Source organism: uncultured Barnesiella sp., from assembly GCF_946496565.1.
GTDB lineage: Bacteria > Bacteroidota > Bacteroidia > Bacteroidales > Barnesiellaceae > Barnesiella > Barnesiella merdigallinarum.
Genome location: NZ_CAMMHD010000008.1, coordinates 1 through 57,671, shown reverse-complemented (window position 1 = coordinate 57,671; position 57,671 = coordinate 1). Strand labels below are relative to the sequence as shown.

Genomic DNA, 57,671 nt, shown 5'->3' with positions numbered 1-57,671 from the left:
AACTCATGATTGGTCTTTTTTAATTGGAATGCGAGCTATTAACGTTTTAATGATATGGCATTCAAATCGGTAACTATTGGAGAGCATAGTTTTATTGGTGCCGGTGCTATTGTATTGCCAGGGACAAAGATCGGCAAATATTGTATAATAGGAGCAGGAGCTGTGATTAAAGGAAATATAGAAGATTATTCTATTATGATTGGAAATCCAGCGAAGAAATATGCAGATGTTCGAGAATGGGGAGAACATTTGATAAGCAAATATGACAGATGAAGATTCTTCTGGTACATAACAATTACGGGAAATATAGTGGTGAGGAGGCTGTTGTTGATAAGATGGCGGCGATGCTTTCTACTCATGGTCATGAGGTGGCGTTTTATCGCCGAACGACTGAGGGTGTGAGAGAGTCGGCGGGCGGCAAGGTGGCCGGCTTTCTGTCAGGTATCTATTCTCCTTCAGGGGTGCGGGGGATGCGAGAGGTTTTGCGCCAGGAGCGCCCTGATGTGGTGAATGTGCATAATCTTTATCCCTTTATTAGTCCGGCGGCTCTCTTTGAGTGTAAAAAGGCTGGGGTACCGGTGGTGATGACGATTCACAACTTTCGATTGATTTGTCCTACGGGCTTGTTCATGCGCGATGGTATGCCTTGTGAGACTTGCTTGGAAAGAGGAAACGAGTGGAGTTGTGTGCGATATAACTGCGAACATAGTCGGTTGAAATCGCTGGGATATACCCTTCGCAATGTCTATGCCCGTTGGACGGGGGCTTATCAGAAGAATGTCGATGCGTATGCCTGTATTACCGATTTTCAAAGGCAGAAATTGATTGCAGCCGGGTATGATGCGCAGAAGATACGAGTGATACCTAATAGTGTAGATGCTCCTGTATCTTATGAGTCGACCGAGGGTGCGTATGTCGCTTATATTGGTCGGTTGAGTTACGAAAAAGGATATGATCTGTTGGTAGAGGTGGCCCGTCGGAATCCGACGATCCAGTTCCGATTCGCTGGAGCCAAACGTGAACAAACCGATATTGAGATTCCCGATAATGTGCAATTTATGGGGTATCTACAAAAAGCGGAGTTGGCAGATTTTATTCATCAAGCTCGTTTTGTGGTGATGCCCAGTCGTTGCTACGAAGGTTTCCCTATGGCCATTCTCGAGGCTGCATGCTATGGTAAGCCTACAATCGGACCAGCACATGGGGGATTTACCGAGATTATCGGTCGGGGCGATTCGGCTATTGGTAAATTGTTCGAGCCCAATAATCTCGACGATTTGGAACGGCAAATCGTTTCGTTGTGGCATGCTCCCGATGAAATAGCTCGGTTAGGTCAGATGGCTTTCGAAAAGTTACAATGTGAATACTCATCGGGAGTGATTTATAAGAAGTGGGATAGATTGTTTCAAGAAGTGAGAAGGAAATATTAGTTATAAAGAATATTTGTTATCCTCGTTATATAAGAGCTATTCCTCTTTATAAGGGAATGGTTTGATTTTATATGAAAAAACTGTTGAAGCGTAGAGTTTTACATCTTTTGTTCGTCTTCTCCCATTTTTATGAAAGTAGTTGTTTAGTCGTAAGAGATTTTGAAGAACAGTTTTTTCGTATTTTTTAGATTAAAAGAGACAATAAGAATAGATAATTTATGGAACAATTAGTAAGAGAACAAAAAGTATCTCAGAAGCGGATTGCAGGATTAGATATTATTCGAGTATTTGCTAGTCTATTTACAATAGCAGGACATTTTTTTGTATTAAATACCCCTTTTAAATCTACAATATATGATGGAAGTTTTTCTTTGTTTGTACAAGCCATGGCAAACTTTATATTCAAAGGAACTCCATTTTTTATGATGCTATCTGGATTTTTATTGAGTACAAAAACTTTTGATAAAAAGTATTATAAGCGAGGTATAAAAGTAATATTATCATATCTATTTTTCTCTATAATAACAATTTTGTTTAGGAAATATTATTTACAAGATGATTTGTCATGGACAAAATGGTTATTAAAAATACTTGACTTTTCTGCAATACCTTATGCTTGGTATATTGAAATGTGGATTGGTCTATTTTTACTTTCTCCATATCTAAATATATTGTATAAAAACATAGATAGTAAGCGATTGAAATATGGATTATTGATTATATTGATATTTCTTACATCTGTCCCTATTTTTACAAATCGTTATGGATTACATCTGATGCCTGGATTTTGGGAAAGTATATATCCATTAACTTTTTATTTTATAGGAGCTTTTATTCGAGAATATAAGCCGAAGTGTTCATTTAAGATTGGTATACCAATAGTATTGCTGATATCAATGATAAATCCAATATTTAATATCCTATTTGTAAATAATCATACGTTAATACAAATATTAGGCGACCCTACTGGAATTTTTGGATTAACAAACTCCGTTGTCATATTTTTGATGTTTTATAGTATTGATATAAAATCAGAACGGGTAAAGAAGGCTTTGGCTAAATTAGCACAAGCAACATTAGGTATTTACTTGTGTTGTTATATATTTGATGCTTTATATTACCCAATTTTTATCAAACATTTTTTTGTTACTCAGCAACAATTTGGCATATATTTCTTTATTATAGTACCATTAATCTTTTTCTCATCGTATGTTGTTGCCCGATTAAAAGATTTCTTTTTTAAATTACTAAAAATCAGCAAGCTGTAAATCGAAAAAGTTTTGTAGTCGGGGTTAGGGGAGTCTCGACGGTAACTTTACACATCATTTTTTATGGAGAAGTATTTCAACATCAGGTACGAGTTCGACAAGCATGCCGTTTTTCGGGCTATCGACGAGGCGTTGTTAATGAAGAAGCCAGGGTATATTTGTGTATCCGACGGTGTGATTCTGGCTACGGTAAATCGCGACCCGGCTTATTGTCAGGTGGTAGACGGGTCGATGTTCTCGATTTGCGACAGCGGTTATGTGCCGTTGTATTTGCGATGGATCTATGGTATCGAGCGTAAGCAGTACTGCGGTAGCGAGATTTTTATGGATATCATTCATCAGCGGCGCTATCGCATGGCCTTTCTGGGTACTACACAGCAGACGCTGGACGGGCTGAAACGTCATTTGTCAGAGATTGACCCGCGCATCAACGACATGTGGTTCTACTCATTGCCCTACAAGGCGGTCGACGATTTTGACTATCCGGCCATTGCCCAGATGCTGGAGAAAGATCGTGCCGAGATTATCTGGATAGCATTGGGGGCTCCCAAGCAAGAGATTTTTATGAGCAAGCTGAAGCCTTACCTGAAGAGTGGGGTGATGATTGCCGTGGGAGCTGCTTTTAAATTTTACAGCGGTACCGATGTGAACCGGGCGCCCTATTGGATGGTGCGGGCCCACCTCGAGTTCCTGCATCGCATCTATTGCGAGCCCAAGAAGCAGTTGCGTCGTTGCTGGCTGATTATCGAGTCGTTGCCCAAGTTGCTCGTTCAGGAGTGGAATCGCAAACGCCGGCGCAAGAAGTTGCCGGGCAAGGTCGAATAGAATCCTCGTCGTTGGTCGTAAATAGAGCCCGATTGAGGTTGACAATTCTCTCGAATTTAGATAATTTTGCAGTCGTGTAATCGACGAATATAGTTCAGATAACAGAGTTTTATAATAAAAGAAAACAATCAAACATAAGCATACAAGATGAAAACAGCATTGATTACCGGTATTACCGGTCAAGACGGATCGTTCTTGGCAGAGTTCCTGCTGGAAAAGGGTTATGACGTGCACGGAACCATTCGTCGCTCGTCGGTCGATTATCGTGAGCGTATCGCCCACCTGGAGGGCCGTCCGCATTTCCACCTGCATTATGCCGACTTGGGCGACTCGATGAGTCTGATTCAGGTCGTAGGCAAAGTGCGCCCCGACGAGATTTACAATCTGGCCGCCCAGAGCCATGTACAGGTGTCGTTTGATGCTCCCGAGTTCACGGCCGATGTCGACGCTACAGGCGTATTGCGTATTCTGGAGGCCGTTCGCCAATGCGGATTGGCCGAGACCTGTCGCATCTATCAGGCTTCGACTTCCGAGTTGTATGGCAAGGTAGAGCAGGTGCCTCAGAACGAGCAGACTCCGTTCCACCCGTATAGCCCGTATGCCGTAGCCAAGCTGTATGGATACTGGATTGTGAAGGAGTATCGCGAGGCTTACAACATGTTCTGCTGCTCGGGTATCCTCTTCAATCACGAGTCGGAGCGTCGTGGCGAGACCTTCGTAACCCGTAAGATTACGCTGGCTGCCGCTCGTATTGCTCAGGGTAAACAGGACAAGCTCTACCTGGGTAATCTCTCGTCGTTGCGCGACTGGGGTTATGCCAAGGATTATGTCGAGTGCATGTGGCTCATTCTGCAAAACGACAAGCCCGAAGATTTCGTGATTGCTACCGGTGTGCAGCACTCCGTTCGTGAGTTCTGCCAGTTGGCTTTCCACCACGTGGGCATCGAGCTCGATTTCGTAGGCGAGGGAGAGAGCGAGAAGGGCATCGACCGGGCTACCGGCCGTGTGCTCGTAGAAGTTTCGCCCGATTTCTATCGCCCGACCGACGTGGTGAACCTGTGGGGCGATCCCTCGAAGGCCAAGCGCGAGTTGGGTTGGGACCCGATGAAGACTTCGTTCGAAGAGCTCGTGAAGATTATGGTCGATGCCGATATGGCCAAGGTGGCTGTCGAGCGTGCCGGCGACGAGATTCGCATGAACCTGGCCGAATATTTGGAAAAAGGTATTGTTAAATAGGAGATATTTATCATGGAAAAAGATGCCAAGATTTATGTAGCCGGTCACCACGGTCTGGTGGGTTCGGCTATATGGAAAAACTTGCAGGAAAAAGGGTATACCCATCTCATCGGCCGTTCGCACAAAGAGCTCGACCTGCTCGACGGGGTAGCCGTGAAACGCTTCTTCGACGAGGAGCAACCCGAATATGTGATTCTGGCCGCCGCTCATGTGGGGGGTATCATGGCCAACAGCATCTATCGGGCCGATTTCATCTATCAGAATTTGCAGATTCAGCAAAACGTCATCGGCGAGAGCTTCCGTCATGGCGTGAAAAAGCTGCTCTTCCTGGGCAGTACCTGCATCTATCCGCGCGATGCCCAGCAGCCGATGAAGGAGGATGCGCTGCTCACCTCGCCGCTGGAGTATACCAACGAGCCCTATGCCATTGCCAAGATTGCCGGACTGAAGATGTGCGAGAGCTTCAACCTGCAATATGGTACCAACTATATCGCCGTGATGCCCACCAACCTTTACGGGCCCAACGACAACTTCGACCTCGAGCGCAGCCATGTGCTCCCGGCTATGATTCGTAAAATACATTTGGCCAAGTGTCTGATGGAAAACGATTGGGAGGCTGTGCGCAAAGACCTCTCGTTGCGACCTGTCGAGGGCGTAGACGGTAAAGCTACCAACGAGGCTATCCTTGCCGTGCTGGCCAAGTATGGCATCTATCCCGACCGGGTAGAGCTGTGGGGTACGGGCAAACCGCTGCGTGAGTTTCTGTGGAGCGAGGAGATGGCCGACGCTTCGGTCTATATTCTCGAGCATGTCGATTTTGCCGATGTTAAGGGCGACAATCCCGAGGTGCGCAACTGCCACATCAACATCGGTACCGGCAAGGAGATTACCATCGCCGCTCTGGCTCATCGCATCCAGGAGGTTATCGGGTACAAGGGCGAGGTTCGCTTCAACCCTGAGAAACCCGACGGTACCATGCGCAAGCTCACCGATGTGACCAAACTGCACAACCTGGGCTGGCACCACAAAATCGAAATCGAGGAGGGCGTACAGAAGATGTACGACTGGTACACGGCCGATCATGCCGAGATGTATCGGTAATCCGTAATTCCTATACAGTCATATAGCGACAGCCAATCGGTTCTTTCTGAATCGGTTGGCTGTCGTTGTTTTGTTGCGATTTTTCAGAAATGGATGTCAATCGTAAGATTGCTCGTAAATCAGATTGTTCTGAGGATTATAGATACACAACTTGTTGACGACTTTACCTTGAATATCTCCCATGTGATATTCATATCGAAAGCCCTGGTTATAAAATAGATATATTTTTCCGGCAGGCTTGGCTTGAAAATTTTCACAAAAAGCATTGTAATCAAAGACTTCTCCGTCTTGGTCCCAACATTTTCTAATGCCGTTTTCAATTTGCAAGTCGGGTTTGTCATCGATTTTGCGTCCCTTATTCCAACACCTATATCGGTAATTGCCATTGGCCTGTATATCGATGATAATATGGAAGTCGTCACTATGCAAATCGAACAGGGGAGCAACCCCTTTGTCTACAAAATATTTTTCATTCCACCGGTATACCCGATGTGCTTCTGTAGCTATGGAATATTCGCCATGTGTTACGATATAAGGAAGATGTAATTCGTTCGAAACGGTATCATAAGCTATTTCATACGGCTCGGACAACTCGGCCGAGAAGATGATTTGGTCGGTTTCGTCATTGTAACCATATTCGTCCCATCTCCAATCGAGATGTGTCAATAGATGTGTCTCCTTCTTAAATATCGGAGCCGGAGCAATAGTTCCTTGGTCGGTTATCTGCAGGCCCCACAGATTCATGTAAACATGAGACCCTTGCGTGTTAAACTCTTCGCAGTCGGCAAGCATATATAGCGATTTCGAAGGCTCTATTCGGATTATCTGGGATACATATCCTTGAATGCTGTCCAGTTCCAAACAAACGACCGAATCGTTGGCCCGATATTGAAGCAAGGTGCGAGTCTCGAATCCATACGAAGGCATTCCTCCAAAGCCATATAGTTCGATGCTGTATGTTCGCATATTGCCATCAGGCGAGGTGGCCATCTCCATGGACTCTATGTTATGGTTCCTATCGGTTAATTGAGAATCCAAGGATTGAGGATTCTCTCGGATCAAATCAAAAAATTGGTCTACCGCCGTATCGGGTATGATACCTTCGTCATTCAGGGTCAATAACTGTTGAGCCTTATCGATAAACTGAGTTTCTGATTGCTGTTCCGGACGGCAGGAATTCCCGAGAATTGCCATGCAGAGCAATAGGTATACGATTTTTCTGTGATTCTTCATCAGGTATAATTTTATACTGAAAGTTTTTTTATGTCCCCGTTCTGCTTTTGATGGTACAAAGTTAGAAGTTTTTTCGGGCTGTTAAAAGAATAAGGTACTTTTCGTTGCGATCGTGTTGGCGGGCAATTCGTGAGGAAACCGGCCTAACTCCAATATAAGTAGGTTGAGCTTTTATTTCGAGGTGTTGATGTAGTGTGTGCTTATATTGATGCAGACCGCATCTGGGATATGGCGCAATCAATTCTTTCGCCGGGTCGAGCCGGCAATTCTGAAGACAGACTTGTGCTGATAGGCTTAAAGATTGCTCTATTTCATGGCATCCCGGGTCGCGAGAGGGTATAAAAAAAAGAGGTATCCTCACGGACACCCCCGTCTGAAATTATAAACATCAAAAATAAAAGTTGCTTTTTTTCGATTTTATTCCAAGGTCTCGGGCCGGTTGTAGGTGAACGAGAAGTATCTGCTGGTCTTGTCGTTGCCACCGGTCGAGAAGTTCGAGCTGGCTGCCTGGTATCTCACAACCACGTTGATGTCGGTATTGACCGGATATTGCGGCAGCTTGAACGAGATGTAGTCCGAGCTTTTCGACTCCTTGATATTTCCTTTGTTGTAGACGAGATAGAGAGTATCGGTCTTGGTCTCGAAGTCGAACATCTTGGGTTGAATCAGTTCCAGCGAACCGGCTTCACCGCTTTCAACCTCGTATTTCACATAGGCAAAGGTGAGGATGGTATCATCTTTGCGATAGTTGATAAAGGGCTCTATCGAGTAGAGCGAGGGGAGGGTATCGCTCTGGAATGCACCGAAGGCGCCATTGTACAGATAGTCTTTGCAATCGAATTGATGAATACCCGAGATGGTGGCGTTATAGATGTAGTTCGACACTTGGGTACCTTGGTTGTCGAAGTCGATAGTCGTTGTGGCCAACAGGCGGTCGCCCTCTTCCCAATCTTCGCTTTGCAATTCGCTACTTGTGACCGACAGTCCGGTACGGTCGAGGTACATATACGAGGTGCCCGTATTGGTTTTGTAGATGCTGCCGGTGGTGTATACCGACAAGGTATTGCCACCTTCGCCCAGACAGCTTGAGAGGGTTAAGACGCCGCAAAGCAACGATAGAGCCGATACAAATTTCAATGCTTTCATTGTTTTCTTGTAGATTGTTTGGTTTGCTATTTTGGTAGTTAGGTTATGATTAAAATCCGGTTCTTATGCCAAAGGTCAAGCCGAAGTTGAAAGGCTTGTCCTTCCAGATATTATGTATTTCCGATTTGTTTTCGAAGTAGTAGGCCATGTAGGGTTCCAGATAGAGCTCGGTCTGCTTGTACAGCGTGAGGGCTGCGCCCAGATTGGCTTGTACTGAGAATTGCACGTTTTCGTGTTTCAGCTCCTTGTATCCCGAACCCGATATGCCCTCGTCGTATCCCTCGTCTTTTTGTCTTCCCGCCAGGTAGAAATCTACCTGTCCGCCGGCTGCCGCGTAGAACGACAGGCGCTTGATGCGGGCAAAGCGGTAGACTGCGTTGAGGGGGATACCCAGATAGTGCAGCTCTTGGCTGCCGTTGCCGTTGGTCGAACTGTATTTCGAATAGAGGTAGGTGTAGACCAATCCCGATTCCAGTTCCCAGTTTTTAGGTAAGGTCTTCGATATGGTGATACCCGCCGATATGGGCATTCTGTGCTCGAAGTGGTAGACGGGATTGCGTCGCGACAACAGCATGGGTGTCTTGGTGCGGATTGCCGTTGCCGTATTCTGGCTTTTGTCGGTAGTGGCATTAGCTGCCATCACGCCTATCTGAATGCCGGAGCCTTTTCTCTTCGTCGACTCGTCGGCCGTGAGTCCGCTCTCTTTCAGTTCCCGACCGTCGTTTTCAAACTGGTCCAGCTTGCGGCGATAGTCTGCGTCGGTGTTGTTCGATTTTTGTGCAGCGGTAGAGGAGGTAGCTGCTTCGGGTTGAGCGACAACCTGGGTTGGAGTCGTCGGCTCAGCCGGGTGGGCAAGAGCTTCGTGACTCAACAACGATTGAGTTTCGGGAGCTGTTGCCCTTTTGCTGTGGGCAACCCGGGGTGCCGGGTGTGTGGTTTGCGGTTGAGTAGCTGCTGCAATGAGGGGTTGCTCGCTGTCGTTTGTTGCCGGTTGTACCATCTCCACCCCCTCAGTCGATAGCTGGTTGGCTATCGGGGTAACCAGAGGCTTCTCGGGCGTCTGCCACCATACGACAGCGACGACTATACCCACAGCCGCAGCGGCTGCCGAGTAGGCGATGATACGCCGGTAGAGCGGAACTCTACGGGTCGCAATCTGCGGAGCGTTCTGGGGTAACTTCGACTCGATAGCCGCCCACAAATCGCCTCTGACATCGGCTTCGTGCCCTGCCAGTTTCGATTGTATCGTCTTTTCAAATTGTCGGTCGTCTATCTGCATAGTCGTTAATACCTATTGTTCCAGTTCTTGAATCCATTTTTGAAGCAGCCTTTTGGCCCGGGTATATTGCGATCGCGAGGTGCTTTCGGTAATGTGCAGCGCCTGGGCAATCTCCCGGTGGGAGTAACCCTCGACGGCAAACATATTGAATACGGTGCGGAATCCCGGCGGTAGCTGGGCGATAAGCTCCATCAACTCGTCGGCCGATATACGGTCTACGGCCGAGTAGTCGGCCTCTTGCTGAGGTTCGAGTGCCTCCAGCTCTACTCCGTTGCGCAGCAAGTCGTTTCGGCGCAGCGCTTCCAAAGCCGTGTTCACGAAAATACGTCGCATCCAACCTTCAAAAGAACCCTCGTAGTTGTAACTCTGTATCGACGAGAAGACACGGATAAAGCCCTCTTGCAGAAAGTCTTCGGCGGTTTCTCGATTGCCGGCATAGCGCAAACATACCGACATCATTTTACGCGCAAAGGTTTCATAGAGTTGCCTTTGCGCTCGAGAGTCGTTATTTTTGCAAGATTCTATCAGCTTTTTCTCGTCCATACCGATTTTACTCGGCCCGAATAACAACTACTATTAGGTAGACGTAATTCGAGCTCTTTTTGCTGCATGAGGGTAAAAAAATAAATAGCGGTTCTTTGTTAAAGAATATTATACAAAGAACCGCTATTTCTATATTTCAGGAAATCAGGGTCTTTGGCGTCAATCCAGTTTGTGGATGATGAGACCCGATCTCAACTTCGGTTCGAACCACGTTGTTTTGGGCGGCATGATGTTGCCCGTGTCGGCGATGTCCATCAGCTGTTTCATCGAAACGGGGTAGAGAGCCAGGGCCATCTTCATCTCGCCGCTGTCGACCCGGCGTTTCAACTCTTCGAGGCCACGGATACCGCCCACGAAATCGATGCGTTTGTCGGTGCGCAGGTCGGTAATGCCCAGGATGTCGCGCAAGATGAGGTTCGACGAGATGGTGACGTCGAGTACCCCGATGGGGTCGTTGTCGTCATAGGTGCCCTCTTTGGCCGTGAGGGAGTACCATTTACCTTCGAGGTAGAGTGCAAAGTTGTGCAGTTTGGCGGGGTGATAAATCTGTTCGCCTTTCTCCTCGACGGTGAAGTGCTCTTTCAATTTCTCGATAAACTCTTGCGGAGTGAGCCCGTTCAGGTCTTTTACCACGCGGTTGTAGTCGATGATTTTCAGTTGCGAGGCCGGGAAACATACGGCCAGGAAGTAGTTGTACTCCTCGTCGCCGCGATGCTCGGGGTTCTGCTGGGCCTTCTCGTTGCCTACCAGAGCCGCTGCAGCCGTACGGTGGTGACCGTCGGCAATGTAGAGGCTGGGAATATGGGCAAAGATTTCGGTGATGCGGCCTATCGTCTTGTCGTCGTCGATGACCCAGAAGTGGTGGCCGAATCCGTCGGGGGCAATAAAGTCGTACTCGGGCGCGCGCGACGTCTCGCGTTTGATGATGGCGTCGAGCTCGTCGTTGTCGGGGTAGGCGAAGAATACCGGCTCGACGTTGGCGTTGTTGATGCGCACGTGTTTCATGCGGTCTTCCTCCTTGTCGCGGCGGGTAAGTTCGTGTTTCTTGATGACGCCCGACATGTAGTCGTCGACGTTAGCCCCCACGACCAGTCCGTACTGGGTGTGACCGTTCATCGTCTGGGCATAGATGTAGTAGTGCTCCTTGTTGTCTTGTACCAGCCACCCTTTCTGCTGGAACATGTTGAAGTTGTCTACTGCCTTGTGGTATACCTCGGGGCTGTGTTCGTCGGTACCGGGGGCAAAATCGATCTCGGGTTTGATGATGTGGTAGAGCGATTTTTCATTTCCTTGAGCCTCTTGGCGAGCCTCTTCGGAGTTTAACACATCGTAAGGGCGCGAGGCCACTTGCTCGACCAGTTCTTTCGGCGGACGTAATCCTTTGAACGGTTTAATCTTTGCCATAGTAATAAGTTTATAGGTTATTTATTGGAGAGGACAATCGTCTGCTCGCGGTCGGGACCTACCGATACGATGTAGATAGGTACCTGCAACTCTTTTTCGAGGAAGGCGATGTACTCTTTGAATCTTTGCGGAAATTCGGCTTCGCTGTGAATCTTGGTCATGTCGGTTTTCCAGCCCGGCAGTTCTACGTATACGGGTTCGATGCCCTCTTCGATCGAGTAGGGGAATTCGGTCACCTCCTTGCCGTCGATGCGGTAGGCCACGCAGGCCTTGATGGTGTCGAAGTTGTCGAGCACGTCGCTCTTCATCATGATCAGTTTGGTCACACCGTCGATCATGATGGCATACTTCAGAGCTACCAGGTCTATCCAGCCGCAGCGACGCTCGCGACCCGTCACGGCTCCATATTCGTGACCGATGGCCCGGATGGTCTTACCGGTCTCGTCGAACAGTTCGGTGGGGAAGGGACCGCTGCCTACGCGGGTGCAGTAGGCTTTGAAGATACCGTATACCTCGCCTATCTTGCTGGGAGCTACGCCCAGACCCGTGCAGGCGCCGGCGCAGATGGTGTTCGACGACGTAACGAAGGGGTAGGAACCGAAGTCGACATCGAGCATCGTGCCTTGTGCTCCTTCGGCCAGAATCGACTTGCCCTCTTTCAGGTAGTTGTTGATGACGTGTTCGCTGTCGATGATGCGGAAGCGTTTGAGGTATTCGATGGCTTCGAACCATTTGGCTTCCAGTTCGTCGATGTTGTATTCGTAGTTGAGCGAACGCAGTATGTTCTCGTGCCGGGCTTTGGCTTTGGCATAAATCTCCTTGAAGTTGAGGAAGATGTCGCCAACCCGCACACCGTTTCGGCTTATCTTGTCGGAGTAGGTGGGGCCGATACCTTTGCCCGTGGTACCGATTTTCGATTTACCCTTGGCGGCCTCGTAGGCAGCATCGAGTATGCGGTGTGTGGGCAGAATGAGGTGTGCCTTTTTCGAGATGCACAGGCATTGGGTCAGGTCGTGACCGCTGGCAGCCAGGCTCTCGGCCTCCTCTTTGAAGAGTACGGGGTCCAATACGACACCGTTGCCGATGATATTGACTTTTCCACCCTGGAAGATACCCGAGGGGATGGAGCGCAATACATATTTTTCGCCCTTGAATTCCAATGTGTGACCCGCATTGGGACCTCCCTGAAAACGGGTGATAATATCATATCTGGGCGTCAATACATCGACGACTTTGCCTTTGCCTTCGTCGCCCCACTGCAATCCTAAGAGAACATCTACTTTCATAACTTAGTGTGTTTCGTGAATGTTTAAATTGGGTTTATTTTTTTTCGTTTTTGTCTTTCTCTTTTTTGCTCTTCTGGTTACACCGGCTGCAGATGCCATAGACATAGAGGGTGTAGTACGATGTGGTGAATTTGTTGAATTTACGGGTGTTCAGGCTCGACATCAGGTCCAGGTCTTTCACTTCGCGCACCTTGCCGCACTTGATGCAGATAAGGTGATGGTGGTTGGTATTGTATACCCGCTCGTATTGGGCCAGGTTGCCGCCGAACTGATGCTTGCGCACCAGGTTGGCCTCGAGCAGCAGATCTATCGTGTTGTAGACGGTTGCTTTGCTCACCCGGTATCCGTTCTCGATCATGGCTTCGTACAGTGTCTCTACATCGAAGTGCTGGGTAGTGGTATATATTTTTTCCAATATGGCAAACCGCTCGGGAGTCTTACGCAATTTTCGGGCTTCCAAGAATTGTATAAACAACTGTTTTACAGTTTCTTTCGATTTTTCTTCTGGCATGATCAAAAACCTATGTTACAAATTTAGCGATTTTTGCATTACAAGCAAAACAAAATCAGCGGGAATCGCGGCCCGAAAATTCGCGGTACAGCGTCTGCTCTTCGGTCAGCATGTCGAGCAGCGGTTGGGCCGCTGTGTCGGCCTTGGCCTTGGTCTGTAACAGGGGCAGAATGTGGGCAGCCAACGCGTCGTTGTGCATGGCTTGTTTCAGCAGGTTGACGGCAGCAAAAGCCCGGTTGTCGCGCTGCCCCGTGGCCTGGGCAATGGCGGCATCGATGACCGGCCCGAGGTTCGAGGCTTCGGTGTTTTCGGGGTGAGCGACGAGCCAGGCGGTAGCCAGTTGGAAGGCGGTGTATTGGGTCAGCGGCCGGTCGCTGCAACTCCATTCGCAAGCCTTTTGCCGTGCGAAAGGAAGCCGGCAGAAGAGGAATTTGCAACAGATGTCGGCCACCTCGGTGTTGGGCATGGTCTCCACCCAACGATTGGCCTCGGCCTCGGTGAACTCGTCGATCGGATAGACCAGCGGGGCCAGCATCATCGACTCGCGCACGGCTGTGTCGGCCCACAAGGCGTTGGCCAGTTGGGCATCGGCCGGGGTTTCGGCGGCAATCCGTTTCAGCAGGGGCAGGGTGAGCCCGAAGTTTATTTTGTAGTCGGCACCCTGGCTTCTCATGTTGTGCGACACGATGCCGTTCATGGCATGCCGGAATTTGATTTTTATCTCTTTGAGTTTTTGTTGCATGACGATTTCAGAATTTTTCCGCAAGATACGAATTAAAAACAAGGGAGCACACATGATAGTTGGCAAAAAAAACTCGGCCCGGCATTTTGGAAATGTCGGGCCGAGCGGGTTATCGGGATAAGAACTTATTTCTTAACCGGGAAGGGTGTGCAGATGGGCAGCGGCGAGTAATCTTTCGAGTATCTCAGCATCTGCTCGGCATAACCTTCGTTGTACGAAATCTTGATGTCGGTAATGTTGCCGTTGGCATCGGTAACCGGCGTGTATACGGGGTTGACAAATCCCTTGTAGGGAGCGATGTGCAGGTTCTCGTAACGGGCCAGAACCTCTTTGTGCAGTTCGGGGTCGACGATGACACCATATTGTTCAACCAGATTCTTGCCGCTCTCGTAGTCGCCTTCCGATTTGATGCGTTGTACTTCGGCCAACAGTTGTCCGAGGAGCGTGCGCAGTTTCTCGTAGTCGTTCACTACCACGTAGGTCTTGCCGTCGCGTTTGGCAAACTCGATTACCTTGTCGGCTTTGCCGTGCTCATAGGCCCAGCGGGCGATGAGCTGACGGTTGCGCATGTGCGACTCTTCGATATTCTTGCCCGGCTCGATGCGGGTGAGCTGAGTCATCAGACCGTTCATCATGTATTGATAGTAAGCAGCTTTGTAAGCATCGGGCGAGGGGAGCAGACCCAGTTCCAGAATTTTGGAATCGGCCATGTAGTAGAGGGCGAAGAGGTCGGCGCGAGCCTCCTCGAGCGTAGAGCTGTAAGCCTTCAGAGCATCGGGGTCTACACCGGGGAGCAGCTTGCCCGAGCCGTGACCCAGACACTCGTGCAGGTCGGTGTGCAGGTTGTCGGCCTGGAGCAGGTATTTGTTGATGAGGTCGCGCTCGGTGTCGCTCCATACGAACTCGTCGTTGAATCCGTTACCCTGGGCAGCCTTCTCGTAAGCCTCGGTAATGTTTTCAATGGTTACCGACTTGGAGCCGTGCAGGTGGCGAATCCAGTTGGAGTTGGGCAGGTTGATACCGATCGGGGTCGAGGGGTAGCAGTCGCCGGCCAGCATGGCAGCGGTGATGACCTTGGCCGATACACCCTTTACCTCCTCTTTCTTGAAGCGGGCATCTATCGGCGAGTGGTCTTCGAACCATTGGGCGTTTTCGCTGATGGTGTGGGTGCGTTTCGAGGCTTCGAGGTTCTTGAAGTTGACAATCGACTCCCAGCTGGCTTTCATGCCCAGCGGGTCGCCGTAGGTCTCGGTAAAGCCGTTTACGAAGTCGACTTGCGAATCGAGGTCTTTTACCCACAGGATAGCGTACTCGTCAAAGTCTTTCAGGTCGCCTGTCTGGTAATATTCGATGAGTTTCTCGATGACCTGTTTCTGTTGGTCGTTCTCGGCTACGCCGGCTGCTTTCTGCAACCAGAATACAATCTTTTCGATAGCTTCGGTGTAGAGGCCGCCTACTTTGTAGGTCTCTTCCATAATCTTGCCGTCGCGTTTTACCAGACGGCTGTTCAGTCCGTAAGAGATGGGAGTCTCGTCTTTGGGGTCCTTCATGTTGCTGTAGAAGGCCTCGGCTTCGGCTTGGGTTACCCCGTCGTAATAGTTGCAGGCCGAGGTGGCGATGAGGTCTTCGCCGGCAGCCTGGTTCACCCGTTTAGGCATGACCGTAGGGTCGAAGATAACGGGCACCAGCGTATTGAGGAGGTCGTCGACCGTAGCACCTTCGGTGAGCGGCAGTTTCTTCGGGTCGAGCGATTTCACGGCATCGACAAAGAACTCTTGCGAGAAACCGGGCACGAATTTATCGCATCCGTAGTGGTGGTGGATACCGTTGGAGAACCATACCCGTTTCAGGTATACTTCGAAGTTCTTGAAGTCTTCGCTTTGGCGGTCGCCGGTATAGTCCTGATAGATTGCTTCGAGGGTACGGCGGATAGCCAGGTTCCATTTTCCGTTCTGGTCATAGAGAATGTCCCGACCGTAGGCGGCAGCCTCGGAGAGGTAGTAGACCAGCTCTTTCTGTTGAAGTGTCAACTCTTCGAATCCCGGTACTTTGTAGCGCAGGATTTCCAGATCGGCAAACGACTCTACGGTGTAGTCGAAGTCGTCTTTCTTTTCTTGGGTAGCACACGAGGCCAAGATTAGCAATGAAGCCATGGTACAAACGATTTTTTTCATATAATGTGATTTTGAAATTGGTTTATTCTACATAGAGAACCAGCCCTTTCAGGTATTCGCCCTCGGGGTGGTAGATGTTTACGGGGTGGTCGGCCGGCTGGGTGAGCTGGTGCAGGATGCGCACGTTGCGCCCCGTCTGTGCCGCCGCGCTGAAGACCGCCAGCCTGAAATTCTCCTTGCTTACCACCTGTGAACAGGAGAAGGTGAAGAGGATGCCGCCCGGGCGAATCTTCTCGATGGCCTTGGCATTGAGCTTGCGGTAGCCTTGCAGGGCGTTGTTCAGCACCTTCTTGTGTTTGGCGAAGGCCGGTGGGTCGAGTATGATGAGGTCGTACTGGTCGCCCATGGAGTCGAGAAACTTGAACGCATCCTCGGCAAAGGCCTGGTGACGGCTGTCGCCGGGGAAGTTCAGCTCCACGTTCCGGCAGGTGAGGTCGATGGCTTTCGACGAACTGTCGACCGAGTGCACCAGCTTGGCATTGCCTCGCATGGCATAGAACGAGAATCCACCCGTGTAGCAGAACATGTTCAACACCGAACGGCCGCGGGCATACCGCTCGAGCAGGGCACGGTTCTCGCGTTGGTCTACAAAGAAGCCGGTTTTTTGTCCGCGCACCCAGTCGACATAGAATTTCAGTCCGTTTTCGGTGGCGATGTTGGGGGCGTCGCCTCCCAGCAGATATTCGTTCTCGGCATCGAGTTCGGCCTTGTAGGGGAGGGTCGTCTCCGACTTGTAGTAGATGTTGTCGATGCGGTCGCCCAGGACGGTTTTCAACGCTTCGGCAATCTGGTGACGGGCATAGTGCATGCCCGGCGTGTGGGCCTGCATGACGGCCGTGCGGTCATAGAGGTCGACGATGAGGCCCGGCAGGTTGTCGCCCTCGCCGTGTACCAGGCGGCAGGTGTTGTTGTGCTCGTTGAGCAGTGCCAGACTGAGCCGCACGTTGTAGGCCTCTTGCAGGCGCTTCACATAGAAAGCCTCGTCGATGGTCTCGGGTTTGAACGACAGGATGCGCACGGCGATGCTGCCGATCTGATATTGCCCGACACCGATAAAGTTGCCCTGGTGGTCGGTCACTTCGACAATTTCTCCCTCTTCCGGCTGTTTCTCAAAGCGGTATATGGCGCCGGAAAATACCCACGGGTGGAAGCGGTGGAACGAATCTTCCTTACCCGGTTTCAATGTTATTTTCGTATAGTTCATAATCGGTTATTTGAAAAAGAAGCGGACGATGTCGTTTCCGTTGGCATAGATGAGCAGGGCCAGCAGGAAAATCATGCCGCACATTTGGGCATACTCCATGAATTTTTCGTTGGGCTTGCGGCGGGTTATCACCTCGTAGAGCAGGAAGAGCACATGGCCGCCGTCGAGGGCCGGTATGGGCAGGATGTTCATGAAGGCCAGGATGACCGACAGGAAGGCCGTCATGCTCCAGAACGACTCCCAGTCCCACCGCTCGGGGAAGATGCTGCCAATGGCTCCGAAGCCCCCCAGGCTTTGCGCTCCCTCTTTGGTGAAGACATATTTCATGCTGTTGACGTAGCTTGTCAGTTTGCTCACACCCAGTTCGATACCTTTGGGGAATGACTCCCAGAAGCCGTAGTGCTCGGTTACCACTTCGTAGCTTTCGACCAGGGGCGAGATGAGAATGCCCAGATTGCCTACCGAGTCGGTGGCTACGGCCGTGGTCTGCAACGCGCCGTTGCGCAGGTAGGCTACGGTCACGGTGGTGTCGTGGCGAGTCGAGAGTACCTGGTGCAGCTCGTCGAGCGACGGGGTGGCCAGGCTGTCGATGGAGAGGATGCGGTCGCCCTTCAGCAATCCGGCCCGTTGGGCACCCGTATTGGCCGAGGCTTCATAAACGACCGGCGGAATGCGGTACATGGCAAACTGCTCCTCCTTGTCGATAAGGCGCAGCATGAAGTCCTTGGGTATGGCAATCGTCACCGTGTCGTTGCCGCGCAGTACCTGTACCTGTTTGGCCTCTACGATTTGCTGCAGGGTCTCGCTCGACATGAATCCGAGGTCAGCCCCGTCGGCCGTCAAGGGTATGTCGCCGTCGCGGAATCCTATCTCTTTGGCCGACTGGCAATACTCCATGCCGGCGTAGGCATTTTTGAACGGGATGTAGGTGGTGCCCCATGTGTAGGCAATCATCGAGTAGATGAAGATGGCCAGGATGAAGTTGAAGACCACGCCGGCCACCATGATGAGCAGTCTCTGCCAGGCCGGTTTCGAGCGGAACTCCCACGGCTTGGGGGGCTGTTTCATCTGCTCGCGGTCCATCGACTCGTCTATCATGCCGGCAATCTTCACATATCCGCCCAGCGGCAGCCAGCCCACGCCATACTCGGTGTGGCTGTTTTTGGGCTTGAACTTGAAGAGCGAGAACCAGGGGTCGAAAAAGAGGTAGAACTTCTCGACTCGAACCTTGAACAGGCGGGCAAAGATGAAGTGTCCGAACTCGTGTACGATGACCAGTATCGAGAGGCTCAACAGGAGTTGTACGGTTTTTATGAGGAATGTTTCCATCGGCGTATACAAATTGTTTTAGCGGGTTATTGAAGCAGCGTGGTCGCATAGTCGCGAGCCAGCTGGTTGGTGTGTACGTAATCTTCGTATCGGGGCGAGGCGATGAACTCGATGTGAGCCATCGTTTCGGCCACGATGCGGGCAATGCTGGGGTAGTCGATGGCATCGTGGAGGAAGGCAGCCACGGCTATTTCGTTGGCGGCATTCATGATGCAGGGCATGTTGCCCCCCTCGGCTACGGCATCGAAGGCATAGCGCAGCAGGGGGAACCGCTCGAGGTCGGGACGCTCGAAGGTGAGGTGGGCATACTGCTCGAGAGTGAGTTTCGAGTTGGGGCTCTCGAGTCGTGCCGGGTAGGAGAGGGCGTAGCGTATGGGCAGCCTCATGTCCTGCACGCCCAGTTGAGCCTTCACCGTACCGTCTTTGAACTGTACCATCGAGTGCACGATCGATTGCGGGTGCACGGCTATCTCTATGTCTTTGGGGTCGACGTCGAAAAGCCATTTGGCCTCAATCATCTCGAATCCCTTGTTCATCAGAGTGGCAGAGTCGATGGTGATTTTATGCCCCATGTTCCACTTGGGATGCTTGAGGGCGTCGTTTTTGGTGACGTGTTTCATCTGTTCGGCTGTCAACTCTCTGAAGGGGCCGCCCGAAGCGGTGAGGATAATCTTGTCGATAGGGTTGTCCCACTCGCCTACCAGGCATTGGAAGATGGCCGAGTGCTCCGAGTCGACGGGAATAATGGGGGCGTGGTATTCGAGCGCGAGCTGTTTGATGAGGTCGCCCGCCACAACCAGGGTCTCCTTGTTGGCCAAGGCTATGGTCTTGTGAGCCTCGATGGCGCGGATGGTCGGTCTCAGCCCCGCGTAGCCCACCATGGCGGTAACCACGATGTCGATGGGGGCAGCCTCGACGATTTGGGCTATGGCCTCGTCGCCGGCATAGACCTTGATGGGATACTCCTTCAAGGCCTCTTTCAACCGGGGGTAGTGGGCCTCGTTGGCAATGACTACCGAGTCGGGGTTGAATCGTTTGGCTTGTTCGATAAGCAGCTCTACGTTGTTGTTGGCTGTCAGGGTATATACTTCGAACAGGTCGGGATATTCGGCAACCACGTCCAGAGTCTGGGTGCCGATCGAGCCTGTCGAACCTAATATGGCTAATTGTTTTTTCATTCGGGTTAAGATGTCAGAATCCTCGGGTTAAACTATGCAAAGGTATAAAATAAAGTCTATCTTCTGCGAATCGAGGTCAGAAAGTAATATATTTTTCGGGGTCGAGCGATTGTCCCATGTGCCATAACTGAAATTCGGCTGTGCACGATTGTTTCGACGATTTGCCCTTTTCCCAGCCGGTAACGGCAATTTTCTCGCCGCCCAGCACCTTTTCGCCGATAGCTTTCAGGATGCCCGAGTTGTATTTGTAGATAGACAGATAGTTGTTGCTGTGCTGTATGGACACCACATAGCCATAGTCGGGAGTGTATCCGGCCGAGACGATGGTCCCGTCGAGCACCGACGATACAGCCGTATTGCGCGGGCACTGCACCTCTACGCCGAAGTGTCCCGCATGCGGGTCGTAGCCCTGCACGATTTCGCCCTTCAGCGGCGTGTAGAAGAGTTTGCCGTCGATAGGGGTGGTGGGGGTAAAGACGTTGAGGGTATATTTCTCTTCCTGTTCGTACTGCTTTACATACTCTTTCATCCGTTGCGACTGGGGCAGCAGGGTATCTCTGCGGGTCGAGAGCAGACTGTCGGCCTGCTGGCCGATGGAGTCGATTTTGATTTCGCCCGTGAGTATGGCCGCGAGGTTCTCGATGTAGGCATCGCGCCGTTGCACCTCGGCAGCCAGCGAGTCGACCCGCAGGATTTTGTCGACCATCTCGATACGCTCTTCGGCCTTCAGGTAGCCGGGCAGCAGATTCCTCACCGGGGTACCTACGATGATCGAGAGTATGGCTATGACGATAAGGGCAACGAGTAGTATGGCGGTTATGATGGCTCCCGTCCGCGAGAAACAGATGGTCCACACATCCTCCAGCGAACTCTCGTTGAAGAAGGTCAGTTTGTATTTGGAGCGTTTCCGGGGAAAGAAATCGGAACTCTTTTTATTTCGTTTCATAGATTCTATGACTCTGTTTGCTACTATAAAGGTATGATATTCATCGGCTACGTGCAAATTTAGTAATTTATTACCAACCGCTATATGCTGTTTTCATTTTTTATGAGACGCTTACAAGGGCTAAATAGTATGGATTTTTCCTATTCTTTTCTCTTCGGCCGGTGAACACATTCTTTTATCCGGTTGTTTTAGGTTACAAAAACAGATAGTAGCGACGACCGGCTGCTCTCTTTTTGAACTGTAAACAGCAAAATTGTATAACTAAAACGCATGAAGATGAAAACAAAATTCTTTTTTTTAGCAGTAGCTGCGGCTACAACATCGCTTTGCGGATATGTCGAATCGGCTTCGGCACAAGCGATTATCGTCGAAGAAGATGTTTCGGTGACCGAGGTTCTGCCCGGCAAGCCTCGATACTACTCCGATAGCCATAAAAACAACTGGTTCATTTCGTTGGGTGCCGGTGGTCAGACTTTCTTGACCGAGCACACGGGCGATGCTCAATATACCTTGGCCATGAACTTTGCCATAGGCAAGTGGATAAGCCCTTATCTGGGATTCCGTCTGTCGGCTATGGGTGGAGCCCTGCATACCAACTGGCCATTCTCCGAAGGGGTGATGACGCACATGCGTTACGCTGCAGTCTATGGCGATTTGATGTGGGATATGTTCAACACCTTCCACGGCTATAACGAGCGTCGTGTCTTCTCGATTATTCCTTTTGCCGGTGCCGGTGGTATCTATTCGTTCCACAATACGCCGTATGGCAGCAAGACCTATGCTTTCCCCATTACGGCCGGTATCAAGTTGAATTTCAGATTGTCGCACTATGTCGACTTCTTCCTCGAAGGTCGTGGCAACCTCATTGGCGACCACTTCAACGGTATTGTCGAGGGAAAAGAGGTTGAGAGTGTCGTTTCGGCTGTCGGCGGTTTCTCGATCAAGTTCGGTAAAGAGCGCTTCAAAGCTTATGATGCGTATGCCGACCAGATGATGATCAACCAGTTGAACGACAAAGTGAACCGGTTGAGAGGCCAGCTCGAGGAGTGTGAGTCGCAAGAGGTGGAGTGCCCGCCCTGTCCCGAACCGGTTGTCGAGGAGGTGACGGTTGTCGAGCCGGCCGGTTGCAACCAGGAGCTGACCGGTGTGGTACGCTTCACCATCAACAGTGCCGTGGTCTCCGACGAAGAGATGGTCAACGTCTACAACATCGCCCAGTGGCTCAAGAGCAACCCCTCGTGCAATATCTCGGTGATAGGGTATGCCGACAAGGATACGGGTACTCCCGAGTATAACAAGCAACTGAGCCAACGCCGTGCCGAATCGGTGGTAAAGCTGCTCACCGGGAAATACAACATCGATAAAAAACGGATACAAATCGTAGCTAACGGCAGCGACTCGCAACTGTATCCGAAGAACAATAACTGGAACCGCATCGTCGTCTTTGCCGGTTCGGCCCAGTGACAACAGAGTCTGTTTTTAATGCGAAAGCGGGTGACCTTGTGTGCAGGTCACCCGCTTTTTGTATGTCGGTAGTGCGACTCGGTTCGGTCTTAATGTTGCTCAATCCATTTTACAATCCACTCGCCTACCTCGTGGGTGTGGCAGGTGGGGACTCCCGGGTCGGCAATATCCTCGGTCACGATGCCGGCTTTCATCGACTCGGCTACGGCTTGCCTGATGAGGTCGGCCTCGGCTTTCAGATCGAAGGCGTATTCGAACATCATGGCGGCCGACAGAATCGTGGCCAGCGGGTTGGCTATGTCTTTGCCGGCGGCTTGCGGGTAGGAGCCGTGTATGGGCTCGAATACCGAGGTGTGTAGCCCGATCGAGGCCGAGGGCAGCATGCCCAGCGAGCCGGTGATGACCGACCCCTCGTCGGTGAGGATGTCGCCGAACATGTTTTCGGTCACGATGACGTCGAAGCTCTTGGGCCATTGAATCATGCGCATGGCGGCGTTGTCGACGAAGAGAAACTCGGTCTCTACTTCGGGATATTCGGCGGCAATCTCTTGTGTCACTTCGCGCCAGAGCCGCGAGGTGGCCAGGATGTTGGCCTTGTCGACCATCGTCACCTTCTTGCGTCGGCGCATGGCATAGTCGTAGGCGAGCTGTACGATGCGGGTAATCTCTTCGCGGCTGTACATGCAGGTGTCGTAGGCCACGCTGCCGTCTTCGCTGCGGCCTTGCGGACGGCCGAAGTAGAGGCCGCCGGTGAGTTCGCGGATGCACATGAAGTCGGCCCCGTCAATCAGTTCGGCCCGCAGGGGCGACTTGTGAATCAGCCCCGGGAAGGTGGTGATGGGGCGGATGTTGGCAAAGAGCCCCAGTTTCTTGCGCATGGCGAGCAATCCCTGCTCGGGGCGAACCTTGGCGTTGGGGTTGTTGTCGTATTTGGGCGAGCCTATGGCACCGAACAGTACGGCGTCGGAGCGCATGCACAACTCGTGGGTCGAGTCGGGGTAGGGCGAGCCGGTCTCTTCGATGGCGCAGGCTCCCACCGGGGCCGTTTCGTGCAAGATGGTGTGACCGAATTTCTTACCGACGGCCAGAGTCACGTTCAAGGCCTGTTCCACTACCTCCGGGCCTATGCCGTCGCCCGGTAATACTGCGATATGTAATTCCTTCATGCGGTTGTGTTTTAAGAGTTTGCTATGATGTGTTCCTTGTGTTCTTTATCTTCGATGAGGTTGAGCATTTTGATGGTGGCCTGTATGGCAGCCTCCATCTGGTCGGCATCGAGGCCCTGGGTTTTCAGCACGCCGCCGTTGTAGTCCCACGAGATGACGGTCTGCACGAGGGCGTCGGTGCGACCACCCGGCGGAATGTTCACCGTGTAGTTGGTGAGCAGGGGCAGGGTGCGGCCCAGCTGTTCCTTGTAGATTTTGCGGATGGCCTTTACAAAGGCATCGTACTGACCGTCGCCGGTCGATGCCCCCTCGTACACCTGGCCGTTGATGTCGATGGCGATAATGGCTACCGGCTTGAGCCCCTGCGAGAGGTTGAGGGTGTAGTTGACCACCTTCACGTGCTGGGCGATGGTCTGGTGCTTCAGCACGTCGGAGATGATGTAGGGGAGGTCTTCGGGAGTGACCATCTCTTTTTTGTCGCTCAGCTCGACCACCCGTTGGGTAACCCGCTGTATCGATTCTTCGTCGAGCTCGATGCCCAGCGATTCGAGATTCTTGCGGATGTTGGCCCGCCCCGAGGTCTTGCCCAGGGCATACTCGCGTTTGCGGCCGAAGCGCTCGGGCAGCAGGTCGTTGTAGTAGAGGTTGTTCTTGTTGTCACCGTCGGCATGGACGCCGGCACATTGGGTGAAGACCGACTCGCCGATGATGGGCTTGTTGGCGGCTACCCGCACACCCGAGTAGGATTCGACGATGCGGCTCACCTTGTTGAGCATGTTTTCGGTGACACCCGTCGTGGCCTTCACCTGGTCGTGCAGCACGGCCAATACACTGGTAAGAGGCGCGTTCCCGGCCCGTTCGCCCAGTCCGTTGACGGTACAGTGCACCCCCTGTATGCCGGTAAGGGCGGCTGCGAAGGTGTTGGCCGTGGCCAGGTCGTAGTCGTTGTGGGCGTGGAAGTCGAACCGCAGGTTGGGGTAGCGGCGACGCATGGCCCGGCAATACTTCAGGGTCTGGAGCGGGTTGAGAATGCCCAGCGTGTCGGGCAGCATGAACCGCTCTACGGCTTCGTTCTTCAGTGCGTCGACCAGTTGGTAGACATATTGCGGCGAGTGCTGTATGCCGTTCGACCAGTCCTCGAGGTAGAGGTTGATTTTCAGTCCGGCTTCCCGAGCCTTTCTTATGGCTGCCTTGATGTCGGCGATATGCTCCTGTACCGTCTTTTTGAGCTGGAAGGTGCAGTGCTTTTCCGAGCCCTTGCAGAGCAGGTTCATCACCCGGGCCCCGCACGAGCGTATCCACTCGATCGAGGCTCCGTTGTCGAGGAATCCCAGAATCTCTATTTTGTCGATGTGCCCTCGTTTCCGGGCCCATTCGCACAGTTGGGTGGCAGTTTCGTATTCGCCCGACGAGATTCGGGCCGAAGCTATTTCGATGCGGGGGATCTTCAACTCCTCGAGGAGCAGCCGGGCAATGCTCAATTTTTCTTGCCGGGCAAAAGATACCCCCGAGGTCTGTTCGCCGTCCCGCAGCGTTGTATCCATGATTTCTATAAACATAGGCAATCGTTTACTGGTGTGTGGCTTCCCACGCTTCGATTTGCGGCTTTTTGCTGAGCAGATAGTCGATGTCGTCGTAACCGTTGAGCAGGCAGCTCTTTTTATAGGGATTGATTTCAAAATGTTCCGACACGCCGCTGGTGTTGTCGGTGATGGTCTGCGCCTCGAGATTGACCGTCACGGTCGCTTTCGGGTTGGCCTGGATATGGCGGAAGAGGTCGGCCAGGAACTCTTCGGAGACTACGACCGGCAACACCCCGTTGTTGAGGGCGTTGTTCTTGAAGATGTCGGCAAAGAAGCTCGACACCACCACCCGGAATCCGTACCCGGCGATAGCCCAGGCGGCATGCTCGCGGCTCGAGCCGCTGCCGAAGTTTTTGCCGGCTACCAGTATCTGGCCCGAGTAGGCGGGGTTGTTGAGCACGAAGTCGGCCACGGGTTTCCCCTCCTTGTCGTAGCGCCAGTCGCGGAAGAGGTTTTCGCCGAATCCCTCGCGCGATACGGCTTTGAGGAATCGGGCCGGAATGATTTGGTCGGTGTCGACATTTTCCTGGGGAAGGGGAATGCACGACGAGGTTATGATATTTATTTTTTCAATCATGGCAGTGTAAAGTTATAAAAATTTTCGTGGATCGGTTATCTCACCCGTGATGGCTGCGGCTGCCGCTACCAGCGGCCCGGCCAGGATGGTGCGGGCTCCGGGGCCCTGACGCCCTTCGAAGTTGCGGTTCGAGGTCGATACCGCATATTTGCCGGCCGGCACTTTGTCGTCGTTCATGGCCAGGCAGGCCGAGCAACCCGGCTGACGTATCTCGAACCCGGCTTCGGCCAGCGTGCGGTCGAGCCCTTCGGCCTTGATCTGGCGGGCTACCGCTTGCGAACCGGGCACGAGCCAGGCGGTCACGTGGTCGGCTTTCCGATGCCCCTTCACCAGTCGGGCAAAGGCTCTGAAGTCTTCGATGCGACCGTTGGTGCAACTGCCCAAGAAGACGTAGTCGATTTTTTTGCCCAGCAGCTTCTCTCCAGCCTTGAAGCCCATGTAGCGAAGCGCCTGGCGGAACGACAGCTTGCCGCTCTCGTCGATACTTTCTTCCGTAGGGATGGCCTCGTCGATGGCAATACCCATGCCGGGGTTGGTCCCGTAGGTGATGCGAGGCGCGATGTCGGCGGCCTGGAAGGTCACCTCGCGGTCGAAGGTGGCATCGGCATCGCTGTGCAACGTCTTCCAGTAGGCGAGAGCCCGGTCCCAGGCTTCGCCTTTGGGGGCAAACTCGCGCTCCTTGACGTAGGCAAAGGTGGTTTCGTCGGGGGCAATCAGTCCGCCGCGGGCTCCCATCTCGATACTGAGGTTGCATACGGTCATGCGCTCCTCCATGCTGAGGGCGCGGATGGCCTCGCCGGCATACTCGACAAAGTAGCCGGTGGCCCCGCCCGTAGTCATCCGGGCGATGATATAGAGGGCTATATCTTTGGCGGTGACACCGGGGGCGAGTTGTCCCTCGATGTTGATACGCATGGTTTTGGGTTTGGGCTGCAAGATGCACTGCGAGGCCAGTACCATGGCTACCTCGCTGGTACCGATACCGAAGGCGATGGCGCCGAAGGCTCCATGGGTAGAGGTGTGGCTGTCGCCGCATACGATAGTCATGCCCGGCAGGGTGAGCCCGTACTCGGGACCGATTACGTGGATGATGCCGTTCTTCTCGTTGCCCAGACCGTAGTAGGTGAGGCCGAACTCCCGGGCGTTGCGGGCGAGCGTGTCGACCTGGTTGCGCGACACGGGGTCGGCAATGAGTCGGTCCTGATGGAGCGTGGGTATGTTGTGGTCGGGCGAGCAGACGGTCTTCTGCGGGCGGAATACCTTCAACTTACGTTCGCGCAACTCGTTGAAAGCCTGCGGACTGGTCACTTCGTGGCAGTAGTGCCGGTCGATGTAGAGCTGATCGGGACCACCGGCTACCGAGGTAACTACGTGGGCGTCCCATATCTTGTCGAATAACGTGTTCATGTCGTGTGATTTATATGATAAATTTGTTGATTGCGTCGATAAAGGCTTCGGCCGAGGCGGCTACGATGTCGGTATTGGCCGAGAAGCCGTAGTAGGAGGCGTTGTTGTGGACGACGGTCATGTGCACCTTGCCTACGTCGTCGCTGCCTCGGGTGATGGCCTGGATGAGAAATTCGCTCACCACCATCTTGCGGTGGATGATGCAGCGGATGGCATTGATGGCGGCATCGACGGGTCCGTTGCCCGAAGCGGCAGCCTCGAACTTTTCGCCAGCAATGTCGAGCCCGATGCTGGCTACCGACTTGATGCCTACGCCTGCCGTTACTTGCAGGAAGTCGAGGCGGATGCGGGCATTGGCCGTGCGCTCTTTACCCACGAGCATCAGTATATCGTCGTCATTGATGTCTTTTTTGCGGTCGGCCAGTTTGAGGAACGCCTCATAGGCTTTGTCGAGCGCCTCTTTGTCGAGCTCGATGCCCAGCAGGTGAAGGCGGTGCTTGAGGGCGGCTCGTCCGCTGCGGGCGGTCAATACAATCGAGGTTTCGTCGATACCCACCTCTTTGGGGTCGATAATCTCGTAGCTCTCGCGATTCTTCAGCACGCCGTCCTGATGGATGCCCGACGAGTGGGCAAAGGCGTTGCGTCCCACGATGGCCTTGTTGGGCTGTACCGGCATATTCATCAGATTCGATACGAGGCGGCTCGTGCTGTAAATCTTCTGGGTGTTGATGTTGGTTTCGACTTGCAGGTCGTGGTGGCACTTGCAAATCATGGCTACCTCCTCGAGCGAGGTGTTTCCGGCCCGTTCGCCGATGCCGTTGATGGTCACCTCGGCCTGCCGGGCTCCGTTCTGGATGCCGGCCATGGTGTTGGCCGTAGCCATACCCAGGTCGTTGTGGCAGTGGGTAGCGATGACCACGCGGTCTATCCCCTCGACGTGCTCCATGAGGTAGCGAATCTTCTGGCCGAACTCGTCGGGCAGGCAGTAGCCGGTGGTGTCGGGTATGTTGATGACGGTGGCCCCGGCCTTGATGACGGCCTCGACGACGCGAGCCAGATATTCGTTGTCGGTACGGCCTGCATCTTCGGCGTAGAATTGTACATCCTCGACATATCGTTTGGCATACTTGACGGCAGCGACAGCCCGCTCGACAATCTCTTCGCGAGTCGAGTTGAACTTGTATTTGATGTGGTAGTCCGAGGTACCTATACCGGTGTGTATGCGTTTGTGCTTGGCGTATTGCAGGGCCTCGGCCGCTACCTTGATGTCGTTCTCGACTGCCCGGGTGAGGGCACAGATGGTGGGCCAGGTCACGGCCTTGGATATGGCTACGACAGATGCAAAGTCGCCGGGACTGGATACCGGGAATCCGGCTTCGATGACGTCGACCCCGAGGGCTTCGAGCGCTTTGGCCACTTGTATTTTTTCTACGGTGTTGAGCTGACAGCCGGGCACTTGCTCGCCGTCTCGTAGGGTAGTGTCGAAAATGTACAATCTGTCTGACATACTTTTACACATATATGAGGTTAATAAAAAAAGCCTTTCCCAACATATTCGTGAGAAAGGCTATATACGTTTCTTTATCGGTTTACTGCGCAACACTGATTCTCACTTCTCGTCGGGACTGTTCGATAGAAGATCAATAATAATCAGGTTATTTAGCAGCGATATAGTCATGTCGTATTGGCTTGATGCGATTGCAAAGGTAATTATTATTTCGAGAAAACAAAATAAAAAGACTGTTTTTATTGAGATAGGTTGGTTTTTTGCAATCGATTTCCGCTAAAACGTATCTATTTGCAATTCGAAACCGGGCTCTTAGAAACTGAGCCCCAACCGTACCGATACCAAGTGATTCCCGTTGATGTCCTGGAAGGCTCCCTTTTCGTCGGTGAAGGGTGATACCTGGTAAAAGTTGTAACCGATGAGCAGATGCGACCCGAATCGTTTGCTTACCGAGAGGTTGATACCCAGTCCGGCCGATCCGAAAAATCCGCCTTGATTCTCGCCCTTGCACATCTGATTGCTTGAGTAACCGGCCCGAAAGTCGACAAAGAAGAGAGATTTGTTTTTGAGCAGGTTGCTACGGAACAGCAGATAGATGGGGAGGTACTGGCGATTGCTCGAGAAGGAGTTGTGCAGACCAACACCCAGCCCCAGACACTTGATCATCGACGAGCGATAGCCGGCAAAGATGTCGACATCGAAGGTCGAGAGGTCGTTACCTGCCATGTCGATCGAGGCGCCTACCTCGGCTCCGAAGGTAAAGGGTTTTATCTTTTTGGCCTCACCGAGGTCGGCCAGGTTGCTTTCCCGCATGACATACTGGTTGTTGCCGTCTTCAAAACCTGTGGTCGACTCTTGTGCTGTTGCATTTTGTACCGAAACGAACAGGATAACCGGCAATAAGATACGATATAGGTATTTGTTCATAATGATATGCTTTGTGAAAACGAAGATAGAGGATTTCTGGCGATTAAGCAATCGAAGCGCAAGAAAAAAATTTAAAATAAAAAAACCGACTTGCATGCAGGTCGGTTTTTTTACTGTCTTTACGGGCAGGCAGTTAACCCAAATAAGTTTTTAACAATTTGCTTCTCGAGGCGGTGCGGAGCCGTCTGATGGCCTTCTCTTTGATTTGGCGTACACGCTCACGGGTCAAACCGAATTTATCGCCAATCTCTTCGAGGGTCATCTCTTGACAACCGATGCCGAAGAACATTTTGATAATTTCGCTTTCACGCGGTGTGAGTTGTTTCAGTGCCCGGTCTATCTCTTTCGAGAGCGACTCGTTGATAAGCGAGCGGTCGGCAATGGGGGAGTCGTCGTTGACCAGCACGTCGAGCAGACTGTTGTCTTCACCCTCGACAAACGGGGCATCGACCGAGATGTGACGGCCCGATACCTTCAGCGTATCGGAGATTTTGTCGACGGGTATATCCAACTCTTCGGCCAGCTCTTCGGGCGACGGGCGACGTTCGTTCTCCTGTTCGAATTTCGACAGCGCCTTGCTTATCTTGTTGAGCGAGCCTACCTGGTTGAGCGGCAAGCGTACGATACGCGATTGCTCGGCCAAGGCTTGCAGAATGGACTGACGAATCCACCATACGGCATAAGAGATGAATTTGAAACCTCGGGTTTCATCGAATTTCTCGGCGGCTTTGATCAATCCTAAGTTTCCTTCGTTGATTAAGTCGGGGAGGCTCAATCCCTGATTTTGATATTGTTTGGCAACCGAAACAACGAAACGCAAGTTGGCTCTCGTCAACTTCTCCAAAGCTGCATGGTCGCCTTTTTTGATGCGTTGGGCGAGCTCTACCTCTTCTTCTACCGTAATTAAGTCCTCGCGTCCGATTTCTTGCAGGTATTTATCCAGAGATGCACTCTCCCGGTTGGTAATCGATTTTGTAATTTTTAATTGTCTCATCTTGCAATATAGAGATTTGGGATTGCAAATATAGTATATTTGTTGTTAATAACGTAACAAAAAATGTTTAATTTTGAACGCGTGTCGGTAAAATCCTCGATTTGAGAACCGAGGCTTTATCATCCGCATCAATACAACGCTCGATGGTTCGTTCTGTTTCCCTCGTTAATGATATTTGGAATTTGGATACAGAAACAGGGATAAGGCCCTCGCGAGCCTTATCCCCGGTATGATTAGTCAGCCAAATCTACGGCGTAGTACATCATCTTTCCATTGGGGTATACACCCGTGATGAACATTACTTTCTGGGGTTGGTTCGACTTCACAATCGAGTCGTACATGCTCTCCAGATCGCTTACCGATTTCATGGGGGTGTTGTTGATTTCGAGGATGACAAACCCGTCTCTGATACCGGCCGATTTGAATTTGCCGTTCTTCAGGCCGATAACCTGTACACCGTAGCGGATATTCATCTCTCTCAGGCTCTTGGCGTCGAGCTCCTTGAATCCGGCGCCCAGCGAGTCCATACCGGCGATTTTGGTGATCTCGGTATTACCCTGGCTGTTCTTGAGGGTGAGCGATACGGTCTTCGACTCTTTGCCTCTCAGCAACCCGATTTTGATTTTGTCGCCGGGACGGTATTTGCTCAACTGCTCGGAGAGCATGGCACCGTTCTTGATTTTTACATCGTTGATCGAGGTGATTACATCGCCCTCCTTGATACCGGCCTCCATGGCAGCGCTGCGGTTATAAACCTCGCCAACATAGATACCCTCTTGCACCTCGAGGTTCTTGGCCTTGGCTACGTCGGAGTTGATTTCGACATATCCGATACCCAGCACGGCACGTTGTACGGTTCCGTACTCCTTGAGGTCGGCAATGACCTTGCTCACAATCGAGGTAGGAATGGCAAACGAGTAGCCTGCATAGCTGCCGGTCTCGGAGTAGATGGCGGTATTGATACCTACCAGCTCGCCGGCGGTGTTGACCAGTGCACCGCCACTGTTACCGGGGTTCACGGCTGCATCGGTCTGGATGAAGGCCTCGATACCCATCTTCTGGCTGTGGGGGTTGAGAGCGCTGATGCTACGGGCTTTGGCGCTGACGATACCGGCCGTCACGGTCGAGGTAAGTCCCAGCGGGTTACCTACGGCCAATACCCATTCGCCCACTTTCAGATTGTCCGAATCGCCGAATTTGACGATAGGCAGGTCTTTGGCATCGATTTTAATCAGGGCCAGGTCGGTCGAGGGGTCGGTGCCGATTACCCGGCCGTTGAAGGTACGGTTGTCGTTCAGGGTGATGTCGAGCTTGTCGGCCCCTTCGACCACGTGGTTGTTGGTCACGATATATCCGTCGGGGGTGATGATTACACCCGAACCCAGACCCGTACGGGGTTGAGGCTCGATGTTACGGCCGCCCTGTCCGAAGAAGTATTCGAAGAAGGGGTCGGTAAATCCGCCCATCTGGCTTTGCTTGGGGGTAGAGGTCGACTTGATGCTTACCACAGCATTGACCGTGTTTTCGGCCGCTATGGTAAAGTCGGTCTCGACAGCCGGATGGTTGGCAACTCGTGTGAAGCGGGTGGGCTGTGCATAACCGCTTTCGAGTGGTTGATCCTCGATTTTTGAATTGGCGGATCTATTGATTAAACTGAATGCTCCGATGGTAACCCCGGAACTTAGGATTGCCACTAAAGCAATACCCATCAATTTTTTTCCGTAAGAATTCATAATCTATTTGTTTTAAGTGTTAATATTCTGTTGTATTTAAGTTTTTGTGACGTTAAATTTAATACATTTCTCGTGCCATTATAATCGTGCCAACCTCTTTTTAAGCTCTTTTAATAAGCGGGATAACGGCTTAACAGGGGTTAACGCGGCGTACAAGTAAAAAACGAACTTGAGGGGTGATTGGTATGTCAGATTGACTGTTAAATTATCTATTTGTCAAAAATCGGCTGACACTTTTGCCTTCTTTGCCATTTTTATGCTTATCTTTGTCTCGTACAGCAGGACGGTCTGTCGCTCGCCTTGTGCGGGAGGAAAGTCCGGGCAACACAGAGCACCATATTTCCTAACGGGAAGCTATTCGTGAGGGTAGAGTCGCGTAACAGAAAATAACCGCTGCGCAAGCAGTAAGGGTGAAAAGGTGAGGTAAGAGCTCACCGGGCTTTACAGCAATGTAGAGTGCCGTACGTCTTATGGGTTGTAAGGTTATGTATACCGGCGTTGTAGGGTTGCTCGCCCGATGCCGGGGGGTAAACCGCTAGAGCCCTGTGGTGACACAGGGTCGAGATAAATGACAGACGCTCCCGCAAGGGAGTACATAACCCGGCTTACAGGCCTGCTGTATTTTTTTTTGTGAAATATGTTCCGAGCAATATAAATATATGGCTAAGCGTAAGAAGAAACCCTCGTTTTTTGCTCGAGTCAGTTCGTGGGTGAGGTGGTTTTGGCAATTTGTCTCGGTCGATATATGGCATATTACCGAGTATAAACTGCACATCCATATACTCAAAACCCTGAACCTGTCGGTCCGCTGCTTCCTGAACGAGAAGTTGCAGGAGAAGGCTTCGGCTTTGACCTTCAGTTCCATCCTGGCTATTGTGCCGGCGCTGGCCATGCTCTTCGCCATCTGCAAGGGGTTCGGCTTTCAACACATCATGCAGAGCCAGCTCTTCGACTACTTCCCGGCCCAGCGTCAGGCGCTGGAGTATATGTTGAGTTTTGTCGACCAATACCTCGACCAGATGAAGGGTGGGGTATTTGTGGGGATAGGTCTCTGCTTCCTGCTGTGGACGCTCATCAGTCTGCTGTCGAATATCGAGAAGGCTTTCAACGATATTTGGCAGGTGCAGGGCGGTCGCTCGTTCTATCGCAAGGTGACCGACTACACCTCGATGTTTCTGATTCTGCCCATCCTTATGGTGGCCTCGAGCGGTTTTTCCCTCTTCATGTCTACCATGCTCAACTCGTCGGTGGTGTTTGAGTTCATGACGCCGTTGCTGCGCTGGGTCTTCCGGTTGGCTCCCTACATCCTTACGGCCCTCTTTTTTACCGCCATTTATATCTTCATCCCCAACACGAAGGTAAAGTTCAAGTATGCCTTCATCTCGGGTCTCATTTGCGGAACGTCTTTCCAGATATTTCAATACATATATATATCGGGACAGATATGGGTGTCGAAGTACAATGCCATCTACGGTAGCTTCGCATTTCTGCCGCTGTTGCTTATCTGGATGCAGTTCTCGTGGCTCATCTGTCTGTTCGGGGCGGTGCTTACCTATTCGTCTCAGAATGTAGTCAATTTCAATTTCGAGAAGGAGACCAACCAGATTTCGCGCCGCTACTCCGACTACATCGTGCTGGTTATTGCTACGGTCATCGTGCATCGTTTCAGAGACGGGCTGCCGCCCCTGACCAAGGGGCAGATTTCGCGCCGTTATGCCATACCCATACAGTTGGTGGAGCGGACAGTCGAGACGTTGGAAGAGGCCGGTGTCGTGTCGCAAACCCTCTCGGAGGAGGAGCGGGTGCCTGCCTACCAGCCGGCTATCGACATCAATAAACTGTCGGTAGGCTATCTGTTGCGGGCTATCGATCGCGAGGGCGATGAAGACTTCATCAATAATTTGAAGGACGACTTTCCCCGCGAGTGGCGGGTTATCGTCGATACCCGTCGGCTCATGGAAGAGGCCGGCGACAAGGTTGGTTTGAAAGATTTAGAAATCGAGGAGAGCCGTGTGGAACTCCCGCAAAAATAAACTACGGACATATGAAAAAAGTAATTTCCACGACTGCAGCACCCAAGGCCATCGGGCCTTACAGCCAGGCTATCGAAGCCGGCGGTATGATTTTCCTTTCGGGACAACTCCCCATCGACCCGGCTACGGGCACCATGCCCGAGGGCATCGAGGCGCAAACCCGCCAATCGTTCGCAAACATCAAGGCCATACTGGCCGAGGCCGGTTGTACGGTCGATCACATCGTCAAGACCACGGTCTACCTGGCCGACATGTCGCTCTTCGCCCCCATGAACGAGGTCTATGCCCAACAGTTCTCGGGAGCCTTCCCGGCCCGTTCGGCTTTCGCCGTCAAAGAGTTGCCCAAGCAGGCACTGGTCGAAATCGAAGTTATTGCGGTAAAGGCATAAACTGCAACAAATCGGCCACGATAAAGGTACTGCCGCCTACGAAGATAAGGTCTTCGGGGCGGCTCTCTTTTTGTGCGGCCGTTACCGCCTCTTTTACCGTGGGGAAGCTCCGCCCCTTCAGCCCGGCCTGGGTAGCCAGCGCTTCGAGTTTGTCTTGCGGCAGGGCTCGGGGAACCGAGGCCCGGGTAAAGTAGTAGGTAGCCTCCTTGGGCAGCATGGCCAGTACCCCCGAAATATCCTTGTCGTTGACCATACCGATGACGATGCGCAGCGTGTCGTAGTGCTCGTTGCGTAGTTGGCGGGCAATATACTGCATGCCGCCGGTGTTGTGGCCGGTGTCGCAGATGAGTCGGGGCGATGCCTGCAACTGCTGCCAGCGGCCCATCAATCCGGTGAGCCGGGTGACGTGGGCAAAGGCTTCGTAGACCGATTGGTCGGTGATGCGATAGCCCAGCTCGCGCAGACGAGCCACAGCTGTGAGCACGGTGGCGGCATTCTTCTCCTGGCAGAGGCCGCCCAGTTCGCCGAAGAGGTGGGGATATGCCGGCGAGTCGAATTCCCATCCGCGGGCACTCTGCCGGGCCGAGTCGAAGCGCACGCACTCCTCGGCAAAGAAGATAGGGGCACCCACCTCGCTGGCCTTGTCGATGAATACCTGTTTGACCTCGCCCTGTGCCTCACCGATGACTACGGGGATGCCGTGTTTGATGATGCCGGCCTTCTCGCGGGCAATCTGGGGCAGGGTGTGCCCCAGCATCTGCACATGGTCGTAGCTGATGTTGGTAATCACGCACAAGTCGGGAGTGATGATGTTGGTACTGTCGAGACGTCCGCCCAATCCTACCTCGATGACGGCTGCGTCGACCGCCTGGCGGGCAAAATAGTCGAAGGCCATCATCATGGTCAACTCGAAAAACGAGGGGTGAATGTGGAGCGTGGGAGCCAGATGCTTCTCGGCAAAGTCGATGACCTCCTGGCGGGGAATCATTTGGCCGTCGATGCGTATGCGCTCTCTGAAGTCCACCAGGTGGGGCGATGTATACAGCCCCGTTTTATAGCCGTTGAGCTGCAGTATCGAGGCCAGCAGATGCGATACTGAACCTTTTCCGTTGGTGCCGGCGATGTGCAGGGTGTGGAATTTGCGGTGGGGATGCCCGAAGTACTCGTCGAGTGCTTCGCTGTTTTGCAATCCCGGTTTGTAAGCTGCGCTCCCTACTTGCTGAAACACCGGGAGCTGCCGGTATAGATATTCCAAAGTCTCTTCGTAGTTCATGATCGTCTGTTTAATAGAGAGCATATCCCGCCACACCGGCCAGAACAATCACCAGTATGGGGTGTAGCCGGGTGTAGTGCACCAGCACGAACGAGACGACCGCGATGGCGATACTCAGCGTGTAGTCGGGGAAATTCTCCTTGTTCATAAGCAGCAGGGCTGCCGAGGCAATCAACCCCACGACTACGGGACGTAAACCGGCAAATATGCTTTTGATAATAGGATTTTCTTTGTGCTTGAGGATAAAGTGACTGATCATCAGTACCAGAATGAACGAGGGCAGACACACGGCAAAGGTGGCTACCAGCGAGCCCCACACGCTGTTGCCCGTGGCTACATAGCCTACATAGGTGGCACTGTTGATACCGATGGGGCCGGGGGTCATTTGCGAAATGGCCACGATGTCGGTGAACTCGGTAGGGGTGAGCCACGGTTGGCTTTCGCCATAGTGGATGACCTCGACCGCTTCGTGCTGAATGAGGGAGAGCATGGCGTATCCGCCGCCGAATCCGAACAGGCCAATCTTCAAATAGGCCCAGAACAAGTTAAGATAGACAATCCACATGGCTTATTTCTTTTTCTCGTTATACCGCTTTTTGATGCGACTGATGATGTGATTGTAATAAATGACGCCGCCGATACCACCCAGCAGGACGAACCAGATAGGAGAGATGCCTCCCATCCAGATACCCAGGGCTACGACGATAGGGATGATTACGTTTTTGAGGTTGATGCGGGCTGTCTTGGCGGTCGAGAGTACGGGCGACACGATGAGTGCGACTACGGCCGGTCGTATACCCTTGAAGATGCTTTCGATTACCGGGTTGTCGTAGACCTGTACGAACCAGATGGCGATGGCCAGGATAATCAGGAACGAGGGGAGTATCGTGCCCAGCGTAGCGGTCAGGCTGCCCTTCAGGCCCCGTAACCGGTTGCCCACCAGAATCGAGATGTTTACGGCCAGGATACCCGGCAGCGATTGGGCGATGGCCAGAGCGTCGATGAAGTCTTCGCGCTTGATCCACTGCTGCTTGTCTACAACCTCCCGTTCGATAATGGGTATCATGGCCCAGCCGCCTCCGAAGGTAAAGGCTCCTATCTTCAGGAACGACGTAAATAGTTTCAGATATATACCTGCTTTCATAGGCTTTTGCTCTGTTCGATATGAGTACAAAACAGGGGCAGGCTATGGGTCACAATCGCCTGGCCCCTCTTTTTTAGGCGCTGCAAAGGTACGAAATAATATGGTACACGCGATAAAAAGCTACTCTTCCGTGATGGAAAACTTGGTAACTCTCTCTCTCCGTGGACTCTCTTCTCAGAGATAGGACGATAGAATTTGCTCCAGCTCGTACAGGGGAAGCGCCCCCGACTGCCGCCAGGCAATCTGCCCGTTTTTCCAAAGGATGAGTGTGGGTACCGATTGAATCTGGTAGGCCATGGCCATCGGCTGGTTTTTGTCGATGTCGATTTTAAGGACAATGAGTCTGTCGCCCATCTTGTGTTTCAACTCTTCGAGTACCGGCTTCATCATTTTGCAGGGGCCGCACCATTCGGCAAAGAAGTCGACCAATACCGGCGTGTTGCCGGCAATAATTTCCTGAAATTTTCCCATTGCAATAAGTATTAAACAATCGATATATAATCGTGCAAGTAACGGCTGTGCGAGTCGTTTGGTTCGTTGTACTAAAAGATGTTGTTGTCGTGACAGTCGACCAACCAACGTCCTTCGCGATTGACCAGAACGAGACTGATGCGCCGTATGATTTTATGCTTGTTCGAAAAGAATAGTTTCCCATCGATAAAGAGGGTGTCTTGTGTCGCATTCATCTCCGAACGCGATACGGTGAAGTGAGTGGGTTCGCTCTTCAATTCGTCGCTTTGGCTTCCCACCAGAGTCTCGAACAGGTGTACGGTCTCGACCGATTCGGGTGTGACCAGTTTGCGGGCTTCGTCGAAATTGGCGTTGGTGAGGTTCTCGACAAACGAGATGGCAATCACCTCGGGTCCCACCGGATGCGGGACAGGCGGCGCCGTGAGAAACAGCAGCGGAAAACCGACGGCCAGTGCGGTGAGGGTAAGGAATATGATGCGAACGCGTGTCTTGGCTTTCATTGCGGGTTTGAATTTGATGGTACATGAAGCAAAAGGGGGGAAGTCGTCGGTCGGGTGACCCGTCTGTCGGTACCCTTTTGCCGAAAGTATCCCCCTTCTTTTGTAACGATGTCTGCAGCCGACGGCAAAAGTCTGACGAGCCTGTGATGCTTTGCTTTGGCCGCTTTATCTTTTCTACAAAGATAACTATTTTTTGAAAGGCTTATGAGCTATTTGCCGGGAGTATTGCAATTTTTAGTTTATCTTTGCACATAACGAAGGTTGACAGCCGTTCGGCAAGGTTTGAAGTGAGCCGTTTGGGTATGTAGAAGAGGCCCGGTTGTCGCTCGCCGCGAGTTCCTGATTATATCCGGGTTGTGGGGACAGGCAGTTTTTACCCGGGAGAATTTAATGAAAAGAAGAGTATGAAAGATTCGTTGATAGTCGTTTCGGGCGGCATGGACAGCATCACACTGCTGCACGAGTATGCCGACCGCATAGCGTTGGGGGTATCGTTCGATTACGGGGCCAATCACAATGCCAGGGAGATACCGTTTGCCCGGCTCCATTGCGAGCGGTTGGGCATCAAACACATTGTCATACCGCTCGCCTTTATGAAGGAGTATTTCAAAAGTTCGTTGCTGAGCGGGGGCGAGGCGATACCCGAGGGCCATTATGCCGACGAGAACATGAAGAGCACCGTCGTGCCGTTCCGCAACGGCATCATGCTGTCGATAGCCTGCGGCATAGCCGAGAGCAACGGGCTCAAGCGGGTACTCATCGCCAATCACGGTGGCGACCATGCCATCTATCCCGACTGCCGCTCCTCCTTCATCCGGGCCATGAACGAAGCCATGCGCGAGGGAACCTACGAGCATATCGAGATATTGGCACCCTATACCGAGATTACCAAAACCGACATCGCCCGCCGGGGCAAGCAGTTGCACGTCGACTATGCCGCGACCTGGTCGTGCTACAAGGGCGGCGAGAAGCATTGCGGCAAGTGTGGTACCTGTGTCGAGCGCAAAGAGGCCCTGCGCGATGCCGGAATCGACGACCCTACCGAATACGAAGAATAACAAAAGAACAGAGCATCGATATGTATTACGTTGCAAAGACTATGGAGATTGCGGGAGCGCACGCATTGACGCTCTCATACGAAAGCAAGTGCGAGCAGTTGCACGGCCACAACTGGATTGTTACCGTCTATTGCAAGGCCCGGGAGCTCAATGCCGACGGCATGGTGTGCGACTTCAAGCACATCAAGGACAAGATTCACGGCTATCTCGACCACGGTAACCTCAACGAGTTGTTGCCCTTCAACCCCACGGCCGAGAACATAGCCCGCTGGATAACCGAGCAGATACCCGAATGTTATAAGACCAAGGTACAGGAGAGCGGCGGAAACATTGCCGTCTATCGGGTAGACGACTGTGCCGATGACGATTTTGCCCTATGAGAGTCAACGAAATTTTCTATTCCCTGCAGGGCGAGGGTCGGTTCACCGGCACGGCGGCCATTTTTATCCGGTTGTCGGGGTGCAATCTGCGTTGCAGTTTCTGCGATACCCGCCACGACGATTATACTCTTTATACCGAAAACGATATTGTGGCAGCCATTGCTTCGTATCCTGCCCGGCATGTGGTGATTACCGGCGGTGAGCCTACCTTGCAACTTACTCGCCTGCTGGTCGATAAACTGCATGAGGCGGGGAAATTCGTACAAATCGAGACCAATGGCTCGATAGCTTTGGAGCCCGATGTGGTCGCCGCAATCGACTGGATTACCTGTTCGCCCAAGGCTCTGCCCGTGAAAATCGGGCGGGTCGATGAGCTCAAGGTGGTTTATGAGGGGCAGGATATGGCTCCCTACGAGGCGATGGCCTGCTCGTACGGTGCCTGTCGCAGTTTGCAGCCCTGCGATACCGGCGATGCAGACCGCAATGCCTCTCTGCTCGATGGAGCAGTGGCCTATATCAAGGAGCATCCCGAGTGGCGACTTTCGCTCCAGACACACAAACTCATCCATATTCCGTGAAGAACAATCTCTGCCGAGTCAGGAGGGTGGGAGAGTACCGGGCATGGTCATGGGCCCGGAGAAAAGCTTTTCATATAAGCTGTTTAGATAGAGCCGTTTGACCGAGAAGCTCTATCGGTGTTGTGAGGGAACTAAGTTCCTTCAAGATTTGGTGTATAAAATTTTGTTAAATATTAACAATCGGAATAATTTTAAGTAAAAGCCGCCCAAAATTTTTGCAAGAAAAAAAGATAACATTAACTTTACACAATCAATCAATAATTCAGTTAACCTTAAAAAGAAGAATATGGATATGACTCTTTCAGGCTTGAATCCGACACATTTCCAAGGAGTTGTCGATGGAAAGAAAACAGCCCTCTATGTATTGGTGAACAAGAACGGATGCGAACTGGCCTTGACGAATTACGGGGCTCGTATCGTTTCGCTTATGGTTCCCGACAAAACGGGGAAAATGACAGATGTAGTTACCGGTCACAACAATATACAGGAATACCTCTCTTCGGAAGAACCTTATTTTGGTGCTACGTGCGGCCGATATGCCAATCGTATTGCCAAAGGTAAGTTTACAATCGACGGTGTGCTGTACGACAAGCTGGCCATCAACAACGGCCCCAACACGCTGCACGGCGGTATCAAGGGCTTTAACTTCCAGGTATGGGATGCCCGCCAGATCGATGGCCAGACCATCGAGTTCTCGCGCTTGTCGCCCGACGGCGAAGAGGGATTCCCCGGCAACCTGCGGGTAAAGGTCACCTTCAAACTCACCGACGAAAACGCCGTGGATATTACCTATCTGGCCGAGACCGACAAGGCTACGATTCTCAACTTGACCAACCACTCTTACTTCAACCTTTCGGGAGCGGGCGATCCCTACATCGGCGACCATCTGCTGTGCATCGATGCCGATTACTATCTGCCTACCGACGATACAGCCATTCCCTATGGCGAGAAATCGTCCGTAGAGGGAACCCCGATGGATTTCAGAAAACTCTACGAGGTGGGGAGCCGCATCGACGAGCCTTTCATTCAGCTCATCTACGGCAAGGGCTATGACCACACCTACGTACTGAACAAGAAACACCCGGGCGAGTTTGCCTTCTGTGCCGAGTGCATATCGCCCAAGACGGGCATCGTGCTCGATGTGTATACGACCGAACCCGGCGTGCAGCTCTATACCGGCAACTGGATGACGGGCAATTTCATCGGCAAGAACGGCCAGCGCTATCCCATGCGGGCCGCTCTCTGTCTCGAGACCCAACACTTCCCCGACAGTCCCAACCATGAGAACTATCCGTCGGTCATTTTACGTCCGCACGAGAAATTCGAAAGTCACACCCAGTTCAAGTTTTCGATTCAAAAATAATCAGTTATATAAATTACAATCATTTTAATTTAGTATTATGGATATTGAATTTGTAAGAAGTCGTTTTATCAAACACTTCGATGGCTCTACGGGGTCGGTATATGCTTCTCCCGGACGTATTAACCTGATTGGCGAGCACACCGATTACAACGGTGGATTCGTATTTCCCGGCGCAATCGACAAAGGCATGGTAGCCGAGCTCAAAATAAACGGAACCAACAAAGTGCGGGCTTACTCGATAGATTTGAAAGATTATGTAGAGTTCGGTTTGAACGAGGAGGATGCTCCCCGGGCAAGCTGGGCACGCTATATCTTTGGTGTATGCCGCGAGATTATCAAACGCGGCGGAAAGATTGCCGGCTTCAACACGGCATTTGCCGGCGATGTGCCTCTGGGTGCCGGCATGTCTTCGTCGGCCGCTTTGGAGAGCACCTATGCCTATGCCTTGAACGATATGTTCGACTGTGGTATCGACAAGTTCGAGCTGGCCAAGATCGGGCAGGCTACCGAGCACAACTATTGCGGAGTAAACTGTGGCATCATGGACCAGTTTGCCTCGGTATTCGGTAAAGCCGGCCACCTTATCCGTCTCGACTGCCGTTCGCTCGAGTATCAATATTTCCCCTTCAATCCCGAGGGTTACCGTCTGGTATTGCTCGACTCGGTAGTGAAACACGAGTTGGCTTCGTCGGCCTACAACGACCGTCGTAAATCGTGCGAGAATGTAGTGGCTGCCATCCAGAAGAGACACCCCCACGTAGAGTTCCTGCGCGATGCCAACATGGATATGCTCAACGAGGTGAAGGGTGAGATTACGGCCGAGGATTACATGCGTGCCGAGTATGTAATCGGTGAGGTTCAACGGGTACTCGACGTGTGCGACGCCCTCGAGTGCGGCGACTACGAGACCGTGGGCAAGAAGATGTACGAGACTCACTATGGCATGAGCAAACTCTATGAGGTGAGCTGTGAAGAACTCGACTTCTTGAACGAAATAGCCAAAGAATGTGGCGTGACCGGTTCGCGCGTGATGGGTGGCGGCTTCGGCGGTTGCACCATCAATCTGGTGAAAAACGAACTCTACGATCACTTTATCGAAACGGCCAAAGCCCGCTATAAAGAGACCTATGGCCGTATGCCCAAGGTATACGACGTTGTCATCTCCGACGGAGCCCGCAAGCTCTGCTAAGTGGTAGAAGAGATAACTCGATAGAAAAAATCCCCGGCGTGTCATGCACACCGGGGATTTTCTTTATACTATATTGGTCTCGGCCTGTGTTTAATAGGCTTGTGTGCTCCAGCCTCCGCCCAATACCTTGTAGAGATTGACCATGGCCAGATATTCGTCGCGTATGGCATTGCTCAGCCCGATTTGAGCGTCGAAGAAGTTACGATGAGCATCCAGTACGTCGATGTAGCGGATTACCCCGTTGAGGTATTGCAGTTGAGCCAGGTCGACATATTTTTGGGCCGCTTCGTAGAGGTTGAGTTGCAACTCCGAAGTGCGCCGCTTCTTCTGGTAGGTGATGACGGCATCGTTGACCTCGCGAAAGACCTCGAGCACCTTCTGCTCATAGGCATAGCGCTTTTCGTCGTATGCCGCCAGGGCAGCCTTGTATTGCGCCTTCTTCTTCCCGAAGGTAAAGAGCGGGGCTACCAGATTGCCTGCCACGTAGGAGAAGGGCGATTGGAAGTAGCCTCTCAGTTCGTCGTTCTCGAAACCACCCACCAGATTGATGGTCAGCCTGGGAAAACGGTCGGCATAGGCAATGCCTACCGAAGCCATGGCCGATTTGAGCTGCTGTTCGGCCTGTCGCACGTCGGGGCGTCGTTGCAGCAGAGTAGAGGGGAGACCTATGGGAATCTCTTCGGGAAGCGAGGCGTTGAGGTCAAATTTTTTCCGTTCTATCTTTGAAGGATATTCTCCCGACAGAACGGCTATTTGATTCTCTTTCAAGGCTATTTTCTGTTCCAGATTCGGGATGAGGGCCGATGCGTTGGCCAATTCCACCTGAGCTTGTTGGTAGGCCGTCTCGGAGGTGAGACCACCCTCGAACCGCAGGCGGGCCTGGTTGACGCTCTCCTCGCGGGTTTCGACCGTCTGCAACACAATTTCGAGCTCTTGGTCCAGTGCAACCAGTTCGAAGTAGGCGGTGGCCGTTTCGGCAATCAGAGTCATCTGCATGGCCCGTGCAGCTTCGACCGAATTGAGGTATTCGGCTGCTCCTTTTTTCTTGCTCCAGCGCAGGCTGCCCCACAGGTCTACTTCCCAGCTCAGCGAGGCTTTCAGGCTGAGTTCGGGTTCGATGCTGGTCTTTTCGCCGTAGTAGGCATTGGTCTCGCGGTCGGCAAATACCTGGCCTCCGATCGAGGGCCACAGCGACGCCTTGCTCACGCGGTACAACTCCTCCATTTGTCGGATATGCGCTTCGGCTGCCCGCATGTTGCGGTTGTTGTTCAGCGTTTTGTCGATGAGTTTGCTCAGGGTCGAGTCGGAGTAGAGCTCCCACCAGGCCATATCGGCCAGCGTGAGGGTATCGTTTTCTCCCGCGATGATTTCGTCCGGCAGATTGAGCTCGGGCGCCTGGCAGCGCTTCTGGATGGAGCAACCGTTCAGAAGCAACGCGGCCAGCAGTATGAATAGAACTATTTTTGTCTCTTTCATCGTTTCATCAGTTTAAATTTCAGCTTGTATACCCATACAAAGAGCAGGGGAACAAAGATAATACCTATCGTGATGGCCACAATCATACCGAAGAATACGCCGGTACCGATGCCTTGTCGGCTGGCCGAACCCGGACCGCTGGCAAAGACGAGCGGCAACATACCGAGGATGAAGGCCAACGAGGTCATTACGATGGGGCGGAACCGCAGGTGTGCGGCTTTGATTACCGCATTGACTACGTTGTTGCCTTTCTCCACCTCCTCTTTGGCAAATTCGACGATAAGGATGGCGTTCTTGGCCACCAAACCGATGAGCATGACCAAACCGATTTGGAAGTAGATGTTGTTTTCGAGCCCGCATATCCAGTTGCCCAGATAGGCTCCCACACCGGCAATCGGCAGGGACAGAATCACGGCTACCGGGATAGACCAACTCTCGTACTGGGCTGCCAGGAACAGGAAGACGAAGAGCAGGGCCAGTGCCAGCACATAGCCGGTTTGTCCGCTTACATGCTTCTCCTGATAGGAGAGGCCGCTCCATTCCACACCGATGTTGGAGGGGAGGTGCTTCTTGGCAATATCCTCGAGGATGGTCATCACCTGGCCCGAGCTGTAGCCCGGAGCCGCTTCGCCCGATATGGTAGTCGAGGTGAACATGTTGAACCGTCGTATCGTACCCGGGCCGGTCGTGTACGAAGTAGTGCCGAGGGCCGTGATGGGTATCATGGCGTTGTTGCTGCCCTTGACGAAGAATAGGCCCAGATTCTCCTTGTGAGCCCGGTAGGGGGCTTCGGCCTGGATGTAAACCCGATAGATGCGGTTGAACATGTTGAAGTCGTTGACATAAATCGACCCCGTAAAGGTTTTGAGAGTCGAGAATATATCGGAGATTTTCACGCCCAACATCTGAGCCTTGTCGCGGTCGACATCGAAATAGAGCTGGGGAATATCGTTCTGAATCGATGAGGAGAGGCCGCTGATTTCCTTACGTTGCGAAGCGTAGTAGAGCAGGGTATCGGCCGCCTGTTGCAGGTTTTCGTAGGTAGCGTCGCCACGGGCCTCGAGTACCATCTCGAAACCTCCCGAACTACCCAGACCCGGGATAACGGGCGGTGTGCTCAGGTAGGCTTTGCTTTCGGGATATGTGTTCAGTTCTTCACGAATCTCTTCCATGATTTCGCGCAGGTTCGACGACTTGCGCTCTTCCCAGGGCTTGAGAATGACGGTCAACTGGCTGCGCGACTGGTTGGTACCCACACGAGGGCTCGAGCCGGTCACGTTGAGCACATAGTCTACATCCTTGCGCGACATCAGATAGTTCATGGCCCGGTCGGTCACGGTCCGGGTACGCTCGAGGGTAGCCCCCTCGGGCAGCTCCAGCTCGACAGTGAAGTATCCCTGGTCTTCCTGAGGCATGAAACTTTGAGGTACTACCTTGTTGAGCAGCCAGATGGCAATCAGGGAGAGCCCGAAGGCTACCAGCACCCGGCGCGGATTTTTCAGGCCCTTGCGAATGAGTCGCTCGTAAAGCCGGTTTCCGAGTCCCAACCACAGATTGATATAGCGGAATACCTTGTTTTTCTTTTTACCCGAGGCCGGACGGAGCAGCAGGGCACACATGGCCGGACTCAGCGTGAGGGCGACCACGGTCGAGATGAGCACCGATACGGCAATGGTGATGGTAAATTGGCGATAGAGCTGACCCGTGATTCCGGCCAGAAAGCTCACAGGCACAAACACGGCGCACAATACCAGCGAGGTGGCAATAATGGCACTGCCCAGTCCCCGCATTGCCTTTTTGGTGGCGGTATAAGGGTCGAGGTGCTCTTCATTCATGATACGCTCGACATTCTCGACTACCACAATGGCGTCGTCGACCACGATACCGATAGCCAGAATGAGACCCAACAGAGTCATCATGTTGAGCGAAAACCCGAATGCCAGCATGATACCGAAGGTACCGATCAGCGAGATAGGTACGGCAATCACGGGGATAAGGGTAGCCCGCCAGTTCTGCAGGGAGAGGAATACCACCAGAATAACCAGAACAAGAGCCTCGAACAAGGTGTGATACACCTCGCTGATCGATTGCGAGATGTAGGAGGTCATATCGAACGGAATCTCGTAGGTAATGCCTTCGGGGAAGTTGCGGCTGATAGCCTCCATCTCTTTCTTCACCGATTTGGCTACCTCCATGGCGTTGGCTCCCGGCAACATGTTGATGTTCAGCACGGCAGCATTACCGCCGTTGATACCGCTCTCGGTGTTGTACGACTGGGCTTCGAGCGAGATGCGGGCCACGTCGCGCAAGCGGGTCAGCGACCCGTCGGGGTTGGCCCGAATCACAATCTCTTCAAACTCGGCTACCGACGACAATCGCCCTTGTGCGATGATAGGGGTGGTCACGTCGATGTTTTCGATGGGTTGTTGACCCAGCACACCGGCAGCCGATTCCCGGTTCTGGTCTTTCAGGGCCTTTTGCAGGTCTTCGACCGTGAGTCCGAGGTTGGCCAGTCGGTCGGGTTGAACCCATATTTGCATGGCGTAGTAGCGACTGCCGACATTCGACACGCTACCTACGCCCTTGACACGTCGCAGCACATCTACTACGTTGAGTGTCGCGTAGTTACTCAGATAAATCTCGTCGAATTTCGGGTCGTTCGACAGCAGCGTAACGGTCATCAGCTTGCTCGAAGCCTGCTTCTCTACCGAGATGCCGTTTTGTACCACCTCGGCCGGCAGACGGGCTTCGGCCTGCTTGACCCGGTTTTGTATTTCTACGGCCGCCAGGTCGGGGTCGGTCGATATGTCGAAGGTGATGGTTGCCGAAAAACTACCCGAGTTGCTGTTGGTCGACTCCATGTAGAGCATACCGGGGGTACCGTTCAACTCCTGCTCGATAGGTGTGGCTACGGCTTGGGTAACGGTTTGGGCACTCGCTCCCGGATAGGAGGCCGAGACCTTGACTACCGGGGGAACAATCTGGGGATATTGGTCTATGGGGAGGAGGATAAGGCCCAATACACCCACAATTACGATCACGATTGAAATGACAATCGAGAATATGGGCCTGTCAATAAAGAAGTCCGATTTCATAATGCACTAATTTTTGGGACTTTCTTCTTTTTTGGACTCTTCTCGATAAATGGCCGGTATCACCTTGTCGCCGTGGGTAAGTTTGTGGTATCCCTCTACAACGATGTTTTCGTTGGGGACAAGGCCACGCTCTATGATTACGTTGTTACCCACTTCGGGACCGAGTTCGACCATCCGGCGTTCGGCTACGCTGTCGGTTCTTACGACAAAGATGTAGGCGCCGCCCTTTTCGATAATGATTGCCTTGGTAGGTACTACGACCGCTTTTTCCCGTACATCGAGCAGAAGTCGCACTTTGGTAAACTGTCCCGGCAGCAGGATGTGCTCGGGGTTAGGCATCTCGGCACGAACCGAGAAGGTACCGGTTTGCGGGTCGACCTGCGGGTCGGCAAAGTCGACGATACCCCGTTGCGGGTAGGCCGAGTTGTCGGGCAGGGTGATGGTGATATAGGGTTCCCACGTGCGGGTTGTATCTTTCTGTCCCAGATTCACGTTGCGGGCTTTACTTTTCAGGTAGTCTAGCCCCGTCATGCTGAAGTCTACGCGCACCGTGTCGCTCTTGACCACCGTAGCCAGCAGCGACTGTCCACCCGGGCTCACGAGGGTACCTATGTCGACATTACGTTCCGATATGTAACCCGAGATGGGCGAGCTTACGGTTGTATACCCCAATGCTGTTTCGGCTTGGGTGAGGTCGGCTTCGCTCATCTCCACCTCGGCCTTGGCGCTCTCGTACGAAGCGATGGCGTTGTCGAGGTCGAGTTGACTGGCAGCATTCTGCTGGTAGAGGGGGCGTATACGCTCCAGGTCACGCTCGGCTTTCAGGGCCAGAGCCTTGTTCTTGTTCAACTGAGCTTTGGCTTTGTTGGCTCGGGCCTGGTACAGTTTAGGGTCGATAATGAAAAGTGGCTGACCCTTTTTTACATAGGTGCCTTCGTCGAAAAGCATTTTCTCGAGGAAGCCCTCGACCCGGGCCCGTATTTCGACAAACTGCTGGGCTCTGATGCGACCCACATATTCGCCATAAATCTCTACATCGTCGGTCTTCACGGGCTCTACTTCTACAATCGGCAGGTTGGGAGCCGGAGGTGCCGGTCGCAAGAACCAGTATAAGCCACCGCATATCAGAAGCAGGGCTATACCTATATATATCCACGAGCGTAACGAAATGCGGCGAAGTTGCTCTCGTAGCAGCAAAATGTAACCACCGATTCTTCGGGCCGTGCGCCGAATATTCTCAAAAGAAAGTTTTGTCATAAAATTTAATTCGTTGTTTTTTAGTGTCGAAACACAGTAATCCTAATTTAATGAAGAATGGAATGGTTTGCAAAAATACACTTTTTCCCTTTTATATGCGTTATTCTATTGCAATATTTAGAAAAAGAATCGCGAAAAATGGAGTTTTTTTTGTTTTATTCCAATTTAAATCGGATATTTGCAGCGGCTAAAATTTGATAAAGGCCCTTTTTTTGTAAAAAATCAATTTACAAAAAAGAACATATTTTATTTTACTTAAAAAAATGCTTCTGTTGAGTGGTTAAATTACTGAATATAAATGAATTTAAATTTTAACAAATTGACTCTTCGTACCATGATTACACAAAATAGAAAAAAAATATTTTTTTTTACTAGGGGAAAATCGGGAAATGGAGTTATTTAATATATCGTGAGAAAAAATAGCAAACTATATATAATGTATAATATGCCAGAAGAACGAACCATGAAAAAAACATTTCTTTTTTTGCAGGGAAATCAAAAAAATATTTATATATTGCAAGCGTTTTCTATTTGGAACGTGTAAAATTTGTTGTATGGGTTTTTACAAGTGATAGCTTTTCTTGAATAAAAATAGCATAATGATAATATATAAAGCCTATGGAGATTAAGTAATAGTTTTTTTAATGAGAGAGGTAAATTTTTTTTAGTATTCGAATACCTATAAATGCACGTATGTATAGAAGAAATCTAAAAGCAATTATTGTAGCTTTTGTACTGGTTTCAGGTTTTGGAATCGGTACCGCTGCGCATGCCAGTGCAGCCCCGGCTGTGGCGTCGAGTACGACACAAGCCCAGAGTGTAAATCAGAATGTAGCCGCAGGTACGAAAGTGGTTACGGGTACGGTTACCGACCCCTCGGGCGAGACTCTTATCGGTCTTACCGTAAAGGTTGTGGGTACCAACGTAGTCGTAGCAACCGATATCGACGGTAACTATTCTATCAAGGTTCCCGCAGGGAGCAACGAGTTGGAGTTTTCGTATATCGGCTATGAGACGATAAAGAAAGCTATCAACGGACAGAGCAAGATTGATGTAGTGATGGACAGCAACGACAAGCTGCTCGACGAAGTGGTGGTAACCGCCATGGGTATTACCCGTAAGGAGTCGTCGCTGACCTATGCTACTCAAGAGATCAAAGGCGACGAGCTGATGAAAGTACAGGATGCCAACTTTGTAAACTCACTGCAAGGTAAGGCTGCCGGTGTAACGATTACACAAAGTGCCGGTGGTGCCGGTGGTACTTCCAAGATTCTGTTGCGTGGTAACAAATCGGTTATGGGTAACAACAGCCCGCTGATTGTGGTCGACGGTATTCCTATGACCAACCAGATTGGTGGTGCCGCTTCGGCATGGAGCAGCGATGGTAACTCTCTTACCTATTCGAGCACGGCCGAGGGTGGCGATGCCCTTTCGCTCATCAACCCCGACGACATCGAGAGCATCAACATTCTGAAAGGTGCCAATGCCGCCGCCCTTTACGGTAGTGCTGCTGCCAACGGTGTGTTGATGATTACCACCAAACGCGGTAAAGAGGGTAGTGTCACGGTGAGCGTGAACTCCAATGTAACTTTCGAGACTCCGCTGGTTCTCCCCCAAATCCAAAACACCTACGGTGCCGATGTCAACGTGGCTGCCAATCAGCTCTCTACCACGAGCTGGGGTAAGAAGGTGTCGGATATGACGGCCGACGAGCTCGCCTACTCGGGCGCTCATCTGCGTAATTATACCCAAAACGATATCGCCGACTTCTTCGATACGGGTGCCACCTACAACAACTCGGTTTCGGTAAGCGGTGGTACCGAGAAGGTTCGTTCCTATTTCTCGTATGCCAACTCCTATTCCGATGGTATGGTGCCACACAACTCGTATCAGCGTAATACCTTCTCGTTCCGTCAGAACTACTCGTTGTTCAACAAGAAATTGAATGTAGACCTGTCGTTGAACTATGTACACGCCAATACCAAGAACCGTCCCGGTGGTGGTACGGTCATGAACCCCTTGTACGACTTGTATCGCATGCCGCGTAACATCGACATGGACTACTATCGCAAGAACTATCGGGGCGAAGGTACCTGGACCTCCAATATCTATGGCTACTACAACGACAAGAGAGAGTGGATACCCAACGGTACCACCCAGTTGTCGGGTCCCATGCAACAATGGGCTTATTTCTCGGCCGGCAACAACAACCCCTACTGGATTACCGGCATGAACCGGAGCGAAAACACCGAAGAGCGTGCCTACGGATCTATTTCGGCCAGCTATGAGATTATTCCCGGCTTGAAGGTTCAAGGCCGTTTGAACATGGACCGTGCCAAATACAAAGGCTATACCAACCGCTACGCAACCACCTGGAACGTAGCTACCATGGAAGATTACGGTATGTATGGCCAAGACCTCTATTGGAGCAACGATGTCTATGTCGATGCCATGTTGAGCTACAACAAGGAGTTCAAAGATTTCTCGGTATCGGCGTCGGCCGGTTGGGTAGGGCACACCGTGAAGGGCGAAACCCAAAAGATGTGGAACCGCGCTACCTACTTCTCCTACACCTCGATGAACGAGCTGCCTACCCGCATCAACTTCTTCGAACCCACCGCTTCGTGGGGTGCCGGTAACGTAACTACCTACAGCCTCTCGTCCAACTGGGACAAGGGTCTCTTCTTCACCGGTCAAATCGGTTATAAAGATTATGTATACTTGGAAGGTAGCTACCGTCAAGACTGGTATCGTGCCTTCAAACAGTTCGAGTATCGTGGTACGCCCGATAACTACGGTTACTTCTCGGTAGGTGCCAACACCTTGATGCACAAATACATCACCATGCCCGAGTTCATCACTCACCTGAAGCTGCGCGCATCGTATAGTGAGGTAGGTAACTCGATTCCCAACGAGGTATTCAGCATGGGTTCTGAAAACCTGGCTACCGGTGCCATCGCATCGTCGACCTACGGCTACTTCGACAACCCGCTGCCCGAAACTTCCAAATCGTTCGAGGCCGGTTTCGATGTATCGCTCTTCGAGAGTGCCCTCAACTGGGATTTGACCTACTATCACACGCAACTTTGCAACAGCTACTTCCTGCAAACGACTACGGGTGGTAAGTTGAAACCTGTAAATACCGGTATGATTCGCAACCAAGGTGTCGAGACCACGCTCTCTTACTCGCTCAACTTCTCGAAAGACTGGATGTGGAGAACCTCGGTCAATTTCTCGTACAACGACAACAAGATTGTGAAAACCTTCAAGGACGACCAAGGCAACCCCGCCAAACTCGAGCAGAAGATTGCCGGTGGTAACATCGTGGTTCGCTACGACGAAGGTGGTTCTTATGGCGACATGTACGCTCTCGACTTCCGTCGCAATGCCGACGGCAGCATCTGGTTGAGCTCCGAAGGTGCTCCCCAGGTAAGTACGACCGACTTTGTCTATCTGGGCAACATGAACTCCAAGTTCCAGCTGGGTTGGGGCAACACCTTCACCTGGAAAGACCTTTCGCTCTATTTCCTGATCAACGGTCGCATCGGTGGTAAAGTCATTTCGCTCACCGAGGCTTACCTCGACTATCAAGGCGTTTCGAAACGGGTAGGCGATGCTCGCGACTATGCGGCTGCTCACAACCTCGTGTGGACGTCGCCCGACGGTTCGGTTACGAAACCGGGTATGATTATGCCCGACGGCAATGTGGCTCCTATCCAGGAGTACTATCAGACCGTAGGCGGTAACTACATGGGCTCGCAATATGTGTACGACGCCACCAATTTCCGTCTGGCCGAACTCTCGCTGGGCTATACCTTCCGCAATCTGTTCGGCGGTGTTATCCGCAACCTGTCGCTCTCGGTTATCGGCCGCAACCTCTTCTTCATCTACAAGGATGCTCCGATCGATCCCAATATCGCTCTTTCGACCAAAAACGGTTTGGGTGCATTCGACATTTTCAATATGCCGGCAACCCGTTCGTTTGGTGTGAATTTGAAAATTGATTTTTAAGTCGTAGCTAATAAAGAATAGAAATATGAAAAAAACCATTTTAACGGCATTTTGTGCCATGCTTGCCGCTGCAAGCCTGCACTCGTGTTTGGATTTCGATATGCCTACCGATACCTTTACCGGCGGTCAGACCGATTTGGACCCGGTCGTGTACAAAGGTAAGGCCGATAGCATAGACTACTGGAAGAATATTTCGGAGGAGGGTTTCAACGAAGCTCAATCGCAGTTGAGCCAGTATTTTGGCCAGATGCAAACGGCTCAATATTATCTGCGGGGCGGTAAAGATGGGCAGTACCCGGGGCCGCACCAATACCAATATGTTTACAACATCACGGTCGACAACTACGCCGGCTATATGGTAGTACCCCACAATTTTTCACATGGTCAGGGTGGCTTGCTCAACTCGACCTATGCCTACAACCAGGACTATTGCGATGGCCCTTATGGTGCATTCCTCGGTATCAAGAACAACATCGCCAACATGATCAACCATCCTATGATCGATTCGATTCCCGAATTGAAAGCCATCGGTCTGTTGATTTTCGACTATTCGGCACAAGAAATGGTCGACCTCTACGGGTCTATCCCTTATTTCGACCACAAGGCCAACAAGGAGAGCAACCCCTTTACCTTCAACAAGATGGAAGAGATTTATATCTCTATCGTGGATAACCTCGATACCATCAACGCCTGCTTGAAACATTTCGAGACCCGTCCCGACTGGTATAAGGCCGGAGTACAGTCTATTCTGTCGCAGAATGATGTAATATCGCAAGACAAGAGCGTAGAATCGTGGCGCCGGTTGGCCAACTCGTTGAAACTGCGTATGGCCGTGCACATTGCGAAGGTACAGCCCGATAAAGCCAAAAAATGGGCCGAAGAGGCTGTTCAAGCCGGTGTGATAGAAACTACAGCCCAAGAGATGTATCTCGATCCCCTTATGTTGGGTTATACAAATCCTTTGTCCGAGATTGCCATCAGTTGGGGTGATACTCGTCTGAACGCTTCGTTCGAGAGCCTGCTCGCCAGCCTCAAGCACCCCTATCTGGAGTATGTGTTCGACAAGAACAGCAATATTATTGTCAACAAGGACGATCCGAATGACATCATGCAGGCCAATACCCGCATCATCGGTCTGCGCGCTGGTATCCGCATGAGTCCGGGTCAGGCCTACAAGGACAATTTCCGCATTGCTTACTCGTCTATTAAAAACAACCCCGAAATGGCCGGTGCTCCGCTCTATGTGATGAAGCTTTCGGAGGTGCAGTTCCTGCGCGCCGAGGGTGACTTGCGCGGCTGGACCATGGGCGGTAGCGCACAATCGTTCTACGAGGCCGGTATCCAAAACGCTCAGGTAGAGCATCGTTGGACTCCTCTCTATCCCAACTATGTCGACGAGTATATGAGCCTCGAGGCTGCGGTGCCCTATAAATATGAAGACCAGTATGACCACAGCAACGACATTGAGAGCGTGACGACGATTGGCGTGAAATGGAACGAGGGCGACTCGAAAGAGACGAAACTCGAGAAGATCATTACCCAGAAATATATCGCCGCTTTCCCCTATTCCTACGAGGCTTGGAACGACTTGCGCCGCACGGGCTATCCCAAACTGTTCCCCGTGTTGAATGTCGAGGATGGCGACGATAGTCTGGTACAGGGCGACATTATTCGCAGAATACCTCTGCCCGGCCGTGACACCTCGGTGGGTATGAACGATATCAACACCTCGGGTATCGAAGCTTTGGGTGGCGACGATAAGCAGGGTACCCGGGTATGGTGGGACGTAGAAGGTGCCAATATCTAAACCGTATAGTTCGGGAGCGAGGGGGCTTTCCCCCGGGAAGGCCTCTCTCGCTCTTCGCTATAAAAATCACAAATTACTAATTACTAATTTTTTTAATGTTTTTATCATGAAGAAGTTTACTGTATTTGGTGCGGCTTTGCTTTTGGGCTTGGCTGTGAATGTGCAGGCTCAGGAGGTGGAATACCCTGCGTCTGCATCGACCGATCTTTTTGACTTTACTCCATGGGACAACGAAGCTTTGCTTGTCTTGTTTGCCAATGCGGCAGACGAGGGTCGCAAGTATCCTACCCCCGAAGAGTTTGAAGCTGCCGGTTTCAATCTCGACTTGGAGTTCTCTCGCTCGCACGTGCGTCCGGCCACCATCATGGAGGATTCCGCCAAAAACATCGTAGAAGGTGTGTATCCCACCCGTCGCTTGTGGATGAACATTCCTACCGGTCAGGGCGACCTGATTGGTGGTTATCCCAGTTCCGAGTTCCACAACGACGTGTACTCCATGTGGAACTACACCAACTTGTTCGGTGCCTGGAACCACAGCATTCTGCAAGCTCCCGGTTCGTGGGCCGATGCCGCTCACAAGAACGGTACCCACATGTTCTCGGGTATCAAGTTTTTCGAAAGCTGGAATCCTGACGGAACATCGGATGAGTATGTTAAGTTTATTACGACCAAGAATGAAGACGGCTCTTTCCGGTATGTCGATGCGCTGTTGAATGCCTTGATTTATCTGGGCCTCGACGGTATCAACTACAATTTCGAGGATACGGGGTATAGCCAAGCTGACGTAAAGGCTTTCCACAAAGCCCTCTACAAGAGAGCTGCTGAAATCGGTTTCGACAGCTTCCACATTGGTATATACACAAGTAGTGCGATATTGTCCGCTGGCAATGCAGATGCAATATTTGGTACAACCTCAACCGGTAAGACAGCCGACCTGATGCTGAACTACTCGATGAATGACATCACCCCGTATGCAGCTCAATCTGTAAAGGCTGCTGAAACGGCCATGGGTACCGCCGACGGTCTCTATGCCGGTGTGTGGATGGTAACGATGAACCGCTCTTGGACGCGACTGACCGGAAGCGAAGAGGCGGATCGTTGCGGTATATGTCTGTGGGGCGAACACAAAGTGAGCCGTATCTTCCAGTACACGATAGGTAACTCGCTGATGGAGTTGCAATCCAACTATCAGGAACTGTTGGAGAAAGTATTCAGCGGCTCCAATCGCACGCCGCTCAATCGTCCGGCCATTTCGAACATGCCCGGTGCGTTCCAGGTGGCTAACTCGGTAGGTACCGCCTATCAGTTGAACAATTTCTTTGGTCTGGCCGAGTTCATTCCCGAGCGTACGGCTATTCAGGGCGACCTGCCTTTCAACACCAACTTTACGCTGGGTAACGGCGATTTCTATGCCTACAAAGGTAAAAAGACGCTGGGCAGCTGGTACAACATGGGTCAGCAAGACTATGTACCTACCTATCGTTGGGTCATCTACAACACGGGTACCGAAACCCTCTCTAACGACATCAAGGCCGAGTTTACTCACGAAGATGCTTACATCGGTGGTTCTTCGTTGCGCCTGAAAGGTACTCCCACTTCGACGGGTGCCGACGTATGGTTGTATCGTGCCAAACTGAATGTTTCGGCCGGTAATCCTAAAGCTAAAATTGCTGTGAAGACGGGTGTTGAGGGTACCAACGCTTCGAACCTCTACCTCATCTTGAGAAAATTCGACGATTCGAACTGGATGGAATTCCCCGTAGGCGACCTGGCCGGTGCAACCTGGGAAGAGAAAGAGATTGCTCTTACCGGTATTAACACCGGCGATGTAATCGAATACATCGGTTTCCGTGTGAAAGGCAGTGCTGCCAGCGACGATTATAAGATTATGGTTGGCCAGCTCATGCTGAGCGACGACCGTGCTGCTTCGACTCCGGCCAGCATCGATGGCGAAAGCATCATTGCCGAGGTGAAAGAAGAGACTACCTCTTCGTTGTCGGTGAAACTCACTTGGGAAGTAGATCCTACCGGTTTCACGCTTGCCCGTAAAGACTATGGCATGATTTACAACGACGAGGTGAACATCGACCATTTCGAAATCCTTTACAAGAATGGCGAAGAGGGTCGTGTATCGGAAGTAGGTCGCACCTCTACCTGGTCGGCTTATGTAGGTAACATTCAGTTCGAAGATGCCAGCGACGAACCTTACATCGGTATCCGTTCGGTATCGAAAGACATGAAGACCTATTCGCCCATCGAGTGGGTTCACATCGCACGTTCTACCGAAACGTTGCCCGAGGCTTCTTCTTCGCAATATCCTCCCACGTACATCAATACGGCTTCCGACGGTTATCAAACCGCTTTGAAGATTCGGTTTATCGAAGAGTTGACGACAACGGGTGCTACGCAGAATATCAACTATTCCAGAAGCGACTCTGTGGGCGGCGACAACTACGTATATGCCGAAGATTGTGTACTGAAAGTAGAACAAGGCCAACAAATAAAATTGCACCTCGATGCTTATGGTAATGGTATAATGGACCAATATGCTCCAGGTTATGATGCCGAGACTAACGATAACCTGAAATACTGCTTCGGTATAGGTTATATCGACTGGGATATCAACTATCAGTTCGATGCATCGGAGGGTAGTGACGAGGTTGTGATCGAATGCGGACAGTTGAATGCCGGTACGCCTGCAATTGCCGATGGAATTGACTTTACAATCGATGTTCCCGAAGATGCTGCCGTAGGTATGACTCGTCTCCGTATCGTATTCTCGGATGCCTGGTTCCCGCACCCCGGTCCCACGGGCGCTACGAATAAAGGCTTCTCGATCGACTTCCCGGTTGAAGTAAGCGGTACGAACCCGGGTCGTGAACCGGCTGCAAGCTATACCGAATTCCGCGATCAAGGTGTTGCCGACGAACCCGAAATGAACGAAGTATCGGGCATCGAGAACGTAGTCAACGAAAACGGTGGTCTCTCTGCTGTTTCGTCGATGTATCCCACGGTTACGAGCGATATGATCTACTTCAACAACGTAGAAAAGGCTTGGATCTACACTGCCGACGGTCAATTCGTTAAGTTCTTGAAGAACAACCCCGAATCGGCTAATGTATCTGACCTCTCTGCCGGTGTTTATGTAGTGAAGATGCAAAACGGTCGCGTAATTCGCAACCAAAAGATGATCAAAAAATAATCTAAGATTGTTTTAGATTATAATCAGTCTGAAAAAGACTGCCTCTCTCGAAAGGTTATCCGATGTGAATCGGATAACCTTTCTTTTTTTTCCCGCCAGGGAAGAATACAAATGGAGTGGGGTAGAGTGAGGAGATGGGTGAAACAGAAAAGGCATTGGCAACCGCATGAACAACGATTGCCAATGCCTTTATTGTTTTGTCGGGGTAGCGGGATTCGAACCCACGACCCCCTGCTCCCAAAGCAGGTGCGC

The 57,671-nt window shown here is 51.8% G+C and carries 46 protein-coding genes and 1 other RNA gene; 18 read left to right on the top strand and 29 right to left on the bottom strand.

Annotation, left to right across the window (positions count from 1 at the left end; translation table 11 throughout):
• The first annotated feature begins 54 nt into the window (after window positions 1–54).
• The 6 genes from Q1K76_RS05800 (at window position 55) to Q1K76_RS05775 (ending at window position 5,860) form a co-directional block, all read left to right on the top strand.
• A complete protein-coding gene (locus Q1K76_RS05800) occupies window positions 55–273 on the top strand; it encodes a DapH/DapD/GlmU-related protein (protein WP_300131760.1) in 219 nt (72 codons plus the stop codon).
• Window positions 270–1,430, top strand: coding sequence for a glycosyltransferase family 4 protein (locus Q1K76_RS05795; RefSeq protein ID WP_300131758.1), 1,161 nt, complete (start codon window positions 270–272; stop codon window positions 1,428–1,430). The genes Q1K76_RS05800 and Q1K76_RS05795 overlap by 4 nt, the downstream gene beginning before the upstream one ends.
• 218 nt (window positions 1,431–1,648) lie before the next feature.
• Window positions 1,649–2,698, top strand: coding sequence for an acyltransferase family protein (locus tag Q1K76_RS05790; RefSeq protein ID WP_300131757.1), 1,050 nt, complete (start codon window positions 1,649–1,651; stop codon window positions 2,696–2,698).
• Window positions 2,699–2,761: 63 nt separating this feature from the next.
• Entirely contained in the window at window positions 2,762–3,523 is a 762-nt protein-coding gene (locus tag Q1K76_RS05785) for a WecB/TagA/CpsF family glycosyltransferase (RefSeq protein ID WP_258327238.1), read from the top strand.
• Between the two features lie 147 nt (window positions 3,524–3,670).
• The gene (gene gmd, locus Q1K76_RS05780; protein WP_300131755.1) at window positions 3,671–4,759 is read left to right on the top strand and encodes a GDP-mannose 4,6-dehydratase; all 1,089 of its coding nucleotides are present in this window, start codon (window positions 3,671–3,673) and stop codon (window positions 4,757–4,759) included.
• Between the two features lie 12 nt (window positions 4,760–4,771).
• Window positions 4,772–5,860, top strand: a complete 1,089-nt coding sequence (locus Q1K76_RS05775) for a GDP-L-fucose synthase (RefSeq protein ID WP_258327236.1) — start codon at window positions 4,772–4,774, stop codon at window positions 5,858–5,860.
• 96 nt (window positions 5,861–5,956) lie between these two features.
• Here Q1K76_RS05775 and Q1K76_RS05770 read toward each other — a convergent pair whose 3' ends face one another.
• The 13 genes from Q1K76_RS05770 to Q1K76_RS05710 all read right to left on the bottom strand — a co-directional run bounded on the left by Q1K76_RS05770 (window position 5,957) and on the right by Q1K76_RS05710 (window position 20,835).
• Window positions 5,957–7,093 carry a hypothetical protein gene (locus Q1K76_RS05770; RefSeq protein WP_300131752.1) on the bottom strand — a complete coding sequence of 379 codons (1,137 nt, stop codon included), beginning with the start codon at window positions 7,091–7,093 and terminating at the stop codon, window positions 5,957–5,959.
• A 417-nt stretch (window positions 7,094–7,510) separates the two neighbouring features.
• Window positions 7,511–8,239, bottom strand: coding sequence for a hypothetical protein (locus tag Q1K76_RS05765; RefSeq protein WP_087407528.1), 729 nt, complete (start codon window positions 8,237–8,239; stop codon window positions 7,511–7,513).
• A gap of 49 nt (window positions 8,240–8,288) precedes the next feature.
• Window positions 8,289–9,518 carry a porin family protein gene (locus Q1K76_RS05760; protein WP_300131749.1) on the bottom strand — a complete coding sequence of 410 codons (1,230 nt, stop codon included), beginning with the start codon at window positions 9,516–9,518 and terminating at the stop codon, window positions 8,289–8,291.
• Window positions 9,519–9,530: 12 nt separating this feature from the next.
• Window positions 9,531–10,061: a sigma-70 family RNA polymerase sigma factor gene (locus Q1K76_RS05755; protein WP_300131746.1), complete on the bottom strand. Its 531-nt coding sequence runs from the start codon at window positions 10,059–10,061 to the stop codon at window positions 9,531–9,533.
• A gap of 159 nt (window positions 10,062–10,220) precedes the next feature.
• Window positions 10,221–11,465 carry a DUF1015 domain-containing protein gene (locus tag Q1K76_RS05750; protein WP_087407525.1) on the bottom strand — a complete coding sequence of 415 codons (1,245 nt, stop codon included), beginning with the start codon at window positions 11,463–11,465 and terminating at the stop codon, window positions 10,221–10,223.
• Window positions 11,466–11,482: 17 nt separating this feature from the next.
• Window positions 11,483–12,751, bottom strand: a complete 1,269-nt coding sequence (locus tag Q1K76_RS05745) for an adenylosuccinate synthase (protein WP_300131743.1) — start codon at window positions 12,749–12,751, stop codon at window positions 11,483–11,485.
• Between the two features lie 34 nt (window positions 12,752–12,785).
• On the bottom strand, window positions 12,786–13,262 hold the full coding sequence (locus tag Q1K76_RS05740) for a Fur family transcriptional regulator (protein WP_087407760.1): 477 nt from the start codon (window positions 13,260–13,262) through the stop codon (window positions 12,786–12,788).
• Window positions 13,263–13,317: 55 nt separating this feature from the next.
• Complete coding sequence (locus tag Q1K76_RS05735) at window positions 13,318–14,004, bottom strand: hypothetical protein (protein ID WP_300131740.1); 687 nt, start codon at window positions 14,002–14,004, stop codon at window positions 13,318–13,320.
• Between the two features lie 125 nt (window positions 14,005–14,129).
• Window positions 14,130–16,178, bottom strand: coding sequence for a dihydrofolate reductase (locus Q1K76_RS05730; protein WP_300131738.1), 2,049 nt, complete (start codon window positions 16,176–16,178; stop codon window positions 14,130–14,132).
• A 22-nt stretch (window positions 16,179–16,200) separates the two neighbouring features.
• Complete coding sequence (locus Q1K76_RS05725) at window positions 16,201–17,382, bottom strand: class I SAM-dependent rRNA methyltransferase (RefSeq protein ID WP_087407521.1); 1,182 nt, start codon at window positions 17,380–17,382, stop codon at window positions 16,201–16,203.
• A 6-nt stretch (window positions 17,383–17,388) separates the two neighbouring features.
• Window positions 17,389–18,711 carry an RIP metalloprotease RseP gene (gene rseP / locus Q1K76_RS05720; protein ID WP_300131736.1) on the bottom strand — a complete coding sequence of 441 codons (1,323 nt, stop codon included), beginning with the start codon at window positions 18,709–18,711 and terminating at the stop codon, window positions 17,389–17,391.
• Window positions 18,712–18,737: 26 nt separating this feature from the next.
• Window positions 18,738–19,889: a 1-deoxy-D-xylulose-5-phosphate reductoisomerase gene (locus Q1K76_RS05715; RefSeq protein WP_087407519.1), complete on the bottom strand. Its 1,152-nt coding sequence runs from the start codon at window positions 19,887–19,889 to the stop codon at window positions 18,738–18,740.
• Window positions 19,890–19,965: 76 nt separating this feature from the next.
• A complete protein-coding gene (locus Q1K76_RS05710) occupies window positions 19,966–20,835 on the bottom strand; it encodes a peptidoglycan DD-metalloendopeptidase family protein (RefSeq protein WP_300131734.1) in 870 nt (289 codons plus the stop codon).
• 276 nt (window positions 20,836–21,111) lie between these two features.
• Here Q1K76_RS05710 and Q1K76_RS05705 point away from each other — a divergent pair, with 276 nt between their 5' ends.
• Window positions 21,112–22,299, top strand: coding sequence for an OmpA family protein (locus Q1K76_RS05705; RefSeq protein ID WP_300131732.1), 1,188 nt, complete (start codon window positions 21,112–21,114; stop codon window positions 22,297–22,299).
• An 89-nt stretch (window positions 22,300–22,388) separates the two neighbouring features.
• Here the strand turns inward: Q1K76_RS05705 and leuB are convergent, their stop codons facing one another.
• The 8 genes from leuB to Q1K76_RS05665 all read right to left on the bottom strand — a co-directional run bounded on the left by leuB (window position 22,389) and on the right by Q1K76_RS05665 (window position 32,193).
• A complete protein-coding gene (leuB, locus tag Q1K76_RS05700; RefSeq protein ID WP_300131730.1) occupies window positions 22,389–23,465 on the bottom strand; it encodes a 3-isopropylmalate dehydrogenase in 1,077 nt (358 codons plus the stop codon).
• Window positions 23,466–23,476: 11 nt separating this feature from the next.
• Window positions 23,477–25,024 (bottom strand): alpha-isopropylmalate synthase regulatory domain-containing protein, encoded by a 1,548-nt coding sequence (locus tag Q1K76_RS05695; RefSeq protein WP_300131727.1) that lies wholly within the window; start codon window positions 25,022–25,024, stop codon window positions 23,477–23,479.
• 10 nt (window positions 25,025–25,034) lie between these two features.
• On the bottom strand, window positions 25,035–25,625 hold the full coding sequence (gene leuD, locus Q1K76_RS05690; RefSeq protein ID WP_087407516.1) for a 3-isopropylmalate dehydratase small subunit: 591 nt from the start codon (window positions 25,623–25,625) through the stop codon (window positions 25,035–25,037).
• A gap of 12 nt (window positions 25,626–25,637) precedes the next feature.
• Window positions 25,638–27,032 (bottom strand): 3-isopropylmalate dehydratase large subunit, encoded by a 1,395-nt coding sequence (gene leuC / locus Q1K76_RS05685; RefSeq protein ID WP_300131724.1) that lies wholly within the window; start codon window positions 27,030–27,032, stop codon window positions 25,638–25,640.
• Window positions 27,033–27,042: 10 nt separating this feature from the next.
• On the bottom strand, window positions 27,043–28,539 hold the full coding sequence (locus Q1K76_RS05680) for a 2-isopropylmalate synthase (protein ID WP_087407514.1): 1,497 nt from the start codon (window positions 28,537–28,539) through the stop codon (window positions 27,043–27,045).
• A gap of 312 nt (window positions 28,540–28,851) precedes the next feature.
• Window positions 28,852–29,466: a hypothetical protein gene (locus tag Q1K76_RS05675; protein ID WP_258327226.1), complete on the bottom strand. Its 615-nt coding sequence runs from the start codon at window positions 29,464–29,466 to the stop codon at window positions 28,852–28,854.
• Between the two features lie 133 nt (window positions 29,467–29,599).
• Window positions 29,600–30,460, bottom strand: a complete 861-nt coding sequence (locus Q1K76_RS05670; protein ID WP_008862117.1) for an RNA polymerase sigma factor RpoD/SigA — start codon at window positions 30,458–30,460, stop codon at window positions 29,600–29,602.
• A gap of 233 nt (window positions 30,461–30,693) precedes the next feature.
• Window positions 30,694–32,193 carry a Do family serine endopeptidase gene (locus Q1K76_RS05665; RefSeq protein ID WP_087407512.1) on the bottom strand — a complete coding sequence of 500 codons (1,500 nt, stop codon included), beginning with the start codon at window positions 32,191–32,193 and terminating at the stop codon, window positions 30,694–30,696.
• 275 nt (window positions 32,194–32,468) lie between these two features.
• On the opposite strand from Q1K76_RS05665, the gene rnpB reads away from it, so the two are divergent.
• The 3 genes from rnpB (at window position 32,469) to Q1K76_RS05650 (ending at window position 34,615) form a co-directional block, all read left to right on the top strand.
• Window positions 32,469–32,817: RNase P RNA component class A (rnpB, locus tag Q1K76_RS05660), an RNA gene on the top strand.
• A 35-nt stretch (window positions 32,818–32,852) separates the two neighbouring features.
• The gene (locus tag Q1K76_RS05655) at window positions 32,853–34,226 is read left to right on the top strand and encodes a YihY/virulence factor BrkB family protein (RefSeq protein ID WP_258327224.1); all 1,374 of its coding nucleotides are present in this window, start codon (window positions 32,853–32,855) and stop codon (window positions 34,224–34,226) included.
• Window positions 34,227–34,237: 11 nt separating this feature from the next.
• On the top strand, window positions 34,238–34,615 hold the full coding sequence (locus Q1K76_RS05650) for a RidA family protein (protein WP_289540910.1): 378 nt from the start codon (window positions 34,238–34,240) through the stop codon (window positions 34,613–34,615).
• Here Q1K76_RS05650 and Q1K76_RS05645 read toward each other — a convergent pair.
• From Q1K76_RS05645 to Q1K76_RS05625, 5 genes are all read right to left on the bottom strand, one after another.
• Complete coding sequence (locus Q1K76_RS05645; RefSeq protein ID WP_087407509.1) at window positions 34,596–35,888, bottom strand: folylpolyglutamate synthase/dihydrofolate synthase family protein; 1,293 nt, start codon at window positions 35,886–35,888, stop codon at window positions 34,596–34,598. The two genes, Q1K76_RS05650 and Q1K76_RS05645, sit on opposite strands and share 20 nt — an antisense overlap.
• A gap of 10 nt (window positions 35,889–35,898) precedes the next feature.
• The gene (locus Q1K76_RS05640) at window positions 35,899–36,447 is read right to left on the bottom strand and encodes a chromate transporter (protein ID WP_206422465.1); all 549 of its coding nucleotides are present in this window, start codon (window positions 36,445–36,447) and stop codon (window positions 35,899–35,901) included.
• A 9-nt stretch (window positions 36,448–36,456) separates the two neighbouring features.
• Complete coding sequence (locus Q1K76_RS05635; protein WP_087407507.1) at window positions 36,457–37,032, bottom strand: chromate transporter; 576 nt, start codon at window positions 37,030–37,032, stop codon at window positions 36,457–36,459.
• A gap of 174 nt (window positions 37,033–37,206) precedes the next feature.
• Entirely contained in the window at window positions 37,207–37,503 is a 297-nt protein-coding gene (gene trxA / locus Q1K76_RS05630; protein WP_258327222.1) for a thioredoxin, read from the bottom strand.
• A 71-nt stretch (window positions 37,504–37,574) separates the two neighbouring features.
• Window positions 37,575–38,003: a hypothetical protein gene (locus Q1K76_RS05625; RefSeq protein WP_258327221.1), complete on the bottom strand. Its 429-nt coding sequence runs from the start codon at window positions 38,001–38,003 to the stop codon at window positions 37,575–37,577.
• Between the two features lie 404 nt (window positions 38,004–38,407).
• Here Q1K76_RS05625 and queC point away from each other — a divergent pair, with 404 nt between their 5' ends.
• The 5 genes from queC to galK all read left to right on the top strand — a co-directional run bounded on the left by queC (window position 38,408) and on the right by galK (window position 42,571).
• Window positions 38,408–39,061 carry a 7-cyano-7-deazaguanine synthase QueC gene (queC, locus tag Q1K76_RS05620; protein ID WP_258327220.1) on the top strand — a complete coding sequence of 218 codons (654 nt, stop codon included), beginning with the start codon at window positions 38,408–38,410 and terminating at the stop codon, window positions 39,059–39,061.
• Between the two features lie 20 nt (window positions 39,062–39,081).
• The gene (locus Q1K76_RS05615; protein WP_087407503.1) at window positions 39,082–39,441 is read left to right on the top strand and encodes a 6-carboxytetrahydropterin synthase; all 360 of its coding nucleotides are present in this window, start codon (window positions 39,082–39,084) and stop codon (window positions 39,439–39,441) included.
• Window positions 39,438–40,019 carry a radical SAM protein gene (locus Q1K76_RS05610; protein WP_087407502.1) on the top strand — a complete coding sequence of 194 codons (582 nt, stop codon included), beginning with the start codon at window positions 39,438–39,440 and terminating at the stop codon, window positions 40,017–40,019. Before Q1K76_RS05615 ends, Q1K76_RS05610 begins: the two co-directional genes overlap by 4 nt.
• 286 nt (window positions 40,020–40,305) lie before the next feature.
• Entirely contained in the window at window positions 40,306–41,382 is a 1,077-nt protein-coding gene (locus Q1K76_RS05605; protein ID WP_087407501.1) for an aldose epimerase family protein, read from the top strand.
• A 37-nt stretch (window positions 41,383–41,419) separates the two neighbouring features.
• Window positions 41,420–42,571, top strand: a complete 1,152-nt coding sequence (galK, locus tag Q1K76_RS05600) for a galactokinase (protein ID WP_087407500.1) — start codon at window positions 41,420–41,422, stop codon at window positions 42,569–42,571.
• A gap of 90 nt (window positions 42,572–42,661) precedes the next feature.
• On the opposite strand, the gene Q1K76_RS05595 is transcribed toward galK, so the two are convergent.
• From Q1K76_RS05595 to Q1K76_RS05585, 3 genes are read right to left on the bottom strand one after another with little or no spacing between them, the layout of a single operon-like run.
• Window positions 42,662–44,047, bottom strand: a complete 1,386-nt coding sequence (locus tag Q1K76_RS05595; protein WP_258327889.1) for an efflux transporter outer membrane subunit — start codon at window positions 44,045–44,047, stop codon at window positions 42,662–42,664.
• A complete protein-coding gene (locus tag Q1K76_RS05590; RefSeq protein WP_300131717.1) occupies window positions 44,044–47,142 on the bottom strand; it encodes an efflux RND transporter permease subunit in 3,099 nt (1,032 codons plus the stop codon). The genes Q1K76_RS05595 and Q1K76_RS05590 overlap by 4 nt, the downstream gene beginning before the upstream one ends.
• Window positions 47,143–47,148: 6 nt before the next feature.
• The gene (locus Q1K76_RS05585; protein ID WP_087407497.1) at window positions 47,149–48,399 is read right to left on the bottom strand and encodes an efflux RND transporter periplasmic adaptor subunit; all 1,251 of its coding nucleotides are present in this window, start codon (window positions 48,397–48,399) and stop codon (window positions 47,149–47,151) included.
• A 693-nt stretch (window positions 48,400–49,092) separates the two neighbouring features.
• Here Q1K76_RS05585 and Q1K76_RS05580 point away from each other — a divergent pair.
• The 3 genes from Q1K76_RS05580 to Q1K76_RS05570 all read left to right on the top strand — a co-directional run bounded on the left by Q1K76_RS05580 (window position 49,093) and on the right by Q1K76_RS05570 (window position 57,419).
• Entirely contained in the window at window positions 49,093–52,410 is a 3,318-nt protein-coding gene (locus tag Q1K76_RS05580; protein ID WP_300131713.1) for a SusC/RagA family TonB-linked outer membrane protein, read from the top strand.
• A gap of 25 nt (window positions 52,411–52,435) precedes the next feature.
• Window positions 52,436–54,217, top strand: coding sequence for a SusD/RagB family nutrient-binding outer membrane lipoprotein (locus tag Q1K76_RS05575; protein ID WP_300131710.1), 1,782 nt, complete (start codon window positions 52,436–52,438; stop codon window positions 54,215–54,217).
• A gap of 106 nt (window positions 54,218–54,323) precedes the next feature.
• Window positions 54,324–57,419: a GEVED domain-containing protein gene (locus tag Q1K76_RS05570; RefSeq protein WP_300131707.1), complete on the top strand. Its 3,096-nt coding sequence runs from the start codon at window positions 54,324–54,326 to the stop codon at window positions 57,417–57,419.
• The last annotated feature ends 252 nt before the right edge of the window (window positions 57,420–57,671 follow it).

What these genes read in the sequence shown, in the direction of transcription:
- leuC (WP_300131724.1), bottom strand. Translation starts at nt 27,032, where the DNA reads ATGAACACGTTATTCGACAAGATATGGGACGCCCACGTAGTTACCTCG.
- Q1K76_RS05795 (WP_300131758.1), top strand. Translation starts at nt 270, where the DNA reads ATGAAGATTCTTCTGGTACATAACAATTACGGGAAATATAGTGGTGAG.
- Q1K76_RS05755 (WP_300131746.1), bottom strand. Translation starts at nt 10,061, where the DNA reads ATGGACGAGAAAAAGCTGATAGAATCTTGCAAAAATAACGACTCTCGA.
- Q1K76_RS05585 (WP_087407497.1), bottom strand. Translation starts at nt 48,399, where the DNA reads ATGACAAAACTTTCTTTTGAGAATATTCGGCGCACGGCCCGAAGAATC.
- Q1K76_RS05785 (WP_258327238.1), top strand. Translation starts at nt 2,762, where the DNA reads ATGGAGAAGTATTTCAACATCAGGTACGAGTTCGACAAGCATGCCGTT.
- Q1K76_RS05765 (WP_087407528.1), bottom strand. Translation starts at nt 8,239, where the DNA reads ATGAAAGCATTGAAATTTGTATCGGCTCTATCGTTGCTTTGCGGCGTC.
- Q1K76_RS05790 (WP_300131757.1), top strand. Translation starts at nt 1,649, where the DNA reads ATGGAACAATTAGTAAGAGAACAAAAAGTATCTCAGAAGCGGATTGCA.
- Q1K76_RS05670 (WP_008862117.1), bottom strand. Translation starts at nt 30,460, where the DNA reads ATGAGACAATTAAAAATTACAAAATCGATTACCAACCGGGAGAGTGCA.
- Q1K76_RS05775 (WP_258327236.1), top strand. Translation starts at nt 4,772, where the DNA reads ATGGAAAAAGATGCCAAGATTTATGTAGCCGGTCACCACGGTCTGGTG.
- Q1K76_RS05610 (WP_087407502.1), top strand. Translation starts at nt 39,438, where the DNA reads ATGAGAGTCAACGAAATTTTCTATTCCCTGCAGGGCGAGGGTCGGTTC.
- Q1K76_RS05570 (WP_300131707.1), top strand. Translation starts at nt 54,324, where the DNA reads ATGAAGAAGTTTACTGTATTTGGTGCGGCTTTGCTTTTGGGCTTGGCT.
- Q1K76_RS05580 (WP_300131713.1), top strand. Translation starts at nt 49,093, where the DNA reads ATGTATAGAAGAAATCTAAAAGCAATTATTGTAGCTTTTGTACTGGTT.
- galK (WP_087407500.1), top strand. Translation starts at nt 41,420, where the DNA reads ATGGATATTGAATTTGTAAGAAGTCGTTTTATCAAACACTTCGATGGC.
- Q1K76_RS05695 (WP_300131727.1), bottom strand. Translation starts at nt 25,024, where the DNA reads ATGTTTATAGAAATCATGGATACAACGCTGCGGGACGGCGAACAGACC.
- Q1K76_RS05745 (WP_300131743.1), bottom strand. Translation starts at nt 12,751, where the DNA reads ATGAAAGTAGATGTTCTCTTAGGATTGCAGTGGGGCGACGAAGGCAAA.
- Q1K76_RS05635 (WP_087407507.1), bottom strand. Translation starts at nt 37,032, where the DNA reads ATGAAAGCAGGTATATATCTGAAACTATTTACGTCGTTCCTGAAGATA.
- Q1K76_RS05705 (WP_300131732.1), top strand. Translation starts at nt 21,112, where the DNA reads ATGAAAACAAAATTCTTTTTTTTAGCAGTAGCTGCGGCTACAACATCG.
- Q1K76_RS05590 (WP_300131717.1), bottom strand. Translation starts at nt 47,142, where the DNA reads ATGAAATCGGACTTCTTTATTGACAGGCCCATATTCTCGATTGTCATT.
- Q1K76_RS05595 (WP_258327889.1), bottom strand. Translation starts at nt 44,047, where the DNA reads ATGAAAGAGACAAAAATAGTTCTATTCATACTGCTGGCCGCGTTGCTT.
- Q1K76_RS05740 (WP_087407760.1), bottom strand. Translation starts at nt 13,262, where the DNA reads ATGCCAGAAGAAAAATCGAAAGAAACTGTAAAACAGTTGTTTATACAA.
- Q1K76_RS05715 (WP_087407519.1), bottom strand. Translation starts at nt 19,889, where the DNA reads ATGAAAAAACAATTAGCCATATTAGGTTCGACAGGCTCGATCGGCACC.
- Q1K76_RS05730 (WP_300131738.1), bottom strand. Translation starts at nt 16,178, where the DNA reads ATGAAAAAAATCGTTTGTACCATGGCTTCATTGCTAATCTTGGCCTCG.
- Q1K76_RS05605 (WP_087407501.1), top strand. Translation starts at nt 40,306, where the DNA reads ATGGATATGACTCTTTCAGGCTTGAATCCGACACATTTCCAAGGAGTT.
- rseP (WP_300131736.1), bottom strand. Translation starts at nt 18,711, where the DNA reads ATGGAAACATTCCTCATAAAAACCGTACAACTCCTGTTGAGCCTCTCG.
- Q1K76_RS05575 (WP_300131710.1), top strand. Translation starts at nt 52,436, where the DNA reads ATGAAAAAAACCATTTTAACGGCATTTTGTGCCATGCTTGCCGCTGCA.
- Q1K76_RS05725 (WP_087407521.1), bottom strand. Translation starts at nt 17,382, where the DNA reads ATGAACTATACGAAAATAACATTGAAACCGGGTAAGGAAGATTCGTTC.
- leuD (WP_087407516.1), bottom strand. Translation starts at nt 25,625, where the DNA reads ATGATTGAAAAAATAAATATCATAACCTCGTCGTGCATTCCCCTTCCC.
- Q1K76_RS05710 (WP_300131734.1), bottom strand. Translation starts at nt 20,835, where the DNA reads ATGAAACGAAATAAAAAGAGTTCCGATTTCTTTCCCCGGAAACGCTCC.
- trxA (WP_258327222.1), bottom strand. Translation starts at nt 37,503, where the DNA reads ATGGGAAAATTTCAGGAAATTATTGCCGGCAACACGCCGGTATTGGTC.
- Q1K76_RS05760 (WP_300131749.1), bottom strand. Translation starts at nt 9,518, where the DNA reads ATGCAGATAGACGACCGACAATTTGAAAAGACGATACAATCGAAACTG.
- Q1K76_RS05735 (WP_300131740.1), bottom strand. Translation starts at nt 14,004, where the DNA reads ATGCAACAAAAACTCAAAGAGATAAAAATCAAATTCCGGCATGCCATG.
- Q1K76_RS05655 (WP_258327224.1), top strand. Translation starts at nt 32,853, where the DNA reads ATGGCTAAGCGTAAGAAGAAACCCTCGTTTTTTGCTCGAGTCAGTTCG.
- gmd (WP_300131755.1), top strand. Translation starts at nt 3,671, where the DNA reads ATGAAAACAGCATTGATTACCGGTATTACCGGTCAAGACGGATCGTTC.
- Q1K76_RS05770 (WP_300131752.1), bottom strand. Translation starts at nt 7,093, where the DNA reads ATGAAGAATCACAGAAAAATCGTATACCTATTGCTCTGCATGGCAATT.
- leuB (WP_300131730.1), bottom strand. Translation starts at nt 23,465, where the DNA reads ATGAAGGAATTACATATCGCAGTATTACCGGGCGACGGCATAGGCCCG.
- Q1K76_RS05645 (WP_087407509.1), bottom strand. Translation starts at nt 35,888, where the DNA reads ATGAACTACGAAGAGACTTTGGAATATCTATACCGGCAGCTCCCGGTG.
- Q1K76_RS05750 (WP_087407525.1), bottom strand. Translation starts at nt 11,465, where the DNA reads ATGGCAAAGATTAAACCGTTCAAAGGATTACGTCCGCCGAAAGAACTG.
- Q1K76_RS05665 (WP_087407512.1), bottom strand. Translation starts at nt 32,193, where the DNA reads ATGAATTCTTACGGAAAAAAATTGATGGGTATTGCTTTAGTGGCAATC.
- Q1K76_RS05615 (WP_087407503.1), top strand. Translation starts at nt 39,082, where the DNA reads ATGTATTACGTTGCAAAGACTATGGAGATTGCGGGAGCGCACGCATTG.
- Q1K76_RS05675 (WP_258327226.1), bottom strand. Translation starts at nt 29,466, where the DNA reads ATGAACAAATACCTATATCGTATCTTATTGCCGGTTATCCTGTTCGTT.
- queC (WP_258327220.1), top strand. Translation starts at nt 38,408, where the DNA reads ATGAAAGATTCGTTGATAGTCGTTTCGGGCGGCATGGACAGCATCACA.
- Q1K76_RS05800 (WP_300131760.1), top strand. Translation starts at nt 55, where the DNA reads ATGGCATTCAAATCGGTAACTATTGGAGAGCATAGTTTTATTGGTGCC.
- Q1K76_RS05650 (WP_289540910.1), top strand. Translation starts at nt 34,238, where the DNA reads ATGAAAAAAGTAATTTCCACGACTGCAGCACCCAAGGCCATCGGGCCT.
- Q1K76_RS05680 (WP_087407514.1), bottom strand. Translation starts at nt 28,539, where the DNA reads ATGTCAGACAGATTGTACATTTTCGACACTACCCTACGAGACGGCGAG.
- Q1K76_RS05625 (WP_258327221.1), bottom strand. Translation starts at nt 38,003, where the DNA reads ATGAAAGCCAAGACACGCGTTCGCATCATATTCCTTACCCTCACCGCA.